Origin of the sequence: Xylanibacter caecicola, from assembly GCF_013166515.1 — a bacterium.
Lineage (GTDB): Bacteria > Bacteroidota > Bacteroidia > Bacteroidales > Bacteroidaceae > Prevotella > Prevotella caecicola.
In genome coordinates, this window is record NZ_JABKKJ010000011.1 from 1 (window position 1) to 57,671 (window position 57,671).

The following is a 57,671-nucleotide window of genomic DNA, read 5'->3' on the forward strand; positions in this document are numbered from 1 at the left end:
TATCCTGCTGTTGTCCGCTCTCGGGGGCGGTCTCGTCCGCCCCCGCCGCTCGGGCAGCCCCTCACGAGAGGAGTGAGGTAATGGCTATTCCATAATCAAAGTTTTGCACTTCGATTTGGAAGCTTCACCTTTAGTTTCAGCCAGTTGTCTATCAACTTGCGGGCAATGGAGAGCTTTTCCGGGATTACGGGAAGGCTGTCTATGTGAAACCAGCCGGCGGTCTTGAGTTCTTCCTGTTGTATATGTATCTCACCGCCTGCATATTCGGCATAGAAGCCGACCATAAGTCCGTTGGGGTAGGGCCATGGTTGTGAACCGAAATACTCGATGTTCTTTACTGTCAGTCCTGTTTCCTCGGCTATCTCGCGCTCAACGGCATGTTCGAGTGTCTCTCCTGTTTCCACAAAGCCTGCGACAAGTCCGTAGAAGTTGCTTCGGAAGTTGTGGGCACGCACCAATAGTATCTCGTCGCCCTTGTGAACAAGGCATATTACGGCTGTGGCAAGTTGGGGCCATATTTCCCTATGGCAGTTGTCGCAGACTTTTGATATGCCGGTATTCATGCGCATGGGCGAGCCGCATGTGCCGCAGTATTGCGTAGTGGTGTCCCAATATAATATCTCCTCACACTTTCCCGCTTCGAGATATAGCTCGAGAGGCAGCAGGTTGTATGACTTGCGCAGCGGACAAAGCTCGTACTTTGAATCATCTTCGGGAGAAGAAGACAGACTGAATGTCTTTACAATATGACCGCTTTCCGTGTCGATATCGTGCACGTGGCATCCTTTGTTATCCACGGGACATTCTTCACCTTGCGGTATTGTATATGTGCCGTCCGCCTGTTTTTCAAGTAACAGGTCGGAGTTGTAAAAAGCAAACCAGCATGTATTCATATATATATAATAGGTATACGTTCCTTATTAATATGGAAACAATTTTCATTTATCGCCGAACAGCAGGCGGTGGTCACGCTTTATGGCTTCCGTTGTCCACTCTTCCGGTACGAAACGCCAGTTGTTGTTGGCGCCCGGATTTATTGTTCCTTTCTTCTCTATCTCCTGCATCAGATAATGTCGCAGGTCCCTTTCGCTTTTGTATATTATCCTGTTTTTCAGTTCATCGTGCGGAATGCCGGCACCCTTCGTCAACAGTTCGCCGCCGCCGTTGCCACGATAGCTGTTCATCACCACGCGATACATGGCGGCTTTATCAAATGGTTTTCCATCGCTCATGCGCAAGATGTGCACCTTTTCGCCGTCGGGGCGTGTCACGTCCACTTCATAGTCTATTCCCGCAGCGCTGTCAAAGTTGAACGTCATGTTGCGGAACATACTGTGTCTTCCGCCGGTCAATGCAGCGGTATCCAACAACAATATATGGTCGTCTGCCGATTTCATGGTGTTTACCCACAGGTCGTAACTCATCTCAAGATGCTTTCTTACCTCCTCGCCCGTAAGCGTCATCACGTAAAGCTGGTTCTCATACTTGTAAAGGTTGAACATATCGCTTACGTATATGTCGCCTGCTTCTATGCCGGCATCGACGGAAAGAGGAGCATTGAACGATATGTCCGCTCCCGTTATTTGCAGTTGCAGATTGTGAATAAGGTCAACGAATGCGGAACTTCCGAAGAAGCTGTCCCTTGTGTATATGCCTTTGGCAAATGTTCCTATCTTTTTGCCCACGTACGAGTTTATGTCTTCCGTCACAGATCTGAACCTTTCCATGTATTCTTTGTCCGCATTGCATGCCGCAATGTCCGTTATCCTGCCCGTTACAGTCTTCTCTTTTACACGCCCGTTGTCAAGTGTAAGCGTTATTTCCGCATCGGCAACGGCAAGTGCATTGTTTGCCGGATTGAGACATAACACCTGCTTGCCCTCCGTGTTGGTTATCTGTCCGCAGTATCGCGAATGGTCGTGCCCGAATATAATAAGGTCGAACCCCGCCACCTCGCGTGCCACTTTTAATGTTGCATCCTCGTAATACGTTTCGGTGGTTATGCCTCCTTCCTTGCCCGAGTGGAACAGTCCGATGACGACATCGGGGTTTTCGTTCTTCTTTATGTATTCCATCCAGTGGCGTGCAGATGCTGTCATTTCTTCAAAGCGCATGCCCTGCCACAGGTCCTCGGTAAGCCAATTGGGGATTGCCGGTGTAAGAAGTCCCAGAACTGCAATCTTTATTCCGTCCTTGCATATCATCTTGTAAGGGCGCAGATAGGGCTTGCCGTTGTCGGTTCTTACTATGTTTGCACCAAGTACCGGGCATTTTACCTCGTTTATCCACTTGTCATATACCGCATGTCCGGTCTCCACATCATGATTTCCTATGGTCTGTGCATCGTAGCCAAGATAGTTTATGACCTCTGCCGCAACGTTTGTAACGTCATTCTTCACATAGTTGAAGTAGTAGCACGTGGGTTGTCCCTGCAGTATGTCGCCGTTATCCAGCATGATGAGGTTGTCTCCGTATTCTTTTCTCATCATGCCGGCGTATGTACTAAGTCTTGCCAACGAGCCTTTTGTCTCCTTGCGCTCTATGAAGTTGTACGGAAAGAAGCATCCGTGTACGTCACTTGTGCCCAGCACCCGTAACTTTACAGTTTTTGTATCAGCCATCGATGATAAGTTAATGCAGATTATGAAAGCGGTAAAAGCAATAAGTCTTTTCATTACATTATTTTTTATTCCTTTGTCTGACGGTCAATGCCCAATGGTGCACGCCCACCGCCCGTTTGTTTACTGTTCCTGTTCGTCCGGCGATGCCTCGACAGTGTTTCTGTTTGTGCTTGCCGGTTTCTTGCTCCTTGCATCTTCACGATACTTTGTCGGTGTCATGCCCATCTTCATCTTGAATGTGCGGGTGAAATAAACCGGATCATTGAACCCTGTCTTATATGCAATTTCCTGTATTGTGATATTGGAGTTCTCCAGATACATTATAGCCTTCTTCAATCTGAAGTCACTTATAAGTTCTTTCGGTGACAATCCCGTCAGTGATTTCACCTTGTTATAGAATGATGTTCTTGACAACGACGAGTTCTCAAGCATGTTTTCTATCTTTATATTCGCATCGGTGTAGTGTTCCTCCAGCCAGTCGAGAAGCTGTTTTACAAACTCGTAATCATCATCATGCTTGAAGGCAACTTCCTGCGGTCCGACCTTTATGACCTTCATGTTCTCCAGGTTTATCTTGCGCTTCTTTCTCATCCAGAAGTATATGCCGCAGCCAAGGACTATCAATATTATATATATCCACAGTGCCACAGTAGAAGCCCAAAAGTATGGAGGAACCTTAACCGTGATTTCCGCTATCTCATATTTATCGGGCGATTCGAGCAGAAATGCCTTTACCTTGAATTTGTATGTTCCGGCAGGTATGTCATAGAAACTTGCCATGTGCGTGGCATCGGCATTGTGCCATTCGTCATCATATCCTTCGAGCATATACTGATAGTGTACCCTGTGCTGCAGATGATGGCTTAGTGATGCGAAGCTAAAGGCAAATGCACTCGACCTGCTCGGAAGTTTAACGTAGTTGCTGTCCGGGATGTAGTAATCGTAGAAATCGTTCAGACGCGGACTTACAATCTCGCTGTTGATATAGAAATTTGTTATTTTCAGTTTGAGATCTTCGTTCTTAGGCATAGAGAAGTTCTTTCTGTCTATTAGATAATATCCGTCAAGAGTGCCGAAAAACAGTTGCCCGTTGTTGAGTTGCGTGGCGGCACACTCCGAGCAGCTAACGTCTCCTATTCCGTCTAATGACGAGAATATTGCAAACTGCTGTTTCTCTGGATTGAAAGAACATATTGTCTGTTCGGTGGTGAACCATACGGTCCCTTTATTGTCGAACGTGATGCTTTTTATCTCACTGGACGGCAGTCCGTTCTTGTCGCTGTATGTTTCGAACATCCATCCTCCGTCTTTATCCTTCTGCACAGCCCGGCTGAGTCCTCCGCTGTTTGTTGCAATCCACATCCGTCCGTCTTTTGCCTTTGCTATTTGTATGATATCATAACTTTCCAACGGTCCCAGATTACCATTGTAGTTTTTTGTCTGTTTCAGTTGTGTGCTGCCTATTTTCTTTGTCTTGGCATTATAGTTGAATAGTATTATTCCGTCGGATGTTCCTGCCCATACAAGTCCGTCATTGTCCACGGCAAGAGTTCTTATTCTTCTGTACAGTTTGTTCTGAATGTCACTGACAGTGTTATTGGCATTGATAAAACCATTGCCGTCGTTTCCGCCCGGCAACATGTTTATTCCTCCGCCGAATGTAGCAACCCAAATGTTGCTTTTCTTGTCCTCTGCGGTACAGTATACATTATCCGAACTTATGCTTTGTCTGTTCTTTTCATTGTGACAGAAATGTTTCATATTGTATCCTCCGTTTCCGTCGGCAGTCATTCTGTACAGTCCGTTCCCTTTGGTGCTCATCCATATATTCCCGTTGTGGTCCTGCATCAGATGATATATCCTGCCGATGTTCTCTCCTTCGGAGTTTTTGTCTATTACAGTTCTTTTTCCATTGTCAAAGATATACAGCTTTCCCGCCTTGCTTCCAATGAACAGTTTTCCGCTTTTCTTATCCTGTAGTATTGCCCTTATTTCATTGGCATCATAGTTTGTGGCATTGGGTTCGAGTTTATATCTTGAAATTTGGTTGTTGAAAAGTTCGAGTTTCTCAAGTCCTCTTCTTATCGTAGACATCCATATCACACCGTGTGGCATAGGCAGATATGCCGTCAGTGTGTTTGACAAGTTCCAGGGATTATCAGGATTGTTGTGAAAATATCTTATTTCATCAGCTTGTCGGTCATAATATCCGAAACCACCATGGTTCATTCTTGCCCATAGAATGCCGTCTTCTTCACAGAACATGCCACCGTTAAGATCTATGTCGGGTATGGTGACAATCTGGGTAAAGTCTTTTACATCACCTGTTGCAGGGTTAAGTCGCGATACACCCTGTTTCTCCGTCGAGAACCATAACAGTCCGTTATTGTCCGCATATATCGAAGAAACATGTTTTTCGTCGAGCTGTTTTATCAGTTTGCGTTGTCTCTTGTTGTCAAGACATAATATTTTTCCCGACATCGTACCTGCGTACAGTTTGTTCTCCTTGCATGTAGCAGCTGTTATATCTTCGCCACCGAAACAGCGGTTGGATATTTTTCCTGTCTTGTTGTCGAGTTGCATGATACCATTATCGGTTGCCAGCCAAACATTGCCGGAGTTGTCACATACAACGCTATTGACATTTATATTGACCAACGGATAGTTTTTTCTTATAAACTTGCTGTTTTTAAGTTTTATACGATAAAGACCGTTGTTGTCAACTATCACATACACGTCTCCGTTTGGAGCAACTGTTATTTTGTGAGTGGTTATAAAGTTGTAGCCACCGTTTATTCCCTGAAAGGCACTGATGATTTTGTCCGTTCTTCTGTCGAGCACAAATACACGGTTGTCATACATTCTCATCCATATATTGCCTTCCGGATCTGTATGTATCTGGAGTATTCTGTTGTGAAAATCCGAGATGTTGCTTCTCAGTCCTGTGCTGTAGTTGTAAAACGAATAACCGTCATAACGGCACAATCCGTTATAAGTAGCAAGCCAAATATAGCCATACTTGTCAGTAATGATATCGGATATTGCATTGCTGGCAAGCCCGTCTTTTGTGGAATAGTGTGAAAGTTTTGCTTTAAGGTCTAAAGCATGTATCTCGTTTATGGCAGTCATTGCCAGTATTGACGTTATTATTATTATGGCTGTCTTTTTCATCTTATGCTTGTGTTTTAGGTCATGGCAGTGTTGTTGCCCTTCTTATCTTATGCAAAGATACATAAAAAACGTGATTTTTTATGTTTTTATATATAATAAAGTCAAGCCATATACCACATTTAATGTGTGTCAGACAAGTCTGCGTCTTGTTATAACGTATATTATTACCGGTGCACCGATGAGCGGTGTTACGGCATTGAGCGGCAATACTCCGCCCGTACACGGCAACACACATATAAAATTGCAAAGCAGTGCCACTGCCATTCCCGATATCATGGTTGCCGGCATTATAATTCTGTGATTGTCTGTCAATAGGAATATGCGCGCGATATGCGGAACGGCAAGTCCGATAAACGACACAGGACCGCAAAATGCGGTGGTTATGGCAGTCTGCAAACCTGTTACAAGCAGCAGCAGGTTGCGAACCCTTGTGGTTCTTACGCCGAGGTTCTCGGCATATTGCTCCCCAAGAAGCAGGGCGTTGAGGGGCTTGATGAGAAGAAGCGAGCATACAAGTCCAAGTATGGTGACGGATGCAAACAGTGGAATGCCGTTCATTGTCACTCCGCCGAAGTTGCCCATTCCCCATATCATATACGACTGTACTCCTTCTTCGGTTGCGATGAAATTAAGCAGTGAAATGGCGGACGAAGCCATGTATCCCGTCATGATGCCTATGATAAGCAGCATCACGTTGTTGCGGACGATGACTGAAAACAGCAGTATTATCAGCATCACTGCCATGGCGCCGGCAAATGCCGCTGTCAGCACGGCGACAAACGAGCCTGCCGATATTGTTCCGGCAGACATGCCTATGCCCGGCGCGAGCATCACTATGGCGACACCGAGGCTTGCACCGCTGTTTATTCCGAATACGGACGGACCGGCAAGAGGGTTGCGGAAAGCCACCTGCAACATCAGTCCGCATGCCGCGAGGGACGCTCCGCACAATGCGGCGGTTATTGCCTGGGGCAACCGAGACTCCATTAATATGTATCTCCAGCTTTCGTTCTCGTGCTCCTGCCATATCAGTATCTTTATCACGTCTTGTAACGGGATGTCTGCCGCACCTACGAAAAGGTTCAGGACGAAGAGTGCAACGACGGACAGCGATGTTGATAATATGTATATGCTCTTTCTGTTCATTTAAGCTTGAAGAAATATTTGGTGTCACCCTTTATTCCGAGGTCGGGATGGGCTATCATGACGAAGTCTCGCAACAGTCTTTCCGGATGAAACGGTGTTTCTTCGTAGAAAGTGGAATGCAGAGTGTTGCATCCGTATACTTCGCCGGTCTTGAATGCCTTGAACTGTCTGTATCCGTTGTATTCCTTGCCGAGAGCGTCGAGCGCGAGAGGCTTGTCGCCGGCATATCTAAGCATCCATATTCCGGCATCGGAAGAGCTTTCGAGCACCTTTTCGAACGACAGCTGCAGGCTTCCGCTGTTGTCGTTGTCGGCAAACGGATATGCTATCTCGGCGTCTTTTATAATCTGTCCTATCGTGCTTCTGCCTCCCGGAACATACCACACCGAGCCTGTTTTAGTATCCATGAGTATGGAATTGCTTACTCTCGACGTCTTTGCCAGCGTTTTCAGTTCCATATATTCTTTCTCTACGGCATTGAATATGCTGTCCGCCCTTTCTTCGGCGCCCCAAAGCAGTCCGTAGAACTTCATCCACTCGGCGCGCCCCAGTGCCGTCGTTTCCATATAATCGGCGGCTTCTATTACGGGGATGCCCAACTTGTCAATCTTTCCGTAGCCTCCGCTGTTCCGGAAGGGCGACAGCAGTATCGCGTCAGGGTGCAGTTCGATAATCTTCTCTATCGCCGGAGCCATGCTGCTGCCGCAGTCGGCAATGCTTCCGTTCTTTACGGCAAGGGAAATACGGGCGTTCTTTATGTATGGAACATCGCAAACTCCGGCAATGCTGTTCTCTCTCTTCAGCGACAGCAGCAATACGCTGTGTACCGACGTGCTTATCACCGATTTCTCCAGCGGTATCCTGATTACCGTGCCTTGGGGCAGTTTTCCGCTGTGTTGCGTTCCTTTTTTTACGAGTATGTATGTATGAAGCGTCTTGCCGGCGTTCCACGGGTCGGTGAGCGTGACGGTTGTGTAGTCTCTATGCTTCACAATCTTTATATGCTCGGCATACTTCATTGTCATGCTGTCGCCGGCATCTTCATGCCCGGCGGTTGTCTTGCCGGAGCACGAAGATATCAGAACCGTTGCACATACAACGATATACTTTAATACTCTCCTCATTATCTGATGAATATCATTGAGTTGGGGCTTATGCCTCCCGCCGGTACGCTTGATATGTATTTTCCGTCGGCAGCGATGTGATACAGCTTGCTGTCTTCGAAATAATTCGTCAGACCGATGTAGAAGCTGCCGTCGTATTCGTTGCGCTCGATCATGTATACCGTGTTTGTGCCCTGCGTCATTACGGCAGGCAGGTTGGTCATCTTCCATTCTTTTGTCTGTCCGGTCTTGGCATTATAGATCGAATAGTTTGTCTGATAGTTGATATAGTCAGGTGATGTGGAGTTTGCCATGTACAGATTGTCGCCGTCCGCATACATGTTGCCGGCGTCGGCAATCTTCGTGCAGGTCTTTGTCCTTTCGTTGTAGAGCGAGATGTATCTTTTGTAGTTGGCATCGTATGCCATGATGTAGATGTGCCCGTTGTCTTCCTGTATTCCGAACGGGTTGCTCATTATCTCCACGCTCTCCGCCTTGTCAAACTTGTTGATGTCTATTATTGACAGGGTGTTTGATGCCACGCCCGAGTTTACGCAATAGAGCTTGCCGTTGTGCTCTATAATCTGTTCCGGAGTGTTTCCCACCTTCACAGACTTCTCCGGTTTGAGCGTCTTAGCGTCGAAACGTGCCACGTATCCGCCGTAGCATGTGACGTAGAGCTTGCCGTCTTCTTCCACAAGGTTGCGCGGTTCGCCCAGTGTCGCAAAGTCGGTGTATCTTGCAAGCTCCACTCCCGAGCCGTTAAGGCGCAGCAATACTTTCGATACGTTCACTACGATGTAGATGTCACCGTCGTGTTCGATCATGTCGTTGGCTGTGTCGCCCAGCTTTATGCCGTTTTGTGCCTCGTATATGTCGCGGGTGTAAATGGTGTCCTGCGCCGGATCGAGGAATGTGAGGTGCGAGTTGTTGTGTTTGAATGTTCCTTCGGTAAGGACGAACGCGCGATAGCGTGGCAGTTCGACTTTTGAACCTTCTTTCCAAGACCAGTCTTCGCTGTCGTCGTCGCTGCATGAGAAGAAACCGAATGAGAGAACCAGTCCGCAGAGGACCGATAGAAGCATTTTACTTGTTTTCATAATAACTGTTTTAATGTTTATTTTATAATGTAATAGTTGCGGATAATTGCCAGTTGCGCCCCTGCATGGGGTAGTACTGTATTATTTCGTACTGCTCGTCCGTGAGATTGTATATGCTTCCCGCCACCTGCAGCGCGCAGCTCCTCAGTTTGAACTTGCGCGAGAGGGTTATGGAGTGGTCCCAATACGGTTCGAGCCTGTACTCGTCCGTAGACTGACTCATGCTGTAGCGTTCGCCGCAGGCATTGACGCTGTATCCGATGCTCATCCAGGGCGTGTTTAGTGTCAGTGTGCCGTTGCCGCTGTTCACGGGCGTGTAGGGCAGCTGCCTGTTGTAGCTCGAACGCTGCGTATCGGTCTTGTCTACGGCTTTCTGGAGAGTATAGGCAGCCGTCAGTTCGGCGTCGAAGCCCTTTGCGATGTGCCATCCCAAAGCCATTGTGGCGTCTATTCCGGTGATGTGCACCTTGCCGAAGTTCGCCATCTTCCATACGTATGTTGTCGGAAAGGCGACTATCTTGTCGCTGACGTTGTTGAAATAGCCGTCGACGGTAATCTGCATGGAGAGCGTCCTGCCTGTTTTCCCCGCCCATGTCATGCCGGCGTTGTACTCGACAGCCTTTTCCGGCTTCAGTCCGGTGTTGCCTATGTGCATGTAGTACAGGTCTGTGAACGTAGGTATGCGGAACGTGCTCTTTATCATCGCGCGCACAAACAAAGAGCGGTCGGCGATGAGGCGGTAGGATGCCGACAGCGAGGGGGAGAGCCGCTTGCGGTCGGCGGGCTTGTCGCCCTTGTCCACATGCTCGGCGGCGTATGTCCCTACGATGTTGCCGTTTACGGTCAGCCGCTTGCCACTGTATCGGGCGGACAGGGCGCTCAACGATGTGTAACGCTTGGGATCGGGCTGCGTCTCGATGTTGTTGCCGAGGGTGTTGATGAAGAAGTCCTGTGCAAAAGCCACCGAGACGTTCTTTACGGGGAGCCACATGAGCGTCGACGAGGCGTAGTATTCGTTCTGCCGGTTTATGTCTGTCAGCCTGCCGTCGGGGTATTTCACGTTGATGTCCTCGTATCTGTTCCACGAATGCGTGTATTTCAGTATGGCGTTGAGCTTCAGTCTGTTGCCGAAACTCCTTTTATAAACGCTTTGTGCAAAGAAGTTCTCGTCCCAAAGACGCTCCTTTGCATCGTTGTTGTATAGGATTACGACGCCCGGCAGCCCCCTTTCCGAATAATAGTAGTATGCCTTTGAGTGAAGAGTGGCGCCGTTGTCGAACGTGTTGTGCATGTTCACCTCGCCCTGCCACGAGTATATGTCGCTGTTCCTGCGCTTCTCGGTTGTCGTAAGCCTGCCGTTCTTCAGTTCGAACGGGTATGCGCCGTCGGCGCGCATGAATGTGGCGTTGGCGGATACCACCGTCTTCTCCGACAGCTTTTTCCATAACGACATCGTGGGGCTTACCATACCGAAGGAACCGCCGCGGAGCTTGCTCTTGAACGTCCAATCCTTGGCGTCGAACCGCGGCAGCTCGGTTTCTATCGACAGCAGTGCCGCCGAGGCATAGTGGCGCGCCGTCTGCATAGGGTCGCTGCCTTCGCCCAATGCGAGCGACAGGCGCGCTATGTTGTCGCTCATGAAATGTCCGATGTCCACCTGCCCGGCTTGTGTGTTGTTTATCGTCACGCCGTCGTAGCTTATGGCGGTGTGGTGCGCGCCGATGTTCCTCGCCGATACGGTTTTCATTCCGCCTATGCCCCCGTAGTCCTTCACGCTCGCCCCGGCGAACTTCTTGGCGATGTCTGCCACGGTGTGAAAACCCATGATGTCGACAGTCTCTTTATCTATCGTCTGCAACGGCTTGTCCGACAGTATGTTGCCCGATGTGCGTTTTGCCGACACTTCAACGCCGTCGATGGCTTTCGTCTTGCCGCAGACAGAGTCGTTTCCTGCCGTCTGACCGCAGACAGCTACCCCGGATGTGCACAACAGTGCTGCGATTGTTAGAATCTTTCTCATAATGATGTTGTTGTTCTGCAGCTTTCCTCGAGCACGCAGAAAATATATACACATGCCGGAGGCAGGTCTTCTGACTTTGTTGCCCGTAGACAAACGCCTTCCCGATAGTATCAGTGGCTTTGTGTTTGTCTCGCAAACGGCAGCTTACAGCAGCGGGACTGTTCAGGACTCTCACCTGATTCCCTTTTAATTGCACTGGTTACGCGAGTTCGAGATAACGGAAATCCGAACATATCCTCCTCATGTAGGGACATATTCTTGTATTTGTCCGCACGCATCGAAGAGGCGTTCAGATAAGAAGTCAATGTCTTCAATACAAATGCCTTGTCGTTTTGTCGCTTTTATCTGTGTGAACAGTATAAAGAACGCCTCTATGAGGCGTGCGGACAGATACAAGAATATGTCCCTACATGAGGAGAACACGACTGAAGCGATTGTTGCTTATCCCGAACCCACGTATTGGTTGCAAACCTACAGCGGCTGCAAAGATACGAATAAGTCGATAATAAAACAACAAATTTATTTGTTTTTTGTCGAGAGGGAGGAGATAAGGGAAGGAGATAAAGGAAGATAAGAGGGGAGATATGGGGGAGATAGAGGACGTATGCCTCCGATGCGTGTTCTCCAACGGGTTGCGTATTCTCCAACGGGTAGAGCTGTACCATGGTGCAGCCGAAAAGAATATGGATAATTACCCGAATAGATTTGAATGATAAGCCGATGTGATTGCGAATGACGCAAGCTATGCGGTTTCGGATGCTCCGGGGAGCATCCCTACACGGCGCAGGTATAAATTATGAATTATCAATTATTAATTATAATGGCGTTTTTCCTTTCTTTTTGATTTTCCATAACCCCGAAATACGGCGATATTCAGAAAAAAGAAGCATGTCGGGGCGAAAGAACGCCAAAATACGCGTGCTGGTATAACGTGTTTGATATCAGTAAATTACGTCAGGAAGCAGGAAAGTGTGCATCGTTTAGGGCTGGAAAGCGCCTTATAATGTCCCATAAACAGTATTTTTGCCCTGTTTAAATATGCTTTTCGGGGTTCTATCGCATATGAGATGTAAACGTATCGCATATGAGATAGAAATGTATCGCATATGAGATGGAAATCTGTAGCATATAGTAGAGAACTCTGTGGCATATAGTAGAGAACTCTGTAGCATATAGTAGAGAAAGCTGTGGCATATAGTAGAGAAATCTGTGGCATATAGTAGAGAAATCTGTGGCATATAGTAGAGAAATCTGTAGCATATAGTATGGAAATCTGTAGCATATAGTACAGAACTCTGTAGCACCTCTTTAAAGAGTTCCTAAATACCCTTTTTACCCTGCAAAAGGCGGCGTTTCAGACGTAAAATGCCCGTCCTTTCATCCTCAAAAGCATGTTTTCTCGCCTTTTACGACCGCTTTTAACGTCTCTTAATACGTAGAACGCGACTTGCAGACGATAGTTTTGAAATGACAAAGTGATAGGTAAAAAAGGAAAACAGTTGACAAATGAAAAGCCCACGAAGGTGATTTATAATTGGAGAGGACGTCTTTTGTGCCGTGTAGGAGGGTGTGTCAGAACAAGCAGTCACCTGCGTTGTAGGGACATATTCTTGTATTTGTCCGGTACAGATCCACTGATTTTCAAATTGTTATGGGCGGACAAATACAAGAATATGTCCCTACAACAGCAGATATCGCATTTTGACACCTTCCCGAAGCGCAGGGTATATATCATGTATATATGAAGCGACAAGGCATACGTCCTCTATCTCCCCATATCTCTTATCTTCTCTATCTCCTTACGCTATCTTCTCCTGTTGGAGAACACATCTTGAAGGCATACGTCCCTTTATCTCCCCCATATCTCCCCTTTATCTCCTCTTATCTCCTTTGTTTTATCGAATATTCTTCGTACATTTGACTTCGCCTTCGGCTACGTCCAATGTACTCCGTCTCGGCAAAAAACAAATGAATTTGTTGTTTTGCTCTCAACTTATTCGTACATTTGCAATCATGAAATACATATTGATGATATTATTTGCCGTGGTTGCGGCGATAAAGACGGATGCGCAGGAGCTTCAGGCGCGCGTCACGATAAATCATAACCAGATACAGGGAACGGATGCGAGCGTGTTTGACAACCTGCAGCAGACGTTGGAGCAGTTTATAAACGACATGCAGTGGACGTCGTTGCAGTTTCAGAAGAACGAACGCATCGTCTGCAACTTCAATATCACCGTGACAAAATACGACCAGTCGTCGAATATCTTCACGTGCAACGCGCTGATACAGGCAAACCGACCGGTGTACAACTCCTCGTACACCACCACCTTATATAATAATAAGGACGATGAGTTCAATTTCGAGTTCGCACAGTTCGACCAGCTCAACTACAACGAAGAGCAGATAGACAACCAGCTGACGGCGCTCATCGCCTATTACGCCTATCTTATAATCGGTCTCGACCTCGACAGCTTCTCTCCCATGGGCGGCGAGGACCTTCTGCAGCGTTGTCTCAACCTTACGAACAATGCGCAGAACCTGTCGTATCCCGGTTGGAAGGCTTTTGAGAACGACCGTAACCGCTTTGCCATCATCAACGACTATATGGAGGGCGCCATGCGACCGTTCAGACAGTTGCAGTACGACTACTACCGCACGGGACTGGACGAGATGGCGAACAATGCGGAGCGCGGACGCACCAACATAACGACGACGATAGAGACAAATCTAAAGAAGGTGCACGAAGACAAGCCTTTGAGTCTCCTGCCGCAGATATGGACGGACTACAAGAAGGACGAGCTGGCGAGCATATACAAGGGCAAAGGCACGCCGAAGGAGAAGGAAAGCGTTTATGATATCCTCTTTTCCATAAACGCGTCGCAGAACAATTATTGGGAGAAGATAAAGGAATAAGAAGCATATAACGTGAAACTGAAATGCTGAAACAACTATATATAAAGGATTTTACCCTTATTGACACGCTCGACATGCGTTTCTTCCCCGGTTTCTCCGTGATAACGGGCGAGACGGGCGCGGGAAAGAGCATTATACTCGGTGCGATAAACCTGTTGCTGGGGCAGCGGGCGGACATGAAACTGATAAAGACGGGATGCAGCCGCTGCGTGATAGAGGCGCATTTCGACCTCAGCCGCTATGACATGGAGGCGTTTTTCACAGAAAACGACATAGACTACGATGCCGACGACTGTATACTGAGGCGCGAACTGACGAGCGCCGGGAAGAGCCGCGCGTTTATAAACGACACGCCCGTGCCGCTCACGACGATGCGCCGGCTCGGCGAGCAGCTGATAGACATACACAGCCAGCATCAGAACCTGTTGCTGAGCGATGAGGACTTCCAGTTGAACGTAGTGGACGTCATTGCGCAGGACAAGGACGCGCTCGACGACTACAGGCGTGAGTTTGCCGGATACATCGCCGCCGTAAAAGAGGCGGACCGCGTGCGACGTGAGATAGAAGACGGTATGCGCAACGAGGACTTCATACGTTTTCAGTATAACGAACTGTGCGATGCCCAACTTGAACCGGACATACAGGAGGCTCTCGAGCAGGAGAGCGAGACGCTGAACCATGTGGAGGAGATAAAGACAGCCTTGTTTGCCGCCGACAGCATACTTGCAGGCGGCGACGGCGAGGGCGTGGTGGAGCGTCTGAAGGAAGTTGCACGCACGCTCGGCGGCATCGGCGGCATCTGTCCGGACATAAAGGATGCGGCGGAAAGGCTCGACAGTTGTTATATCGAACTGAAGGATATAGCCGACGAGGTGAGCGGCAATGCAGAAAGCATAAGTTTCGACCCGCAGCGTCTGGAGGTTATCAATTCAAAGCTCGACCGTATCTATTCCTTGCAGCAGAAACATCATGTGTCTACGGTGGACGAGCTGTTGAAGATACGGCGGCACCACGGCGAATTGTTGGAAAACATAGACAACAGCGACGCGCATCTTAAGGAACTTGAGGCTGAGAAGCAGCGGATATTCAAGTTGTGTGAGGAGAAGGCGGCGCGCATGTCCGGGCTTAGGCGTAAGGCGGCGGGCGTGATAGAGGGGGAGATGCAGAAGAGGCTCGTGGCTCTCGGCATGCCAAATGTGCGCTTTTCAGTTACTCTGGAGCATAAGGACTTGGCAGCCGACGGTGCCGACCGTGTGGTGTTCATGTTCAGCGCCAACAAGAACATGCCCCTGCAACCTGTCTCGGAGGTGGCGTCGGGCGGAGAGATCGCGCGTGTGATGCTGTCGCTGAAGGCTATGATAAGCGGTGCGGTGAAGTTGCCGACAATCATCTTTGACGAGATAGACACCGGCGTGAGCGGTAAGGCGGCAGAGCGCATGGCGATGATAATGCAGGAAATGGCGTTGAAAGACAGACAGGTCATCAGCATCACGCATCTGCCGCAGATTGCCGCGCGCGGCACGACGCATTACAAGGTATATAAAATCGACACTTCCGGCGGAACGGAAAGCCGCATGGATGTTCTGTCGCCCGATGACCGCGTGCGTGAGATTGCTCAGATGCTCAGCGGCTCGGATGTCAGCGAAGCGGCGGTCAGCAACGCGAAAGAACTGCTTGGGATGATATAATATATATAATGTATAGGTTTAATTTTATTTGACGATATGAAAAGGATTGTAACTATAATAATAGTGTTGATAGCTGTCTGCGGCGCCTTGAAAGCCCAGCCGGCAGCAGTAAAGAACGTGGCGAAGTCTGTATTCACACTTACTACATTCAAGGAAGACGGCAGTCTGCTGGCATCCGGACACGGTGTGTTCGTCGGAACGGACGGCGAGGCGATAAGCAACCTTGCGCCTTTTATCGGCGCTGCGCGTGCGGTGGTGATAGATGCCCGCGGCAACAAGATGGATGTGACGCGTATGCTTGGCGCAAACAGCATATACGATGTGGCAAAGTTCAAGGTCGACGGCAAGACGACGCCCGCTCCTCTGGCGTCGTCGGCTGCAAAGGCGGGCGCACAGGTGTGGCTTGTTCCGTATTCGGTGAAGTCACCGTCGCCGAAGTCAGCCACGGTGAGAAACGTGGAGACATTCATGGACAAGTATTCGTACTATATCTTTACCCTCGATGCTTCGGACAACACAGTGGCGTGCCCGTTTGTAAATGCCGGTGGCGAGGTGATAGGACTGATGCAGCCTTCGACGACAAACAGCGACATCCATGCAACCGATGCGCGCTATGTTGCGGATTTGAAGATGAGCGCCCTCTCGGCAAATGAGGATGTCTTCCGCAAAATATCTATCCCCACGGCTCTTCCCGATGACAGGGAACAGGCTGTGCTTGCACTGATGATAATAGGTCAGAACGGTGACTCGTTGAAGCATGCTGCGGCAGTGGACGATTTCCTGAAGGCATATCCTGCATTGTTGGACGGATATGTGGCAAAGGCGCAGATAGCCGTAAGGGCAAATAAGTTTGACGATGCTGCAAAGAGCATGGAAAAGGCGATAAGCAGCGTCGCAAACAAGGATGATGCGCATTTCAATTACAGTAAGATAATATACGACAAGGAGCTTTACAACCCTGCACCGTATTCATCGTGGTCGCTTGACAAGGCTCTCGATGAGGCGGAGAAGGCGTACAGCATAAATCCTCTGCCTGTTTACAGGCATCAGCAGGCATTGGTGAAGTTTTCCAAGGGCGAATACCGGCAGGCGTATGACATGTTTATGGCACTGACCGCGACATCACTGCACAACTCTGAACTTTATTATGAGGCGGCACGTTGCAAGCAGATGATGAAAGCTCCCAATACGGAAGTGTTGGCTCTGCTCGACAGTGCGGTGAACAACACCGACACTCTTCGCATCGTTGAGGCGGCTCCCTATTTCCTTGCCCGCGCCGATGTGTATGTAGAGGAGGGAAACTACCGTCAGGCGGTATTTGATTATACACGTTACGAACTGCTGAAGGGTCGCCGTCAGCTTGGCGCAGACTTCTATTATGTGCGTGAGCAGGCAGAGGTAAAAGGCAAATTGTTCAAACAGGCGCTCATCGATATAAATATGGCAGTGATGCTTGCCCCCAAAGAACCTTTATATTGGGCGGAGAAAGCTTCGCTTGAATTAAGAGTAAACATGATTGACGAGGCTATGAAGACTGCGCAACACTGTGTGGAGCTTGCTCCGGACTATGCCGACGGCTATCTGTTGCTCGGACTGGCTCAAGTGCAGAAAGGAAATAAGGCAGAAGGACTGGAAAATATGAAAAAGGCGCAGGAGCTTGGCAATGAGCAGGCAGAGAAACTTATTGAAAAGTATTCCAAATGAGTCTGATTTGTATTGAGGTGCCATCCACGTTGTAGGGACATATTTTTCACTTCGTTCAACAACACGTCTTGTATTTGTCCGCTTGTATAATGATTTGATAATGTGTCTGTTACAGACGGACAAATACAAGACGTGTTGTTGAACGAAGTGAAAAATATGTCCCTACAACGCGGATGATTGCTTATGTCGACCCGCCATCATTTTATTATTGTCATGTCATGTACGAAGCGATAAAGCATACGTCCCTTATCTCCCTTTTATCTCCTTTTATCTCCTCCTTATCTCCTTAAATCAAATCTTAAACCTATGTTTCTTCCGTGCCTTTCTCGGCGTCATCGGATTATACGGAATCATTTCCTCCGTTTTTATATCCGGTTCATGTATTCCCGATGATTTGTATGGCACACCGCGGTATTGTGCATAGCGCTGCCTTATGCGTTCCACGTAGTCAACGGTCTCGCTTCCTCTCATATAACCGTATTTCACCACAGGGTCGTTGTAGTAGGCAGGCGTCTGCAAAGCAAGAACAAACGGTGCCACGTTGTTCCAAAGATGCGGATTACGTCCGTTTTTGCGTGCCAGCGCCATGGCGTCGCGTATGTGCAACGGACCGGCGTTATAGGCGGCAAGCACAAAAAGGTGTCGCTGTTCCGTGTTGGGAATGTCGCGGAAAGAATTCATAAGTTGGGATATGAACTTCGTGGCGGCGGATATGTTCTGTTCCGGGTCGTATATCTTGGATAGCGGCAAGCCGAGGTGTGTGGCCGTAGACGGCATTATCTGCATCAGACCGCATGCCCCTGCCCATGAACGTGCGTTTGGGTCGAAGCATGATTCCTGATAGCATTGTGCTGCAATGAGTCTCCAGTCCCAGCGTGCAACGGGTGCGTATTTGCGGAATAACGGGTCGTAAGAGGATATAATACCGGCAGATTTGTTGAGGAATGGCGAATACGTGCGCCGTCTGACACTCTTTTTCGAGAACATCATGCGTTGCTCCCTGTTTATCTCTGCAAGCATAGACGGGCGATACCAGTTGTTTAGCGTGTCTGCCAGTTCCCGGTTTTCATCGGATACCGCCCATTGAACACCGAGAGAGTCTATGGCAGCGCCACAGAACTGTATCGGGTATGTCTTGCCTAACTTGCGTGGAAGCATTACGGCAATCAAGTCTCCGTCTCCGTTGCAGAGGCGTGTTATCATCTCTGCTGTGTCTTTGCATAATTCCACACGCACGGATACTCCAAGGTGTGCGGCAAACTTTTCGCATAGCAGATATTGTGTTCCCATGCCGTGCCCGTGATAGTCGTAGTATGTATCCGGACCGGAAATGGTCAGCACAATCATTTCACCGTTTGTCATTATGTCTTTTATCGCAAAAGCCTCGTTTGTCGAGTCTGTACTTACTTCTCCCCACGGCGTGACGATTGTCTCGGATTTCTTATGCGTGCATGCGACAATCATTATCATTGCAAGTGCCATACAGGCTGTGTTCTTGTGTAGTGTCATCGGTGGGGATATGGTATGTCTTGCCGGTTCAGATTTCTACGAATGTTGATATTACGGACATGATTACGATTATTATGGCAATAAATATCATTGTTCTGAAAAGTATCAATGATATCTTTCTTCTGCGTTTGTATGAAAGCAGACTTCTTGTCTTGAAATAATCGGCACTGTCCATGCCCTTGATGTTGTGTGTTCTTTTCATAATATTTTTAAAGGTATAATGTGATTTTACAGAATGATAATTATGTTCTTTATTATGTGTTTTATCGTTATGAAACGGTGTCTTGATAAAATCAGACAATCATTGTATTTCCACGGTCGGCGTTTTCGGTTGCTCTCTTTTCTCGAGCAACACCACGTTTTCTACATGTGGCGTATGCGGGAACATGTCTACGGGTTGGACAGCCGTCACACGATAGTGACAGTCAAGTGCGGCAAGGTCGCGTGCCTGTGTCGCCGGGTTACAGCTTACGTACACAATGCGGCGCGGCGCGGCGCGCAGAATGGTATCCGTTACGTCCTGATGCATTCCTGCACGTGGCGGATCGGTTATTATTACGTCCGGTCTGCCGTGTTTGGCTATGAACTCGTCATTAAGAATATCTTTCATGTCACCGGCATAGAATATGGTGTTGTCTATACCGTTGATGCTTGAGTTCACTTTTGCATCTTCTATTGCCTCCGGCACATATTCTATGCCGATTACCTGTCGTGCCTGCTTTGCCACAAAGTTTGCAATGGTTCCGGTTCCGGTGTACAGGTCGTACACAAGTTCGTTGCCCGTCAGTCCGGCAAAGTTGCGTGCCACGGTGTATAGATGCAATGCCTGTTCGGTGTTAGTCTGATAGAAGCTTTTCGGACCAACCTTGAATTTAAGATCCTCCATTGTCTCGAAGATAAAGTCATTACCTTTAAAGGTCTTTATTTCAAGGTCGTTGAACGTATCGTTGCACTTCTGATTGTCTACATATAGCAATGACGTTATCTGCGGGAACTTGTCTGCTATATGGCATAACAGTCTTTCTGCCAGTTCGTGGTCGTTGTCATTTTCAAAGTGGAATTGTATCAGCAACATCCACTCTCCGGTATTGGAGTTTCTTATCATTATGTCGCGCAACAGACCGTGTTGCTGTCGCAGGTCGAAGAACGACATGCCGTTGTTGTATGCGAAATCGCGTATTTCGTTTCTGATGTTATTGTGCAGGTTGTCCATAAGGTGGCAGGTTTCGATGGGAAGTATCTTGTCGAATGCACCTGTAATATGGAAACCTATTGCGTTCATGTTGTCGTATACCGTTCCTGCAGCAACCTCTTCGCGTGTAAGCCAACGTTTGTTTGAACATCCGAACTCCAACTTGTTCCTGTATTCGCGTGTTTTTACGGAGCCGAGAATGGGGTGGGGTTCGGGAAGTTCTATTTTACCGATGCGTGTGAGCTGGTCCATCACTTGTTTTTGTTTCATCTTCAACTGCTCTTCGTATGGCAAATTCTGCCACTTGCATCCTCCGCAAATGCCAAAGTGACTGCACATCGGTGTCTCTCTCACATCGCTGTATTTTATAAATCTGATGACTTCTGCCTCGCAGTAGCTATGTTTTTTCTTGCGTATCTGTAAATCCACCACGTCGCCCGGTACACAGAACGGTACGAAGATTACTTTGTCGTCTACTCTTACGAGCGATTTTCCTTCTGCAGCGCAGTCGGTGATGGTTATATTTTCCAATATCGGTAACGGTTTCTTCTTTCTGCTCATTATCTTTATTATGTCTTTAGATAATTTTTCCGGGCACAAAGTTAACGAAAATCTCTGTAATAACCGTTAAAAGAGTATGGAATATCACTGCAAAGGAAAGGATAGGGGAGTGAAATTACAACCAAATAGCTTCTTTTCATTTAGGTTAGGAACTTTGTTTATAGCAGTACAAGGCTTTTTGCGGAAAATACAGTAACTTTGTGGATGTTAGAACAATATGAGAAACGTATGAAGAAGTGGCAGAAAATATCAGACATAGTGACGCTGGCAATCTTGGCGATAATAAATTTCGTAATATATGAGTTGTCATATATGCAAACTATGTATATTAAAAAATATCCTTCTGTCGAAAGAGTCCTGTCCGATTCTCATGATGCTTTATTGAATGTTGGGTATCTCGTATTGGCTAATTATCTTATTATAGTATTGTTGTTTATCTGTCTATGTAAGAACGGGGGTAAAAAATGCGGCTGAAAGATAAACGGTTTTGGATTTTGGAAGGTATGCTTGCCACAATACCATTCATCATGGGATTATTTGCAATCATAGTCTTAATATCCGGTAACATGAGCTTCGAGTTTTCAGAATTGCTTTATCCTGCAAATATTGAAATATTTGTAATATGGGAGATAACCTATTTGTTGGCAGGTGTATTGTCATATAGGAAGGTAAAATCAAGTAGTTGGGTTGCAAGTTCCTTTATTGGTTGGGGAATTGCCTGCCCCCTAATTGCAGTTTCAACTTTTATATGGGCTGGAATAAGAATACATGATGGTTTCAGCGGTTTAGCCTATCTTATGATTTCTATCATATCATGGGGAGGCAGCATATTGCCATTATTGCTCGCAAACTATATCCTTTTAAGTCTTTTCTCCTATAAATCATGAAACTGACCGATAAACGATTTTGGATATTCGAGACAATGATGTTGCTTTGTGGTGTGGCAACCACTTGTGTGGAAGCTCTGAACTATGGAATAAGCTTGTTTTATCTCATAGGGCATTTGTTCGTTTATCCTCTATGTTTCTGCATTGGCGGAATTGCGACATGGAAAATAGCTAAAGAGGATGGCGTTTGGCGGCTGGCAGGTAATAATCTGCTTTTCTCCGCCATAGTGTACAATCTGTTTCACCTCATCTTGTATCCGATATATGGGGTGCCGTTTTCATCTTCTGCCTATTGGGATGCCGCCGGTTGCTATGTATTGTGTGCCATACTGCCTGTTGTTTCTTGCTGTTATGGCTATAAGATGATAGAAAGATACATTAATAAAAGAATATCATAAAATAGGCAAATATATTTTTGCTACAACTTTAAGTGTCCATTATAAATTATCAATTGTCAATTATAAATTGTATTCTTGTGTCATTTTGTCATTTCAAAATCATCGTCTGAAAGTCGCGTTCTACGTGTTAAAAGTTTTCAAGGGCGGTCGTAAATGATAAAAGGGCATGCGTTTTGTTATAAACGAACGTGCTTTTCATAGGAATAGTACGTGCAAAAGAGTGGAAAGCACGTGCTTTTAGGGGCAGAAATGTCGCACTTTGCAGGGTAAAAGGGCTGCTTTGGCAACGTAATAAGGCAACTTTCGCATAGAAATCAGGCAACTTTCTTATTCCGATAATGCACACTTTATTGCTTTTGTGTGTAACATGCTGATGTCTAACGTGTTATGCCTGCACGCGAATTTAGGCGATATTTCGCATCGACAAGCTTTCTTTTTCAGAAGATCGCAGTATTTCGGGGTTATGGAAAATCAAAAAGAAAGGAAAAAACGAATTTAGTTGAGAAATGAAAAGGATGTGTCAAAATAAGTGGATTATTCATGTTATATGGATATATGCTTGTATTTGTCCGCTCATAACAGCCTTAATATCGGTGGCTTGTGCACCGGACAAATACAAGCATATGTCCATACATACAACAAATATTGAATTCTGACACATCCCTTTCATTATGATAAAGATGTTATATCAGATCATTTATAAATCCCAATCGTCCAATGGAGTATTCTCATCCGTTTCCGGAGCATTTTCATCTTCAACAACATTTGATTCATTTTCAGTCACAACATCGGTTGTATCGGTACTTACAGTGTCGTTGCGCACCGGTACATAGCTTGCGCACGAGTACATGCCATACTTTATATCGGTATCATCCGGCGTACGGAATTTGCCATGATATTTTGCAAATGCGGCGTCGCTCATAACTGCCTGTATGAAGTTTCCGCATATAGGCAGGGCTGTGCGGCTTCCTTGTCCCAAGGCTCCCGTACGGAAGTGTATGCTCCTGTATTCTCCGCCAACCCATGCTCCTGCCACAAGGTTTGGACTTACACACATGAACCATGCGTCAGAATGATTGTTTGTTGTTCCGGTCTTTCCTCCAAAGTCGGTATCAGGGGCAGAGCCGATGTACGACCACAGGCTTTGCGACGTACCGCCCGGTTCGCGCATGCCGCCCATGAGCAGTTGCTGCATGAAGAAGGCGCTTTTGTATGGTATGGCTTGCTTTTCTTCACGTTGCGCCTTGTATATCTCTTTTCCGTCTTTGTCTATTATTCTTGTTACAAGTACGGGTGATACATGTTTTCCATTGTTGGCTATCGTACAATAGGCATTTACCATTTCAAGCAGATTGACATCTGATGCTCCTAATGCAAGTGACGGAGCTTCGTCCAATGGGCTTTTTATTCCCATTTCATGGGCTGTATTGATGATATTCTTTATTCCCATTTCCTGACCAAGGCGTACAGCCACGGAGTTGATACTCCTTGCGAATGCACTGCGTAACGGAATGGAGTCGCCGGAGAAACGTCCGTTGGCATTGGTTGGCGTCCATATTGTTGTCTCTCCTTTTTTCTTGTCGTAAACCTCCATGCGTATATATTCATCCCGACGTTTGTCGCACGGTGTAAGTCCTTGGTTCATTGCCTCGGTATAGACAAAAAGCTTGAACGTAGATCCTGGCTGTCTCATTGCCGTTACCTTGTCATATTTCCATGACTTGAAGTCAAGGTCGCCAACCCATGCTTTCACTTCGCCTGTCTGTGGCTCCATTGCGAGGAATGAGCAATGCATGAAGTGCACCATGTAGCGTATGGAGTCCATTGTGCTCATTTCTTTCTCAATGACTCCATTTTCGTAGTCGAACAGTTTCACCGTGTGCGGTTTGTTCATGTAATATTTTATGGAGTCTTCATTGCCATCGTATTTCAGTTGCAATGCCTTATATACAGGTTGCCGTTTTGCTATGTTCTCGATGAAGTTGGGAATGACCTGTCCTTTCTCGTCGCGCCATGGATCCTGTCCGCTCCAATGATTGTTGAAGTTACGTTGCACCTGCTTCATCTGCTTTATTGCTGCTTCTTCAGCATATTTCTGCATGCGTGTGTCAATGGTTGTATATATTTTCAGACCGCTTGTGTATAGGTCGTATCCGTTATCGTTGCACCAGTCTTTAAGTTCGTCTGCAACAGCCTCGCGGAAGTATTGTGCCTGCCCGTCGTAGTTGCTTTCTATACTGAAGTTCAGTTTTATGGGTATTTGTATTATTGAGTCGTACTCGGCTCGTGTGAGATCATTATGCTTAAGCATGTTGTGCAATACGACATTGCGGCGTTTCAGACTGTTTTTCGGATTGGAGATAGGGTTATATGCAGTTGTTGCTTTCAACATTCCCACCAATACGGCAGCCTGTTCCGCTGTCATTTCTGCCGGTGTAATGCCGAAATATGTCTTGCACGCAGTTTTTATTCCGTAGGCATTGGAACTGAAGTCTACGGTGTTGGCGTACATTGTAATGATGTCTTTCTTGTCATATATAAGTTCCAGCTTTGTTGCGATAATCCATTCCTTGCTCTTCATTATCAGCATTCTCACACCGGGGATGTGTCCCAACAGTCCTGTGGAGTATTGTGTCCTGACGCGGAACATGTTTTTTGCAAGCTGTTGTGTGATAGTTGAGGCACCACGTGCATCGTGGTGTACTATCATGTCCTTTACTGCAGCAAACAATCCTGTTATGTCTATGCCGAAATGACTGTAGAAACGTTCGTCTTCAGTGTCAATGAGGGTTTTCCAAAATATGGGGTTTACATCTTCATATTTTACCGGTGTACGGTTCTGATTGAAATATTTTCCGATGAGAACTCCGTCGGAACTGTATATTTCTGACGCTTCATTGGTCTGTGGATTTTTAATCTGTGAGAAGCCGGGGGACTTTCCGAACAGCCAAAGAAAGTTTATGTCCACCATTACAAGATAAATGATAAGCGATATTATCAGTGAACATATGACTATTATTGTTTTTGTGTACCATGCGCGACCTTTGTACAGATTTTTGTACCATGACCATAGACCGGCAATTTTTCTGCGGCATAGTTCTGCTGCCACCTTTACTTTCTCAAACATAATGTATGATATTGTTTTATGTTTCTTTGAATAATAGATTTACAAAAGTAATAAAAAACTTATCTATTGTAACTTACTTTCAATATAATTTATGATTTCTTCAAAGTTATCGGGATGAAACCATGCTGTTTTTTCATCTCTTTTGAACCATGTAAGCTGTTTCCTGCAATACCTGCGTGTATTGCATTGTATCCTGAATACGGCTTCATCGAGCTTACAGTTACCTGCAAAAAACTCGAACAGTTCTTTATAACCAACTGTATTAAGCGAGTTTAGTCCTTTCATGGCATACACTTTTTGTGCCTCGTCCACCAATCCGCTGTTTATCATTTCAACAACACGTCTGTTGATACGGTCATAAAGTTCGTCTCGCTCACGGTTAAGTCCTATCTTTATTATATTAAAAGGTCTTTTCTTTATTTTGTTCTTTCTGAATGAAGTATATGTCTTTCCGGTCATGTGGCATATTTCGAGTGCATGGATAACACGTTTGGGATTGTTTTTATCCACTATATCGTAATATTCCGGATCCAATATCTCAAGTTCATGGCATAAAGCGTCAAGTCCCTCTCGCTCATATCGTTCTTTCATTGTATTGCGTGTGACATCATCAACGGTAGGAATATCGTCTATACCATAGCATACGGCATCTATGTACATCATGCTCCCGCCTGTCATTAGTGCTATGCCGTTGTGGTTGTCCGATGCGAAATGTTCACTTAGACATTTCATTACATCCATTTCAAACATGGCTGCACTATAATAATCGTGTATGCTGAGCGTTCCGACAAAGAAGTGTCTAATCTTTTTCAGTTGGTCCTCCGTTGGTGCAGAGGTACCTATAGGCAGTTCCCTGAACAACTGTCTTGAATCAGCGTTTATGATAAATGTGTTGAAGTGTCTGGCTATATTGATGGAAAGCTCTGTCTTTCCGACTCCAGTGGGACCTGATATTACGATAAGATTGTTCATGTTGTTCTTGTCTTTTGTCGTCTGAGGGGTAAAAGTTAGTGCTTGGTGTTTCTTTTTGTTGAAACGCACCAAGCACTAAATATCATTATTGTAATGTATGGTTCTTATCTAATGATGCCTCGTTGAGAAGACGTGATAAAATCTATTATGTAGTCAATTTCCTTGCATTTCGGCAGTTTCTCCTGTATCTCCTTTATAGCCTCCGACTTAAGTCCTTTTGAATATATCAGGCGATATGCGTTGTGTATATTTTCTATTGTATCGTTGCTGAAACCTCTGCGACGCAGACCTACAAGGTTTAGACCGAAGTATCTTGCCGGTTCTTTGCCTACAATAATATAAGGTGGTATGTCCTGACTGAATTTGCAACCTCCTTGTATCATCACATAGCTGCCTATGTGACAGAACTGGTGACAAAGTACATTGGCACTGATAACTGCGCAATCGTCAACAATAACCTCACCTGCAAACTTTGTCGAGTTGCCTATGATTGTTTGGTTGCCGATAATGCAGTCGTGTGCAATATGTACACATTCCATGAGAAGATTGTTGCTTCCCACCTTTGTTGTTCCGCGAGATGCCGTTCCACGTGATATTGTCACGTTTTCACGTATGCTGTTGTTGTCACCGATTTCACATGTAGTATGCTCGCCTTTAAACTTTAAATCCTGTGGTTTGGTGCTTATGCTTGCACCAGGAAATATTTCGTTGTTGTTTCCTATTCGTGCGCCCACATGAACTGTCACGCTATTCTGGAAAGTATTGTTGTCACCAATAACCGTATCCTTGTCAATAAAACAGAAAGGACCGATAATATTGTTGTCCCCAAGTTTTGCCTCCGGATGAACGTATGCTAATGGACTTATCTGATTCATAATGGTTATATAATGATTAAAGCAATTTTGCTGTTATTTGTTTTTTACAATCTGTGCGGTGAATGTTGCTTCCGATACCACTTTATCTCCTACAAATACATATCCTTTCATTGATGATACACCGTGGCGTACCGGGGCAAGCAAATCTACTTTGAATATCAGTGTATCGCCAGGAACAACTTTGTGCCTGAATTTTACATCGTCTATCTTCATGAAATAAGTAGACCAGCGCTCAGGTTCCTCCAATGTGTTCAGTACCAACAGACCGCCACATTGTGCCATCGCTTCTATTTGCAATACACCGGGCATTACAGGTTCTTGAGGGAAATGCCCTACGAAATAAGGCTCATTGCTCGTTACATTCTTTACACCAACAATGCTGCTTGCTCCAATTTCAATAACTTTGTCCACCAATTGCATGGGATATCGGTGGGGGAGAAGTTCCCGAATGCGGTTAACATCCATTATCGGTGTGTCGCAACAATTATATATAGGAGCCTGTATCTCATGTTTGCGTATCTCTTTTCTCATGAGACGTGCAAATTTGTTATTTATAGTGTGTCCCGGTCGTGTGGCTATGATACGTCCTTTTATAGGTTTGCCTATTAGAGCCATATCGCCAATGAGGTCAAGAAGCTTATGACGTGTACACTCATTCTCCCATACCAATGGCTTATGTTGGATATATCCTAATTTTGTAGCATCCATGTGAGGCACCTCAAGCAGATCAGCCAGTTGGTCAAGACGTTCCTGGGTGGTTTGGCGTTCGTATATAACGATAGCATTGTCCATGTCTCCTCCCTTTATAAGGTTGGCGTTCAGCAACGGTTCTATATCACGTACAAATACAAATGTGCGTGCCGGTGCTATTTCTGTAGGAAATTCTTCAATTTTATCGAGTGTGGCAAACTGGCTGTTGATAAACTTGGACTGGAACGAGCACATCACAGTCAAGCTGAATTCTTCATCCGGAAGAATTGTTATACACGAACCGGTCTCTTCATCCTTAACTTCAATCTTGTGACGTATCACATAGAAATCTTTGGGAGAGTTTAGTTCTTCTATTCCAATTTCATTTATTTTTTCAATATATGGTGCAGCCGAACCGTCCAAAATAGGAAATTCCGGTCCGTTTACCTGTATAAGACAGTTGTCTATACCTAATGCGTAAAGGGCTGCGAGCCCGTGCTCTACGGTCGAAACTCTTATATCTCCTTTTCCAAGAACGGTTCCACGTTGTGTATCAATTACGTTTTCAGCTATGGCATCGATTACAGGTTGTCCCTCAATGTCTATTCTTTGGATTTTATATCCGGTGTTTTCCTTTGCGGGATTGAATGTGACGGTAAGGCTTAATCCTGTATGAAGTCCTTTTCCACAAAGGGCAAAACTACCTTTTAGTGTATTTTGCTTTAGCATGCTTTCGTTATTTTATTGTTTATGCAATTCTTTTAATTGTTCCACTTCTTTCTGAAGGGCATTGATTTGTCTGTATAAGTCAGGAAGTTTGCGGAATATTGCCTGTGACTTGAAATACTGTTTGGGTTCCATAGGGGGAGTGCCTATAAGCGTCTGGTTATCTTTCAAACTCCCGGGAACACCGGATTGTGCTCCAAGAAACACTTTGTCACCTATACTGCTGTGACCGGCTATGCCTACTTGTCCGCCAAACATGCACCATGCACCTACCTTTGAGCTTCCAGCCACACCTACTTGGGCAGACATAACTGTGTTTTCACCGATGTCTGTGTTGTGGGCAATCTGTACAAGATTGTCAAGTTTTACACCCTTTCTCAGATAAGTGCTTCCCATTGTTGAACGGTCAACACATGTATTTGCACCGATTTCAACATTGTCTTCAATTGTTACAATACCTATTTGTGGTATCTTATCATAACCTTCCGTATTAGGGGCAAAGCCAAAACCGTCGGCACCTATTACAGAGCCAGAATGTATTGTAACATTATTCCCAATGCGGCAATTATGATATATTGTTACATTGGGATATATATTGCAGTTGCAGCCCAACTTGGTGTTGTCTTCTATCGTTGCATGAGGATGTATTCTACACCCGTCGCCTATTTCAACGTTGTCTCCGATGTAGGCAAATGCACCTATATAACAATCTTTTCCGATATTCGCTGTTGACGAAACAAAAGCCAGAGAATCAATACCTGTTTTCTTTGGTTTCATCGACTCATACAGTTGTAGCAACTTGGCAATGGCTTCGTATGCACTTTTTACACGTATAAGCGTGGCGCTTACAGGTCTGTCAAGTTTCACACTCTCGTCTATAAGTACAATGCTGGATTTTGTTTCGTAAATAAAATGTGTGTATTTAGGATTGGATAAGAAAGAAATGGCTCCCGGCTTGCTCTCTTCTATTTTGGCAAAAGTATTTACCGAAGCATTCTCATTACCCTCTATACTGCCTTGAACAAACTCTGAAATTTGTTTCGCTGTGAATTCCATATATACAAAATATCTTAATTTATTTTGCAAATATAACAATTTTTATTTAGAAGCGCTTATAACAAAGGTAATATTTGCGATTTTTTTTGGAAAGCAATACAATGTCGAGTATGTCCGAAGCTTCGGATATATCCTTGATTGTACCGTCTTTGTACAGTATGGATATGTGGTCGTCATTAAAATCATACATATCTTTCTGTATGAAATCAATGCTCATGAAATAGCATGTTTCTTCTTTTGTTATATTGTATCTGTCCGATAAACTTTTCCGTATGTTTTCAATATATTCTTCATCAAATGGTTTATCGCTTACTTCTACCTTGAACAAATTACGGTTTATTATGTCTGATGCCAGTATGGAGAGAATATTGTCATTGTTTTCCGTCCATTCTTTAAGTGCGCTCCAAATGTCAGTGTCGTCCAAAAGTGTATAGTAATACAAAGCTTTGCTGTCACATTTGAACAACTCGGCGTTGACATCGTTTGACAGGAAATATTTCAAGCATGGTGGAGCAAATACTTCATGTCCGTTTCTTACAAGTCCTTTAGCCCTGTTCAGAACGTTCAGCAACATCTTTTCACTTGCAACGGTTGTTTTGTGCAAGTAAACCTGCCAATACATAAGACGCCTTGATATAAGATAGTTTTCTATGGAATATATCCCTTTATAGTCTACAACAAGTCTGTCGTTGGCAACATTAAGCATTTTTATTATCCTTGCACTGCCTATGTTTCCTTCTGTCAGACCGGTAAAGAAACAGTCACGTCTGAGATAGTCCAGCCTGTCCATATCCAGTTGGCTGCTTATCAACTGATGAAGAAATCTTTTTGGATATTCGTTCTTGAATATTTTCAGTGCAAGCGTCAGTGCACCTTTCATCTCCCTGTTCATCTGCTCCATCATAATCAGTGAGATGTCTTCGTGACTGATACCGTTTATCAGTGTGTTTTCCAACACATGCGAGAAAGGTCCGTGACCGATGTCGTGCATCAATATAGCTGCCTCGACGGCTTCCGCCTCGCTGTCGAATATGAATACCCCTTTATTGGTAAGCGAATTTATCGCTTCACTCATGAGATGGAATGAGCCGATGGAGTGTAAAAAACGAGCATGTTGGGCCGACGGGTATACTATCGACGTCAGACCCAACTGTTTAATGCGAGTAAGTCTTTGCATCCACGGGTGCTTGATGATGTCAAGCAGTGGACCGCGCGGAATTTTTATGAATCCGAAAACCGGGTCGTTTATTATTTTTTCGTCATTCATTTAATCTTTTCCAGTTCAACAGCCATTTCTTCCTGCAGTTCTTTTGCCTTTGTGGCAGCTGTTTCTGCAAAATCCTTACCGTTGCTTGCATATATTATTCCGCGGCTGCTGTTTACCAAAAGTCCGCATTCATTGTTCATTCCATACTTGCAAACCTCTTGCAGGCTCCCTCCTTGGGCGCCGACTCCTGGAACAAGAAGAAAATGATGGGGGACATGGGTGCGTATATTTTCAAACATACTACCTTGAGTTGCACCTACCACATACATCATATTATCTTCGTTTCCCCATTCCTGTGACTTTTCAAGAACTTTTTCAAACAAGCGTTTCCCGTTCTTGTCTTCGGTCATTTGAAAGTCATTAGAACCTTTATTGCTTGTCAGTGCGAGCAGTATAACCCATTTGTCCTCATACTCAAGAAACGGCTTGACGCTGTCTTCACCCATATACGGGGCAACGGTAAGCGCGTCTATGTCATATTCCTCAAAGAACGTGCGTGCATACATCTTTGAAGTATTTCCAATGTCTCCGCGCTTTGCATCAGCGATGATGAAATGTTCCGGATATTCTTTTTTCAGATATTCAACTGTTTGTTCAAAAGCAATAAGCCCCTTCACACCGAGACTTTCGTAAAAAGCCAGATTGGGTTTGTAAGCAACACAATAAGGAGCCGTGGCGTCTATTATGGCTTTGTTGAAGTCGAATATGGGATTTTCCGACTCTTTTAGGTGTTCTGGTATTTTCTTTATGTCCGTATCAAGACCTACACAAAGAAAACTTTTCTTTGCAAATATCTGTTTTATTAATTGTTCCTTGTTCATGTCTTTTGTTTATAATTCGTTCTCTTTCATCTTTTCTGCGTTCTCGGCAACGGTAAGTGCATCTATCATTTCCTGTATATTGCCGGAAAGAAATCCGGTAAGATCGTGTGTCGTAAATCCGATGCGATGGTCGGTGACGCGTCCTTGTGGGAAATTATATGTACGTATCTTGGCAGAGCGGTCGCCTGTGGATACAAGGCTTTTTCTGCGGTTTGCTATATCGTCCACATACTTCTGATGTTCTCTGTCATATATAAATGTACGTAGGCGTGATAATGCACGTTCCTTATTCTTGGGCTGGTCACGTGTTTCCGTACATTCTATAAGGATCTCTTCCGTCTCTCCGGTGTTGGGATTTTTCCACGGATATCGTAGACGTACACCCGATTCCACTTTATTGACATTCTGTCCTCCAGCTCCTGAACTTCTGAATGTATCCCATTTGATGTCTCCTTCATTGATGTTAACCTCGAATTTATCTGCTTCAGGCAATACGGCAACAGTAGCAGCAGATGTGTGCATGCGTCCTTGTGTCTCTGTTGCAGGTACACGCTGGACACGGTGGACTCCCGATTCGTATTTCAATGTGCCGTAGACATTGTCTCCACTTACGGCAAAATCAATCTCCTTAAAACCTCCTACAGCACCTTCACTCACGCTTGTAACACTGAGACTCCAGCCTTTGCTGTCACAATACTTCTTGTACATTTGGAATAAATCTCCTGCAAACAATGCCGCTTCATCACCGCCTGTCCCGGCTCGTACTTCCATTTGTACATTTTTTGCATCTTCCGGATCTTTCGGAACCAATGCAATCTTTATTTCTTCTTCAATTTTTGGCTGAAGGGCTTCATTGGTCTGAAGTTCCTCTCTTGCCATTTCTTTAAGGTCTGCATCGGTTTCATTTGCAATAATGTCCTTTGCCTCTTTTATGGAATTGATACACGCTATATAACGTTTGCGTGCATCCATAATTCCTCCAAGTTCCTTGTATTCGCGTGTCAGTTTGACATATCGTTCCTGATCTGCGATTACATCGGGGTCTGTTATAAGAGTGGAAACTTCTTCAAATCTCGATTCTAATCCTTCAAGTTTCTCAAGTATATTGTTTTGTTCAGCCATATATTATTAATAGTTGAATTCTCCAAATTCTGATTTGATTGTAAGCGAACGTGCGCCTTCCGTTACGTGTCCTATGATTTGGGCATCGATGTTGAAACTCTTGCTTATTGATATAATCTTGTCTGCAATGTCTTTGCTGACGTATATTTCCATTCGGTGCCCCATGTTGAATACCTGATACATCTCTTTCCAGTCGGTTTTGCTCTCTTCCTGGATTATCTTAAACAACGGCGGGACAGGGAACATGTTGTCTTTTATTACGCGACAGTTCTCGCCGACAAAATGTAACACTTTTGTCTGTGCGCCTCCCGTACAATGTACCATGCCGTGTATTTCCGGTCTGAACTCATCCAGCATCTTCTTTATTACAGGAGCAAATGTACGTGTCGGTGACAAAACAAGTTTTCCGGCGTCAATGTCCAGATCTTCAATGCTTTCCGTAAGTGTCTTTTTCCCGCTGTATACCAGTTCTTCAGGTACGGCATGGTCAAAGCTTTCCGGATATTTCTTGGCAAGATATTTGGAGAATACATCATGGCGGGCACTTGTCAAACCGTTGCTACCCATACCACCGTTGTATTGTTTCTCGTATGTAGCCTGTCCTGTGGACGACAATCCCACTATCACATCTCCCGGTCTTATATTGGCATTGTCTATCACATCGCTGCGTTTCATACGGCATGTCACCGTAGAGTCTACGATTATTGTACGTACAAGGTCGCCTACATCTGCTGTTTCGCCTCCTGTAGGATATATGCCTATTCCCATTTCACGCATTTCTGACAGCAACTCGTCTGTTCCGTTTATAATGGCTGTGATAACTTCGCCCGGAATTAACATCTTGTTTCGTCCTATTGTACTTGACACAAGAATATTGTCAACAGCTCCAACACATAGAAGGTCGTCGGTGTTCATTACAATCGCATCCTGAGCGATGCCTTTCCATATATCCAGATTCCCCGTTTCTTTCCAGTACATGTATGCAAGACTTGACTTTGTTCCGGCTCCGTCGGCATGCATTATGTTGCAGTATTCGGGATCTCCACCCAATATATCCGGTATGATTTTGCAGAAAGCCTGTGGAAAAATACCTTTGTCTATATTTTTGATTGCATTGTGTACGTCTTCTTTTGCTGCAGAGACGCCACGTAACATATAACGATTTGATGAATCCATGTTTATGTGAGTTTTATTTTATCCGTATTATGTAGGTCTTTTATTCCTGCCCGTTCCAAAAATCCCAACTGGCAAATGCCTGAAGCAATAGCATTTCCAATCCGTTCTTAACTGTGGCACCTTGTTTCTCTCCCTTTTGCATGAACAGTGTTTGATCCGGATTATAGATAAGGTCGTATAGAATGTTTTTCTCATTCATTGCCTCATACGGAAGTTGCGGACATTCGTCTATGTGCGGGAACATTCCACATGGCGTGCAGTTTATTATGACATTATACTCGCTTATGACATCCGGTGTTATTTTGTTATATTGTATTGTGCCGGGACGTTCATACCGACTTACGAATACTGTCTCAAGTCCGAGTGAACGCAGACCGTAGTCTACGGCTTTCGATGCACCTCCCGTACCAAGTATCAGAGCCTTCTTATGGTAATCTTTTAACAGCGGTTCCATGCTTTTTGTAAACCCTATGACGTCACTGTTATAACCTTTCAGCAGTGTTTCGTTTCCGTTTTGTTCAACACGTATCACGTTTACTGCACCTATTGCTCTTGCTTCCGGACTTACAGAATCCAAATAACTTATTACTTTCTGCTTGTAAGGAATAGTCACATTCAGCCCTTTTAATTCAGGATTTGATGCAATTATTTCCGGCAATGTTTCAATAGCCGGAATCTCAAAGTTTATATATTGGGCATCTATCTTTTCGCTGTTGAATTTCTCATTGAAGAAACTCCTGGAAAAAGAGTGTTCAAGAGGAAATCCGATAAGTCCGTATTTATCCATGATTTTATCATTTAGTTGCAATATAACATGTACATATTCCGCAAGTCAGACGTTTGAATCTTACATGCGAAAATCCTGCTTTTTCCAATATACCTACCATTCTTTCGCCTTGTGGAAATGCCTCAATCGTTTCCGTGAGATATTTGTATGCGGATGTATCTTTAGAGACCAGCTTTCCATATATGGGTAATATTGTGTGAGAGTAAACCTTGAAAAGTTGTTTCATCGGGAACTTTAAAGGTTGGCTCAGCTCGACAATGCTGAGACATCCGCCTTTTTTCAGAACCCTGCACATTTCCTTCAGACCGTTGTCAAGATCCTGAAAGTTCCTTATACCGAATGCTACAGTTATGGCATCGAAACTGTTTCCGGCAAACGACATACGCATGCAGTCTTCTTTTTTGAAGGATATAATATTGTCAAGTCCGGCTTCTTCAACCTTTTTCCTTCCGATATTCATCATCCCCTCCGATATGTCCACTCCCGTTATACGTTCCGGATGCAACATGCGTGCAGCCAATATGGCAAAGTCTCCTGTGCCTGTAGCTATATCCAATATTGATTTTGGACCGAATGCCTTCAGCTGTTTTATTGCATAATTTCTCCACCCTTTGTCTATCCCCCATGACAGACGATGGTTCAGCATATCGTATGAATGGGCAATGGAGTCAAACATCTTTTCAACCTGCTTGCCCTTTTCCTGCCCGTTTCCGTATGGTGTGATGCTTTCTTGTCTGTACATTCCTGATGCCGTTATATATTATATATAATAAGGTGTGGCGTTATGCGGAGTGAAGACCATCGCTTTTCCGGTTATCTGTTTTTCAGATATTCATCCACATTCTTTTCTATACGTGCCGCAATGTCGTCCGTTGTGCTTGCCTTGTCGAACTTTTCTCCTGTTATGTGCTCGTATAGCTCTATATATCTTTCGCTTACGCTTTCCGCATATTCATCGGTTATTTCGGGCATCTGCTGTCCCGGCTCGTTCATGAAGTTGTGTTCGATGAGCCATTGACGTACAAACTCCTTTGACAATTGTCGCTGCGGTTCGCCGTTTCTCAGCTTTTCTTCATAATTGTCCGCATAGAAATAACGGCTGCTGTCAGGTGTATGAATCTCGTCAATCAGATATACCTTGCCGTCACGCTTGCCGAATTCGTACTTTGTATCAACCAGTATAAGTCCTTGCTTTGCAGCAATTTCCTGTCCTCTGTTGAATATTTTGCGCGTATAGTCCTCCATTATTTCATAATCCTCTTTGCTTACGATTCCCTGTGCAATGATTTCCTCCTTTGAGATGTTCATGTCGTGACCTTCATCCGCCTTTGTTGTCGGTGTAATGATAGGTTCCGGGAAACGCTCGTTTTCCTTCATTCCTTCAGGAAGCTTCACTCCGCAAATCTCGCGGCATCCTTTCTGATACTCACGCCATGCCGAACCAGTAAGTATAGAGCGTATTATCATCTCTACCCTGAAGCCTTCGCATTTCAGACCGACGGTTACCATGGAGTCGGGGGTTGCCAGTTTCCAGTTAGGACATATGTCGCTTACGCTGTCTAGAAACTTTGCGGCTATCTGATTAAGCACTTGTCCCTTGAAAGGTATGCCTTTGGGCAGAATTACGTCAAATGCGGATATTCTGTCTGTTGCCACCATTACGATAAGATCGTCGTCAATGTTGTATACATCACGCACTTTACCATGATAAACACTCTTTTGTCCATTAAAATGGAAGTCAGTCTTTGTTAATGCTTTCATTGTTGTTATGTTGTTTGTTTTTCTTTCTTGTCTGCTTTGTCAAATGCCTTTACTATATTTGTAACAAGCTTGTGCCGCACAATATCCTTTGCGTTCATTGCCACAAAAGATATGCCTTCAACTCCTTTCAGTACTCTCAGCGCCTCTCTCAATCCACTTTCCGTTCCGCGGGGCAGGTCTACCTGGGTCAGATCTCCTGTTATAATCATTTTCGTATTCCATCCCATACGTGTCAGGAACATGCGTATCTGTGCGGAAGTGGTGTTCTGTGCCTCGTCAAGTATTACAACGGCATCGCTTAGAGTTCTGCCTCTCATGAATGCAAGTGGGGCTATCTGTATGATATGCTTTTCCATCATATCCTGTAGCTTAACCGCCGGTATCATATCTTCCAACGCATCATATAGCGGTTGCAGGTACGGGTCAATCTTTTCCTTCATATCTCCGGGCAGGAAACCGAGCTTCTCTCCGGCTTCCACTGCCGGACGGCTCAGTATAATCTTCTTTGCCTGTTTCTCTTTCAGAGCCTTTACTGCCAGTGCAATGCTGAGATATGTCTTGCCGGTGCCTGCCGGACCGGTTGCAAATATCATGTCTGTCTTGTCATATGCATCGACAAGTTCCTGCTGATTGGCGCTCCGGCTTTTTATAGGTTTGCCCGATATGTTGTATACGATTACTCCTTTGACAGAATCTTCTTTTGTTTTCCGTCCTTTAGCGATGTCCAGTATATTTTCTTCGTTGATAGAGTTGTACATAAGCACATGCCTGCGCATGTTTTCCACCGTTTCCTCAAACACAGCCATTTGCTCCTCGTCGCCCAACACACGTATTACATTATCCCTTGCAACAATTCTAAGTTTCGGGAAAAGGGCTTTCAGCATCTGGAGGTGGGTGTTGTTTATCCCGTAAAACAATACGGGATCTATATCTTCAAGTACTATATGCTTTTCTATCAACGCCTTTATCCTTTAAATAATTTCGTGCAAAATTACAAAAAGCTTTCGATATTACGCTACTTTTGTCTATCTTTGTGCATCAAAACGATTTTTTTTGAATGAAAGTTACTAAAAACAGATATCTGGCAGGATTTGGTTTGATTGTTATGATCCTGGCTTTGGTGCGTTGTGTGTTTCCGTCTGTGGCAGAGGAAAAGAATGTTATGTCAATGTCTGCGGCTTGTGACAGTAATAAAGTGAAGGCTGAAAAAGAGCCGGAAATTGTATCTTTGCCTGCTCCCATTTCGCGTTTTTTCGATAAAGAAGGTAATGTCGTCAAGCATCGCATCATGAGTGTTCCGAGATATTCCGATGCTTTTCCCGACAGCAACAGCGTGCAGCTTGAGTGTGCCAACAGGCATGGAGTGTCGCCCGTTGACAACCGTGCCGATGCCGAACACCGTAAAAGCGAACTTGTCTACATCGCTTCCAATCCGTTTTATCATGTAGATCCTCTCAAGCAGAGCATTCCTTATCTTGTTCCGAGGGCTGCCGTGCTGCTCAATGACATAGGCAGGGCATATTTCGACAGTCTGCAGATTAAGGGCGTTCCGCTGCATAAAGTGATAGTTACAAGCGTGTTGAGAACCCGTGAGGACATCAAGAAACTGCGTAATCATAACGGTAATGCCACCGAAAACTCATGTCATCTTTATGGCACGACGTTCGATATATGTTACAACCGTTATATCACTGTACAGGAACCGGGTGGTCCGGAAAGGCGTGCGGTGCGCAACGACACTCTTAAGTGGATACTTAGTGAAGTGCTGCGCGATATGAGGCAGCAAAAACGTTGCTATGTAAAGTATGAGGTCAAGCAGGGCTGTTTCCATATAACGGTGAGATGACATCGTTATACGGGCGTCAATGAAGCAGCATGCCTTATTTCTTCCTTATTTTAAACAGTTCTTTCCAAGACCCGAAGTCTTTTTTCATTATTATACCTATGCCCTGCGTGTTGAGCGATGACTTGGTAAAATAACGGTCGTTGGTCTGATTGTATACTTTAATTGCAAGGTTTCCGTTTGGATATAACAGATAACGTATGTCAAAGTCACCGATAAATGATGTGGTGGCATTGGCATTGTCGCGGTATCCGAACTGTCCGTTGATGACAAGACGGTTGTTCAGCAACCGTCCGGTCAGCAGTCCTTCATACTCGGCGTTGTTAAATCCTTCGTTCCCTGTGCTTATGTTTGCCCCGAAGTTCCAGTTGCCGGTGTTGACGAAGCTGCTTAGCAGACTGTTTATCTGTTGGCTTATGGTGCCGCTCAGGAGGCTTTGCATTGCCAGACTCGTCTGACTTGGCTGCGTGTCGTCCTCGCCTGCGTTGTTTGTGTTTTGCGTATAGAAGCGTCCGATGCCCAACAGATATATCACCTGCTGGTTCATTTCCTCTTCGCTGTTTATCAGTGAGCGCACCATTTGCTTGGCATCGCTGTTTACGGTTGGCAGGTCTATGTCAAAGTCCACATGCGGTGTCTCCGGTGTACCGCCTATGTTCATTATACAGTCCACGCGTATGTTGTTTCCCGAAAAACTCTTTCCTATCTGCAAGTCAGACAACGACACACCGTTAATGGTGTATACCGCCTTCAGATTCAGTGCGGCATGATACGGATCACCGCCGAAGACGATGCTGCTTCCCGGCTGGAATATAAAGTCTTTCTTGATGATATTCTGCATTGTCAGCTTGTATATGCCATGGTTTATGTTATAGTTGCCGAACATGTTGAATGCCCCCTTGTTGTAATATGCGGCATGTATGCTGCCGGAACCGTTCAGTGCGATGTGGTCTCCGCTTGCCTGGTCCATCAGAACTCTCAGTGTGAAATCCTCTGTTGTGTTGAAAAGGAAATTTATGTACATGTCCGATGCGTATTCCATTTCCTCTTTTTCCGTTTCATGTATGTCATTATGTTGTCTTGCCTTCACGGTGTCGGTTTCGTTTGTGGCAGACCTGTCGTTCCATGTTATGAAACTGCGGTTGGTTATTGCATCGGGGCTTGCCGCGTTGTATTCTATGAACGATCCCTTTTCGGGCGTTAAGTTCACGTCCATTACTGTTTTTCCGTATCCACCCTTTATCCTGCAACTGCCCGTACCGAACACGGTGCCGTAGAATGTACTGTTGTTATATGTCCTGAAGTCATAGCACAACAGATTTCTTGCATCTATGTCCAGGTCGTATGTAAGCCTTGTAAGGTTCTTGTGCCTCAGTTTTCCTGTAACGACACCTATGTTTCCGTTGCGATCTCTTATCGTGTCTGCATTGAAAACGATATTGTCCGGTATCAGCCTTATAGTGTCGTTTTCAAGCCTATATGTCGTGTTCAGCGGTGTTATGTCCACCTTTCCGTCGGCAACAAGCGTTCCGGTAAGGTTTATCGCGCTCAGGTCTCCGTACAGTCTGACACTGCCGTTGGCATGTGCAGACACGTTGTCCATGAAGCTTCCGCAGAAACTTTCAAGAAACTCTATGTTTGTGTTGTGCGCTGCAATGCCAAGGTCTATATAGTTTCTTTCCGGCGATACATATCCCTTGATGACAGTATATGCGCTCTCCGTCTCGGTCGCCTTTGCGTCTATGTCAATCTGTTTGTCTGTCTTGTTCCATGTTACACCGGCCTGCAATGTTCCCATTCTTCCGTCCTGAAAATGGAATTTGTCTACCGTAAGTTGTGCCTCGGCGTCAGGATTTCCGAATGCCGACCTTACACAGGCACGTCCGGAGGCAAGTCCGCTGAACTCTACGGAGTGGAAATTCACAAGATCAAGTATATAGCTCACGTCCACTTCCTTTATGTCAAGCATCACGGAGTCCGTCTCATTTTCCGTTGCAAGTCCGTTTATCCTTATGTGCTGGTTATTATGTTCTATAGCAAGATTGTCAAAGATGATGTTGTTCTTGCTGTATACCACATCCGACGGCAGTACGTTCCATGCCGTGTCATTGACCATTATGTGCGACGGGCGCACGTGTATGTGTGCCGCCGGTATGCCGTTTTCCGTCTTGAAAAATTCTGTCTCGGCATTTATCACACCCGTTATAGGGCGTTTTTGGTTCAGCTGTATGCCTGCCGTCGTGCTCAGTTTGTTGTTTGCCGCCGCGGCAAAGACGTTAATCGCCATACTTTTGCCGTCGTCCATGATTTTCTTTATTCTTGCGTTTGCCGACAGGGTGTCGCCGGATGTGCATACGTCAAGACTGAAGTCTTTGAACATCTTGTCGTCATATAAGAAGCGTGTGGCGCTGCCTTTGATGTTGATACTCTTTCCGTTGTCATCCATCTCGGCGCGGATACTTGCCGGCGACTGTATGTCCAACGGCACCCCGAACACTGCATCGAGCAACTTGGTGTCGGTTATGTCTGCTCTCAAAGTAAAGTTGTTTCCCGTCGTACCCTTTATTTGCGGCAGGGCAGGTAGTGTAGGCAGCTTGGCGCCTATGATGTTTGTCAGACTCTGTGCAAGTTCCTTATATTTTATCTTTCCTTCTATGTCTATGCTTCCGAAGTCGCTTCGTATATGCATGGCACGCTCTTCTGCCGTGATGTCAAGCCTTTCCATGCTGTATACACCGTCGTTTGCCGTCATGAGGAAGTTGCATAGTGCGAGTTTTCCCGTGATGTCGTCTATGTTTGTGCCGTATGTCTGTGCCGATATGTCTGCGCTGAAGCGTGCATTGTTCCATCTTTCCGTAATGTTGAGTGCCGCGGGAGACAGGTTTTTTATGACTGCTGTTATGTCCGTAGGATGTTTCCGGTCTTTAAGGTCTATGCTTCCCTGTATGTCAACGGTTCCGTTGGCATCGTTCATAGCAATCTTCCCTTCCACCTTGCCCCTGTCGTATTTGCCGTCAAGGGTTATGTTGCCGTAGCGGTATCTGTTGTAGTCAAGTGCCGATATGGTGCCTGTCGCCCCGACAGTCTCTATGCCGTTGCCTGTCGTTCCGTTTATTGCCATGTCGGCAGACAGCTTTCCGAAATTGCCGTCGTCTAATATCCGCCCAAGGTCTATATTCTCGGCTGCTGCCTTGACATTGAAACCATTGCCGTCCATGCCTGCATCGAACCTTGCGTTTCCGGCATCCGTGCCCACTGTCCCTGTTGCCGACAACTGCTTTCCTTCGCCCTTTACAATGCCTTTAAAGCTTATTCTGCCGAGTTTTTCCGCAATGTCTGCGATGCCGTTTCCCTGCTTTCCGTTTCCGACTATGGTCTTTATTGTTGCACCGTCTGTCTTCATGTCGGTTATGTCTGCACGGAAGGCTCCCTTTCCCTTTTTGTCGTAATTTATAAAGCCCGATGCCGACAATGCCATATTGCCGTCTTGAGAGTGCATACCCAGACGGGAAACATTCAGCTGTCTGCTGTTTCCGGAGAACGATGCATGGATGTATATCTTCTGTATAAATGCTTTGGTCTGTGGAATAAAACAAGTTAAATCACAAGGAGTTATGAAAGAACGTTCAATACTTCCTGAAAATCTTGCGGAAGTGATGTCAGGGCTGCCTCCTATGCTTTTGTATGCAGCTCCGACTGAGTCTATGGCGATACTGCTTTGCGGCAGTCTGATGTTCAGAGCCTTGATGTATGCGTGCTGTTTGTCGGCGTATGCGCCGAAAGATACATTCCTCACGTCAAGTCCGGATGCTTCTTTGAACGACAGTTTCTTTAACGTGATGTTTATGTTGTCGTCTGTTATCACAGGCAATATCACATGTGCACTGATGTCTTTTACATCTATATGTGCCGGATTGAACCTATGCGGTGTCTTCGCAATGTCGTATCTGTCGTATTTTATGGCGGCATGCCGTATGACAAGCGAGTTTATACGCAGGTTCAATGCTTTCTTCTGACCGTTGTCTTTGGAACTTAACGAGTCTATGACAAACTGATAATTGGCTGCCGTCACAGAGTCTTTTTTGTAGAAGATGCCTTTAAGACCGAACAATTGTGCCGATGAAACCGATATTCTTCCGCGTGTAAGCGGATAATAGTCGATGTTTGCCGACAGGCGGCTTGCACGCATCATCACCTTGTCTGCCTTGTCGTATATCGTCACATCGTCTATTATCAGACGGTTGAGGAACCCCAAATCGACCCTTCCAACCGTTACTTTGGTGCCTAAAGCATGCTGCAGGGCAGAGGCAACCTCCGTCCCGATAAAGTTTTGTATGCACGGTATATGTAACAACACCATTAACAGGCTATAGGTAACGAACAATGTCCATACCGCACCTGTAACAATGCGCTTGATAGTCTTCAATGTATAAAACTGTAAAAATAAGTGTTTTCTGTTTCTTTTACAAAGGTACAACATTTTTTTTTCTTACCAAACTTAGACGTGAAAGGAGTTTATGATAGTGTTAATATATATATACTCGTGTTAAAACCGAACTGCTTGTTTTTATAAGGTAAAACATGTGAAATAGAGAGACCGACGGTTGTAAATGGTGTTACGGTATAGTTTTCGATGTAAAAAATATGGTGTTAAGGCGTGCGTTTGTGCACAAAATATGCCGGAATGTGCATTCTTGCTATGCCAAGATTGGCATTTCGGCTTCCTGTTTTGATGTTTTTATAGAATTTCATGCCCCGCAAACCGGTGGAATATACCTCTTTTTTGCATGAAAAGATGCTATGAAACATGGATATATGCAGTTTTTATACATTTAAAACATGGCATATCGTGTTGCTAAAGGTGGCATATAGCACTGCTAAAGCTATGCTTTGGGAGGTTAAAAGCATAGCTTTACGCTTCTTAGTGCGGTTTTGTCTGTCTATATACTATAATTATACGCTTTCTGCATAAATATTCTTTTGCCTCTTGTCTGATGTCTTGTGAAAACGTATGTTTTTGGCTTCGTATTCGTGCTTGTTGCGTTTTGCCCGGAAAAACGGGCGTATTAATGTTAAACGAATTTGTGTGTTTGTTAATAATATCTAAACAGTTGTTGTCCTTTATCCTCCGTGGCACGAGCCACATAACTCCCATGACTTCTTCTGACTTCATATTTTTGAAACACCTTCTTTTGTGCAATAAAACTGCAATCCGGGTTTGTCAGAATGGGTATATAATAGAGGCATGACATTTTTTTATTATAAAAAACAGCTATATTGCATCTTACAGCAATTGTTTTTATCTTATTTTTACTACTTTTGTGGTGCCGTCAGCTATTTTTGCGGTGCACTTGTTCTGCCGAATAGATTGAATGGCAAAACTTCTATAACATAAATAATATGGTAAATGTTTTTAAGATTAAGAAGGGATTGGATATAAACTTGGAGGGAAAGGCTGAACGGATAAAGGTTCAGAAAGACGCTTCCGAAGATTTTGTCCTGTCTCCGGCTTTTTTTGAAGGTGTTGTTCCCAAGGTGATTGTCCGTGAGGGAGAGCACGTGGATGCCGGTCAGGCGTTGTTTGTCAACAAGCAATATCCCGAAGTAGGCTTTGCCTCTCCTGTATCAGGTACGGTTACGGAGATAGCAAGAGGAGAGCGCAGAAAAGTTCTTCATGTAAAGATTTCGCCGGATACGGAGCAGAAGTATGTTGATTATGGCATACATGATGTAAGCCGTATGTCGGGAGAAGATGTCAAGGATATGCTTTTAAAGGCAGGGTTGTTTGGTTTTATGGATCAGCTTCCGTATGCCATATCCGCCCTTCCTTGCAACGAGCCCAAGGCGATATTCGTGAGCGCGCTGCGCGACAAGCCGCTTGCGGCTGACTTTGAGTTCGAGCTTGAGGGAAACGAAGCTGACTTCCAGACCGGACTTACCGCATTGTCTAAAATAGCCAAAGTGTATCTCGGTATAGGTGCAAAACAGACTTCTGCGGCGCTTACCGGGGCAAAAGACGTAGAGATAAACGTGTTCTCCGGACCTTGTCCGGCAGGAAACGTTGGCGTGCAGATAAATCATATATCTCCTGTAAACAAGGGTGAGACAGTGTGGACGGCAGATCCCATGGTCGTAATATTCATCGGAAGACTTTTCAACACAGGTAAGGTGGACTTGCGACGCATTGTTGCCGTGGTGGGAAGCATGGTGGAAAATCCTTCATACCACGATGTTATCGTCGGCGGACAGATTGCCCCGTTGCTTGAATGCAGGCTTGGAGACTTTGCCGAGTGTCTGCGCATAATCGACGGTAATGTGCTTACGGGCAGGAGAACTACCATTGACGGATATATAGGGGCGCACACATCCGAGATAACCGTGATATCCGAGGGTGAAGAAGAATGCGAATTCATGGGGTGGATGATGCCTCGCCTGAACCAGTTCTCTGTAAACCGCAGCTATTTTAGCTGGCTTCTCGGCAAAAAGGCATACACTCTCGATGCCCGTGTAAAGGGTGGCGAGCGCCATATGATAATGAGCGGAGAGTATGATCGTGTGATACCGATGGACATCTGTGCCGAATATCTTATAAAGGCTATAATATCCGGAGATATAGACAGAATGGAAGAGTTGGGAATATACGAGGTAGCTCCCGAAGACTTTGCACTTGCCGAGTTTGTGGATTCGTCAAAGCTGGAGCTGCAGCACATTGTACGTTCCGGACTTGACATGTTAAGGAAAGAAAACGCTTGATTTTACAGAAAGATTATATTATGAATGAGTTGAAAGATTATATGGACAAAATCAGGCCGTTGTTCGACAAGGGTGGAAAGCTGCACGCTTTCCGCAGTCTGTATGACGGCATGGAGACATTTCTTTTTGTCCCCAACACCACGCCAAAGACCGGAGTGCACATACACGACGCCATAGATTCGAAGAGAATAATGAGCATTGTCGTCATATCGCTGTTGCCCGCACTGCTCTTCGGCATGTACAATACGGGCTATCAGCACTATCTTGCAGCCGGACAACTTGACGGTTCTTCATTCTTGGATTTGTTCTTGTACGGTTTGTTTGCCGTGATGCCCAAGATACTTGTCAGCTATATAGTGGGACTGGGCATAGAGTTTGCATGGGCGCAGATGAAGGGCGAGGAGATACAAGAGGGCTATCTTGTGAGCGGAATACTCATACCGATGATAATTCCGGTCACCTGTCCGCTGTGGGCGCTTGCCGTTGCCGTTGCCTTTGCCGTGATATTTGCAAAGGAGATATTCGGCGGAACGGGTATGAATATATTCAATGTGGCGCTTGTTACGCGTGCGTTCCTCTTCTTCTCTTATCCTTCCGTGATGAGTGGAGACGGGGTTTGGATAGCCCGGGATTATCTGCTGGGCTTCGGATACGACCTTCCCGACTCGTTTACGCAGGCAACGCCGCTTGCAATGGCGGCACAGGGCGCGGACATACCGTATAGTATCAGTGACATGGTGCTGGGCTTTATACCCGGTTCTATTGGAGAAACAAGTGTGGTGGCGATTGCTTTGGGTGCCGTGATACTGCTTTGGACGGGCATTGCAAGCTGGAAGACAATGGCGGGAGTGTTTGCAGGAGGCATACTGACGGCAATGGTTTTCAGTGCCACGGGCAGCACTCCGCTGGCATGGTATGAGCATATTATTCTCGGAGGTTTCTGTTTCGGTGCCGTATTCATGGCGACAGACCCGGTGACTTCGGCAAGAACGGAGACCGGAAAATACATATTCGGTTTTCTTGTCGGTGCGGTGGCGATCGTAATCCGCGTGATGAATCCCGGTTATCCGGAGGGTATGATGCTGGCTATATTGCTTATGAACATGTTTGCTCCTACAATAGACTATTGTGTTGTAAGCCGTAACATATCGAAGAGGAAGAAACGTTTAACTGAAAATAAGGAATAAGGGATATGGAAGATAAAGGTAAGAGGAGTTTGAACACAAATTCCAATACATATATAATAATGTACGCGACGGTAATGGTCATAGCCGTTGCCTTTATACTGGCTTTTGTCTCCAGTTATCTTAAGCCGGTTCAGGACACAAACGTGATGCTTGACAAGAAAAAGCAGATATTGGCGGCGCTGAACATCAACGGTCTTGAGGACAAGGACGTTGCGGCGAGATATGCGGACGTGGTGGAAGCTGACATGATAATAGACAGTGACAACAACGTTGTGCGGCAGGGAGAGAAAGGAGGAGAGCGTGACGGCTTTGCCTTGAACAGCTCTGACTTCAAGAAAGGACGTCTTGCCGTGTACGTATGTCGTGTGGACGGTGGCGTGAAGTATGTTGTGCCGGTGTATGGCATGGGACTTTGGGGACCGATAAGCGGATATATAGGTATAGACAGCGACAGGAATACCGTGTACGGTGCATACTTTACGCATGAGAGTGAGACAGCCGGACTGGGTGCGGAGATAAAGGACAACAAGGCATGGCAGCAGCAGTTCCGTGGAAAGAAGATAATGAAAGAGGGCACGGAGGGCATAGCTCTTGCCGTTGTAAAGAAGAGCGAGCTTAGAGATAGGTCGGTTCAGTGTGACGGAATTACCGGTGCCACGCTTACGTCTGACGGTGTAAGCCTTATGCTGAAGGACTGTCTTGGTAAATACACTAAGTTTTTAGAACAAAATAATGAGGGCAAAAACAATGAGTAAACTGTTTTCAAAAGAGAATAAAGAGGTGTTCAGAAGTCCTCTTAGTAAGGATAATCCCGTGCTTGTACAGGTGCTTGGCATCTGTTCGGCACTTGCCGTTACTTCGCAACTCAAGCCTTCAATTGTCATGGGACTTGCCGTAACGATCATTACGGCATTCGCAAACGTGATAATATCCTTACTGCGCAACACCATTCCCAACCGCATACGCATCATCGTGCAGCTTGTTGTGGTGGCGGCACTTGTGACGGTTGTCAGCCAGATACTTAAGGCTTATGTATATGATGTCAGTGTGCAGCTGTCGGTTTATGTGGGACTTATAATAACCAACTGCATCCTTATGGGGCGTCTTGAGGCGTTTGCCATGACGAACAAGGTTGGTCCAAGTTTCCTCGACGGACTGTCCAACGGCATAGGATATGCGTATATTCTTGTTGCCGTGGGCGGCATACGCGAGTTGTTCGGTCGTGGAACGCTGCTTGGATATCAGGTGGTTCCGCAGTGTGTCTACGATGCCGGGTATATTAACAACGGCATGATGACGATGCCCGCAATGGCGCTTATACTGCTCGGATGTATAATATGGATTCACAGGGCATACTTCTGCAATGAGGACAAATGACGGACAGGCATGCGCAGAGTGTATTCTGCGCGGCGTTCTTATTGGTCTTTAAACATAGGATAAATTAAAGAATATTATAAAATGGAGCATATTATAAGTTTGTTTTTCAGGTCGATATTCGTCGACAACATGATATTTGCCTTTTTTCTCGGCATGTGTTCGTTCCTCGCGGTGTCGAAGAACGTAAAGACTTCGCTGGGGCTTGGTCTGGCTGTAACGTTCGTTTTGCTGGTGACAGTGCCCGTGGACTATCTGTTGCAGGTGTATGTTCTCGGTCCCGACTGCCTTATGGAAGGCGTGGACCTGTCGTATCTCAGCTTTATACTGTTTATAGCTGTCATTGCCGGAATAGTGCAGTTGGTGGAGATGATAGTAGAGAGATATTCTCCTTCACTGTACTCTGCGCTGGGTATATTTCTGCCTCTGATAGCCGTAAACTGCGCCATCATGGGTGCATCGCTGTTCATGCAGCAGCGTATAGGGCTTGATCCTTCGAACACACAGTATATTGGAAATGTATGGGATGCCGTGATCTATGCCGTAGGAAGTGGCATCGGGTGGACGCTGGCGATAGTGGCAATGGGTGCGATACGCGAGAAATTGCAATACAGCGATGTGCCCCGTCCGTTGCAGGGACTTGGCATTACGTTTATAACGGTTGGTCTTATGGCAATGGCAATGATGTGCTTTTCGGGGCTTAACATATAATTTTATGAGGTTATGACACAGTTTATTATTATAAGTATAGGAGTTTTTCTTGTCACAATCCTTCTCCTTGTGGTGATACTTCTTGTGGCAAAGAGGTATCTTTCGCCAAGCGGAAATGTGACAATAGACATAAACGGAGACCGGAACATAGAGGTGGGGCAGGGCGCATCACTGATGAGCACGCTTGCAGAGAACGGCATTCACCTTTCTTCTGCATGCGGTGGCAAGGGCAGTTGCGGTCAGTGCAAGGTGCAGGTGCTTGAAGGAGGGGGCGAGATACTCGACTCCGAGCGTCCTCACTTCACACGCAAACAGATTAAAGACCACTGGCGTCTCGGCTGTCAGTGCAAGGTTAAGGGCGACCTTAAGATAAAGGTTCCCGAGAGTGTGCTCGGAGTAAAGGAGTGGGAGTGTACCGTGATAAGCAACAAGAACGTGAGTTCTTTTATAAAGGAGTTTATCGTTGCACTGCCTCCGGGCGAGCACATGGACTTTGTTCCGGGTTCGTATGCGCAGATAAAGATACCGGCATACGATACGATCGATTACGACAAGGACTTTGACAAGGCTGATATAGGTGACAAGTATATCGGCATGTGGGAGCGCTTTAACATCTTCTCGTTGAAGGCTCACAACCCCGAAGATACCACAAGGGCATACTCCATGGCTAACTATCCGGCTGAGGGCGACCGCATAATGCTGACAGTACGCATTGCAACAACACCGTTCAAGCCCAGACCGCAGGTAGGTTTTCAGGATGTGCCTACAGGCATTGCATCTTCGTATATATTCAGTCGCAAGCCAGGAGACAAGGTTATAATGAGCGGTCCTTACGGTGATTTCCATCCTATATTCGACTCAAAGAAAGAGATGATATGGGTTGGCGGTGGTGCCGGAATGGCTCCTTTGCGTGCTCAGATAATGCATATGACAAGGACATTGGACACACGCGACCGTGAAATGCACTATTTTTATGGTGCCCGTTCGCTTGTCGAAGTGTTCTATCTTGATGATTTCCTGAAGCTCGAAAAGGACTTCCCGAACTTCCATTTCCACCTTGCGCTCGACCGTCCCGACCCTGAAGCCGATGAAAAGGGCGTTGCTTATACTGCCGGATTTGTTCATCAGGTGATGTATGATACGTATTTGAAAGACCATGAAGCACCGGAAGACATCGAGTATTACATGTGCGGACCCGGTCCGATGAGTGCTGCCGTGGTGAAAATGCTTGACAGTCTGGGTGTAGAACCGGACAGTATCATGTACGATAACTTCGGCGGATAGGATAAAACTCCGTCATATCAATAAAAGACGCATGCCTTTGTTTGTTTCTATAAGAACCGGAAAACAAACAAAGGCATGTCTTTTTATTTTAACGTAAGTGCTACTAATTCGCATGCAAACGGCACCTGACTCGTAAAGTGCGCCACTTCACGTCGTAACCCCACGCACTTTGCACTGTAACTCTACGCATTTCACGGGCTAAAGTTACGCACTTTGCAGGCTAAAGTGGCGCACTTTGCAACGCAAAGATAGTGTGAACGCATCCTTAAACAGATATTACTGATTTCCATCTTATATGCGTTACGTTTCTATCTCATATGCGTTACGTTTGTATCTCATATGCGTTACGTTTCTATCTCATATGCGTTATGTTTCTATCTCATATGAGATAGATTTCTGTACTATATGCTACAACTTTCTCTACTATATAGTACAGTTTTCTGTACTATATGCTACAGCTTTCTCTACTATATAGTACAGTTTTCTGTACTATATGCTACAGCTTTCTCTACTATATGCCACAGAAATCTGTACTATATGCCACAGAAATCTGTACTATATGCCGGAGAAACTCGTACAGTATGTTTAAAGATCTCATACACCTGTAACAAGGAAAATAAATTCGTAGAATTCGCATTGGAGTATGCCACTTTACAAGCTAAAATGGCATACTTCCCATTCTCTTTCAAGGTCGGTCATGCGGTGGAACAGCAGGTTTGCGCCTTCGTCGGTAAGCATGCTGTCGGGTAGAGGACCGGTGTTTACGGCTATTGTAAACAGTCTTGCAGCCACGCCGGCACGTACCCCGAGAGGTGCGTTCTCAACAACTATGCCTTCCCAAGGCTGTATTCCGGCTTTCTTCATGCCTGCTATATAAGGTTCGGGGTTGGGTTTTCCGTGCTCCACATCCTTGGCTGTAACCATCAGTTCGGGTGTGACAAGCCCGCGGAAGTCGTTCTGAAGCCTGTCGAGAAGTGTCTTCTGACCGCTTCCCGTCACTACGACAATCTTCATGCCCATATTCTTTATCTTGCACATAAGCTCATATATGCCAGGCATTTTACTTGCTTCAGGACACTCGGCATATATCCTCGACTTCTCCGCATACATCACTTTCGCCTCTTCGTCAGACACCATCTTGCCGCGTTGTTGCCCGGTAAGAAGCTTTATTGTCTCTACTCCGCGCATGCCTTCGTATTGGTATGCCCCCGTAAGAGGCATGTCCAGACCATATTCGGCCATTGCCTTGTGCCAGCTGACGGCGTGGTTGGGCATGCTGTCGTATATCACTCCGTCCATATCAAAAAGCACGGCTTTAGGTGTAAATGCCTTAAAACCGTGCTTTTTCAAGTATTCTTTTATCTCTTCTATGTACATATATTTATTTTATAAAGAGGGCTGCAGCATTTTGCCACAGCCCCTTATTATTAGCCATAAAGTATGTTTAAGCTTCCTTTGCAAGGCGCTCTTTAATAGCCTTACTATCAGCTTCGTATCCCGGTTTGTCGAGAAGAGCGAACATATTCTTCTTGTATGCCTCTACACCCGGCTGGTTGAACGGATTTACACCAAGTATGTTTCCGCTTATACCGCATGCTATTTCGAAGAAGTAGATGAGCTGTCCGATATAGTACTCATTGAGTGCAGGCACGCTGATGCGTATGTTTGGAACGCCACCGTCCACATGTGCAAGGCGTGTTCCAAGCTCTGCCATCTTGTTAACCTCGTCTACACGCTTGCCTGCAAGGAAGTTCAGACCGTCCAGATTTTCCTCATCTTCGGGGAAATACAGCTTGTTGTTTGTCTCTTCCACGCTGATTACGGTCTCGAAAATGGTACGCTCGCCTTCCTGAATCCACTGTCCCATGGAGTGCAGGTCGGTCGTAAAGTCGCAAGAAGCGGGGAATATACCCTTGCCGTCCTTGCCCTCGCTCTCTCCGTAAAGCTGCTTCCACCACTCGCTCATGAAGTGAAGTTTGGGCTGATAGTTCACCATTATCTCTATCTTCTTGCCTGCCCGGGCATACAGACCGTTACGTACGGCTGCATATATGGCAGCCGGATTTTCTTCAAAAGCCACGTCTTTGCCACATGCAACCTCCATTGCGGCAGCTCCGGCAACAAGCTGTTTGATATCGAAACCGGCACATGCTATAGGCAGAAGTCCTACGGGTGTGAGTACGGAGAAGCGTCCTCCTACGTTGTCAGGGATAACAAATGTCTTGTAACCTTCCTTGTCTGCGGCTGCACGGGCAGCACCTTTGCAGGCGTCGGTCACGGCAACGATAACGTCTTTTGCCTCTTCCTTGCCGCGCTGTGTTTCGCATTGTTTCTTCAAAAGGCGGAATGTGAGAGCCGTTTCCGTTGTTGTTCCGGATTTTGAAATATTGATAACGCCGAACTTCTTGTCCTTCAAATAGTCGGTAAGTTCAGCAAGATAGTCTTCTCCTATGTTGTTTCCGGCAAACATAATAGTAGGGTTCTTCTTGTCGTTCACAAGCCATGCAAACGAATTTCCGAGTGCTTCGATTACCGCACGTGCGCCAAGATAGCTTCCGCCGATGCCGGCAACAACCACTACTTCGCATTTCTCGCGCAGCGTATCGGCAACTGCCTGTATCTCATCTATGAACTCCGGAGTAACGGATGACGGCAAATGAAGCCAGCCAAGGAAGTCGTTTCCCGGGCAAGTGCCGTTTTCAAGAGCCTCTTGTGCCTCTTTTACTTTTGTTTCATACGCCTTTACCGCTCCCTGTTCGAGGAACATAGCTGCCTTAGTGATGTCTAAGCTGATATTTTTCATTGTTGATGTGTTTTTATGATCCTTTCTTATCGGAAGGAATCTGTTAATAGTTTTATTTCGATTTGAGGTGATATCCTTTTGTAAAGTATGTTATATACCGCATCAAGAATGGGCATATTTACGTGCCAGTGACGGTTTATTTCCTTCATACATTTTGTTCCGAAGAAACCTTCGGCTATCATTTCCATTTCAATTTGGGCACTCTTGATGCTGTATCCTTTGCCTATCATCGTGCCGAATGTATGGTTTCGCGAGAAATTGGAATAGCCTGTGACAAGCAGATCGCCAAGATAGACAGAGTCTGTTATGTTGCGTTCAATGCCATGTACGGCTGTAAGAAATCTCGACATCTCTTGTACGGCATTGGAAATGAGTACAGCCTGGAAGTTGTCTCCATACTTCAATCCGTTGCAGATGCCCGATGCGATGGCATAGACGTTCTTCAATACGGACGCATACTCTATGCCTATGACATCGCTACTGATTTTGGTTTTTATGTATTCTCCTGTAAGCACGTCGGTAAAAGCCTGCGCCTTTTCCTGATCACAGCATCCTACGGTGAGGTAGGAGAGGCGTTCCAAAGCCACTTCCTCTGCATGCGACGGTCCTCCGAGGCATGCCAAATTCTCGTAAGGAACATCATATACATGGTGAAAATATTCCGAACACACAAGGTTTTCATCGGGTACGATGCCCTTGATGGCTGTTATTACGAACTTATCCTTTATGCGGGTCTTAAGTTTCTTTAAGTGATTCTTAAGGTAAGGCGACGGTGTCACGAACACAAGTGTGTCGTATTCCTGTACAATTTTGTTGATGTCGCTTGAGAAAAAAATCTCGTCTGTGTCGAAGCGCACCCCCATAAGATAAGTAGGATTGTGCCCCAGTCGCTTGAAATCGGCTATCTGGTCATCGCGACGCATATACCAGCCTATATGATGTGTATGCCTTACGATGATCTTGGCGATAGCTGTAGCCCAACTACCACCGCCGATAACCGCTATCTTTCCACAATCAAACATTGGCACTTAGATTATAATTAGGAATGATAATGCCATACTTACGATTAATTAAACTAAGGCTAAACCGCAAGTCCGTGCATCTTCCGATGAACTGCGGTTTAGCCTTATGCCATTATTTTCCTGCGGCTTCAATCCACGAAGCAAACATGTCAACTTTAGGATTGTCATATCCCAGCTTGTATTTCTTGTTCACTCCGCACACGTCCTGCTGCAGTTTCTGCGGGTTAATGTCCTTTATGTCGCTCACAAGATAGTACCCACACTTGTTGAACACCGGTATCCAGCATTCCGGAACGCCTATGGCTTCCCATTCGGCAACTGTGCTTTTCGGTGCTTTCTTCTCCGGTCTCATCTGCGGGAAGAACAGTACTTCCTGTATATACGTCTTGCCTGTCATGAGCATAACGAGGCGGTCTATGCCTATTCCTATACCGGATGTTGGCGGCATACCGTACTGAAGGGCGCGCAAGAAGTCCTGATCTATTATCATAGCCTCATCGTCTCCTTTGTCTGCAAGTTTCATCTGTTCCTTGAAACGCTCCTCCTGATCTATAGGGTCGTTAAGCTCCGAATATGCGTTTGCAAGCTCTTTGCCGTTCACCATCAGTTCAAAACGTTCCGTAAGTCCCGGCTTGCTGCGGTGCATCTTTGTCAATGGCGACATTTCAACGGGGTAATCGGTGATGAATGTAGGCTGTATGAATGTGCCTTCGCAGAACTCTCCGAATATCTCGTCTATGAGTTTGCCTTTGCCCATGGTGTCGTCTATCTCCATATCGAGCTTCTTGCACACTTCCCTTATTTCGCTTTCGTCCATGCCGTTGAGGTCATATCCGGTCTTTTCCTTTATGGCATCGAGTATCGGAAGACGTCTGTACGGAGCCTTGAAGCTCACTATGTTGCCATCGATTTCACGCTCGGTACTGCCGTTTACGGCAATACATATCGTTTCAAGAAGCTTTTCCGTGAACGACATCATCCAGTTATAATCCTTGTACTGCACATAAAGTTCCATACATGTGAACTCCGGATTATGATTTCTGTCCATTCCCTCGTTGCGGAAGTTCTTTCCTATCTCGTAAACGCCCTCGAAGCCTCCCACGATAAGACGCTTCAGATACAGTTCCGTTGCGATACGCATGTACATATCGGTGTTAAGCGCATTGAAATGCGTTATGAACGGGCGCGCGCTCGCGCCGCCTGCGATGCTCTGCAGTGTGGGTGTCTCCACTTCGGTGTATCCTGCCTCGTCAAGAACGCGGCGCAGTGTCCTTACTACTGTGGCACGTTTCAAGAACGTATCCTTGACGCCGTCGTTTACAACCAAGTCCACATATCTCCGACGATAACGCAGTTCCGGGTCGTCGAACTTGTCGTATGCCACACCGTCCTTATACTTGACGATAGGCAGCGGCTTAAGACTCTTGGACAAAACCGTAAGACTGTTGGCGTGAACCGATATCTCGCCTGTCTGTGTTCTGAACACAAAACCTTTTATACCTATAAAGTCTCCAATGTCGAGCAGACGTTTGAACACCTTATTATATATATCCTTGTCTTCGCCGGGGCAAATATCGTCCCTGGTGATGTATACCTGTATTCTTCCTTTCGAGTCCTGTATTTCCGCAAACGATGCCTTTCCCATTACACGGCGGCTCATAAGTCGTCCGGCGATGCACACTTCGCGCTTGTCGTCCTCATCTTTGAAGCCGTCTTTTATATCGGTAGAAAAAGCATCTGTTGGAAACTCGGCTGCCGGATACGGGTCTATCCCCATGTCACGCAGCTCCTGTAGGCTTTGGCGTCTGCCTATTTCCTGTTCACTCAGTTCTAATATGTTCATCTTTTACTTTGAAAATATTCACTTCTTGGGTGCAAATTTAATAAATAAATCTGAAAGCGCATTGTATTTTCATGCTTTATTTCTATTGAGTAACAGAGCTGTCTGCGGCTGCAGGGCTTGGTGTGGGATATATCTGATAACGAAAAGGTGTGTCAAAATAAGGAGATATAGGAAGATAAAAGGAGATAAGGGAAGATAAAAGACAAATGTTTTGTTGTTTCATATATGACTATTGTCCTTTATCTTCTGTTGCCTTGGCAACATATCTTCTATTATCTCCCTTTATCTCCTTTTTGAAACACCCTCAATGATTTAAAGCGTCCGGAAATGATATTTCCGTTCGTTTTCTCTGTCTTATACTGTCTATTTGCGTCCTATAAGGTCACTGTTGTCTATCGACTTGTTGGTCTTTTTCACGCTTGCGTTAAGAGAACCGAAGCGGTAAGATACACTTATACCGAAATTACGTGCATAGGTTCTGCTGACATCCCTGCCTATATAGTCGCCGGCTGTTGTATACGACTTGTATTCCGTATATTTACGTCCTATCGGATTGAATGCATAAAGTCTTACGGTAAGCCTGTCTTGTTTCAAGAACGAGCGCTGTAGCGTAGGGTAATAGAAGTATGTCCCCTTGGAATGACCGTACAGTCCGCTTATACCACTATCGTTTCTACCTCCTGCCAGTTCCATTCTCAGTTTCCAAGGCAGCTGCTGGGTTATCTGTGAATAAAAGTAGCACACCCATTTCCTGTTGTTCAGTCCCAGATTATCGTTGTAATACTTCATGTTCATCACAGCCCCGTTTATCATGAAGCTTGTTGTCTTTGACAGTTTCCATTTGACATACGCGTTCATCTTCAGTCCGTCCATACATCCTATGTTGCCGTATGTCGAGTATACGATGTCGTCTTCCACATAATTATATCCGCTTATCTGGTTGTCTGACCATGCATAGGTGCAGTCGATGTTCATCATAAAATCCTGTTTTGTCAGACTGTATGACAGGATTAGCGTGTGCATATTGGCGCTTTCAAGCTCCGAATTGCCGAACGAAACGCTGTTAGGATATCTGTAAACGGCAGGGTTCAGATATGAAATGCCCGGTCGGTTTATTCGCATGTTGTACTTCAGCTTGATGCTGTTATAGTCGTTTATGCGGTAGTTTGTCGTAATGCCCGGTATGAAGTCGCCTATGTCCCGTTTGAAATCATCCGCACTTCCGTCCCTGTATTCCGCCTTCATGAAAGCATGTTCATAGCGAAGTCCTGCAATAAATGTCCACTTGCTTATCTTCATGTTGTATTCTCCGTATGCCGCCGCCACCTGTGTTACATGCGAAAAGTCGGATGCCGGCAACTCTTTTCCGTCGGTGCTTTGTTCCGATTTGCTGTGATTGTCACGGTAGATGTACTTTGCACCGAGGTTTAAAGTCTGTCCTTTTGTCACAGGTCTTGTCCAGTCAAACTGGACGGTGTGCTCCATATAAATGTTTTTCGTAAGGTCTTTCCTGTTGGAATATGCAGGATAGTTCAGTACATTATTATAATATATGTCGTTGGCACGTCTCATGTTGGTTGTTGACAGCATGTACGACAGGTTCAAAGACTCGCCCTTTCTGTGCGTAAGGCGCTGATAGTCTATGTGCCCGTCAAGATCGAGATACTTCTGATAAGAGCCTTCAAACTTGGAGTTGTATGAGTTTATTATGTTTCCTTCATTGTCTGTCAGCATATATTCGTTGCTGCTCGGGATGCCGATCTTGTATGAAAAGGCATTGAGCGACAGCGTTATCAGATTAAGGCTGTCTGCCTCGTAACTTGCGTCGAGCCCGAAAGGATGTATGTTTCCGGCATTTGACGACCTGCTTCTTGACACTTCCTTGTTGCCGCTCTTTATATATGTCTTTTCAGATCTGAAGTCGTAAGTTGTACCGGCTGCCAATTGCCTGTTATACGAATAATATCCCGATGCCGTAAACTTGCCGGTCTGCACCGTGCTCCATATCGATGAGTACCCGTTACTGCGGCTTATTCCGGTGTTTATGTTTCCCACAATGCCCTTCATGGAGGTGTTGTCTTCCATTACGATGTTCAGTATTCCGTCCAGTCCCTCACCGTCATACTTTGCTCCCGGTTCGGTTATAACCTCTATTTTCTTTATCATGCTTGCCGGGATAGACGACAGTACCTCTTTGGGATTCTTTGAAAAGCTCTGGTTAGGACGCCCGTTCTTGTATATCTTGAAGTTGCTGTTGCCTTTCACTTTTATATTGTTATCGCCGTCTACCGTTACAAACGGCACCTTTCTTAATATCTCTATGATAGTGCTTGTCTTGGCGTCCTCGTCGTTTTTCACGTCGTATGTCACCTTGTCCGCCTCGTTCTTTATCAGCGAACGCTGTGCCGTCACGGTCACTTCACCTATACCTATCATCTTTTCCTGTATTCTTGCC

The 57,671-nt window shown here is 45.6% G+C and carries 42 protein-coding genes and 1 riboswitch (1 of these 43 running past the window's edge); of the genes, 13 read left to right on the forward strand and 29 right to left on the reverse strand.

Annotation, left to right across the window (positions count from 1 at the left end):
- Positions 1 to 95 precede the first annotated feature (95 nt).
- The 7 genes from nudC to HPS54_RS07635 form a co-directional block, all read right to left on the reverse strand.
- Positions 96 to 893 (reverse strand): NAD(+) diphosphatase, encoded by a 798-nt coding sequence (gene nudC / locus HPS54_RS07605; protein ID WP_172344843.1) that lies wholly within the window; start codon positions 891 to 893, stop codon positions 96 to 98.
- 45 nt (positions 894 to 938) lie between these two features.
- Positions 939 to 2,675 carry a bifunctional metallophosphatase/5'-nucleotidase gene (locus tag HPS54_RS07610; RefSeq protein WP_172344844.1) on the reverse strand — a complete coding sequence of 579 codons (1,737 nt, stop codon included), beginning with the start codon at positions 2,673 to 2,675 and terminating at the stop codon, positions 939 to 941.
- A 66-nt stretch (positions 2,676 to 2,741) separates the two neighbouring features.
- A complete protein-coding gene (locus tag HPS54_RS07615) occupies positions 2,742 to 5,792 on the reverse strand; it encodes a two-component regulator propeller domain-containing protein (protein WP_172344845.1) in 3,051 nt (1,016 codons plus the stop codon).
- 129 nt (positions 5,793 to 5,921) lie between these two features.
- Positions 5,922 to 6,938, reverse strand: a complete 1,017-nt coding sequence (locus tag HPS54_RS07620; RefSeq protein ID WP_172344846.1) for an iron ABC transporter permease — start codon at positions 6,936 to 6,938, stop codon at positions 5,922 to 5,924.
- Positions 6,935 to 8,062: an ABC transporter substrate-binding protein gene (locus tag HPS54_RS07625; RefSeq protein ID WP_172344847.1), complete on the reverse strand. Its 1,128-nt coding sequence runs from the start codon at positions 8,060 to 8,062 to the stop codon at positions 6,935 to 6,937. The genes HPS54_RS07620 and HPS54_RS07625 overlap by 4 nt, the downstream gene beginning before the upstream one ends.
- Positions 8,062 to 9,141, reverse strand: coding sequence for a YncE family protein (locus HPS54_RS07630; RefSeq protein ID WP_172344848.1), 1,080 nt, complete (start codon positions 9,139 to 9,141; stop codon positions 8,062 to 8,064). The genes HPS54_RS07625 and HPS54_RS07630 overlap by 1 nt, the downstream gene beginning before the upstream one ends.
- A gap of 22 nt (positions 9,142 to 9,163) precedes the next feature.
- Positions 9,164 to 11,161 (reverse strand): TonB-dependent receptor plug domain-containing protein, encoded by a 1,998-nt coding sequence (locus tag HPS54_RS07635; protein ID WP_172344849.1) that lies wholly within the window; start codon positions 11,159 to 11,161, stop codon positions 9,164 to 9,166.
- Between the two features lie 43 nt (positions 11,162 to 11,204).
- Positions 11,205 to 11,387, reverse strand: a riboswitch (cobalamin riboswitch).
- Between the two features lie 147 nt (positions 11,388 to 11,534).
- Between HPS54_RS07635 and HPS54_RS07640 the strand changes: the two genes are divergently transcribed.
- The 4 genes from HPS54_RS07640 to HPS54_RS07655 all read left to right on the forward strand — a co-directional run bounded on the left by HPS54_RS07640 (position 11,535) and on the right by HPS54_RS07655 (position 17,469).
- Positions 11,535 to 11,735: a hypothetical protein gene (locus HPS54_RS07640; protein WP_172344850.1), complete on the forward strand. Its 201-nt coding sequence runs from the start codon at positions 11,535 to 11,537 to the stop codon at positions 11,733 to 11,735.
- Between the two features lie 1,439 nt (positions 11,736 to 13,174).
- Entirely contained in the window at positions 13,175 to 14,077 is a 903-nt protein-coding gene (porD, locus tag HPS54_RS07645) for a type IX secretion system protein PorD (protein ID WP_172344851.1), read from the forward strand.
- Between the two features lie 23 nt (positions 14,078 to 14,100).
- Entirely contained in the window at positions 14,101 to 15,765 is a 1,665-nt protein-coding gene (gene recN / locus HPS54_RS07650; RefSeq protein ID WP_172344852.1) for a DNA repair protein RecN, read from the forward strand.
- A gap of 36 nt (positions 15,766 to 15,801) precedes the next feature.
- Positions 15,802 to 17,469, forward strand: coding sequence for a hypothetical protein (locus tag HPS54_RS07655; RefSeq protein ID WP_172344853.1), 1,668 nt, complete (start codon positions 15,802 to 15,804; stop codon positions 17,467 to 17,469).
- Positions 17,470 to 17,760: 291 nt separating this feature from the next.
- On the opposite strand, the gene HPS54_RS07660 is transcribed toward HPS54_RS07655, so the two are convergent.
- The 3 genes from HPS54_RS07660 to rlmD form a co-directional block, all read right to left on the reverse strand.
- Positions 17,761 to 18,951, reverse strand: coding sequence for a transglycosylase SLT domain-containing protein (locus tag HPS54_RS07660; RefSeq protein WP_277612195.1), 1,191 nt, complete (start codon positions 18,949 to 18,951; stop codon positions 17,761 to 17,763).
- A gap of 55 nt (positions 18,952 to 19,006) precedes the next feature.
- On the reverse strand, positions 19,007 to 19,180 hold the full coding sequence (locus HPS54_RS07665) for a hypothetical protein (RefSeq protein ID WP_172344854.1): 174 nt from the start codon (positions 19,178 to 19,180) through the stop codon (positions 19,007 to 19,009).
- Positions 19,181 to 19,279: 99 nt separating this feature from the next.
- Complete coding sequence (rlmD, locus tag HPS54_RS07670) at positions 19,280 to 20,731, reverse strand: 23S rRNA (uracil(1939)-C(5))-methyltransferase RlmD (RefSeq protein WP_172344855.1); 1,452 nt, start codon at positions 20,729 to 20,731, stop codon at positions 19,280 to 19,282.
- A 494-nt stretch (positions 20,732 to 21,225) separates the two neighbouring features.
- Here rlmD and HPS54_RS07675 point away from each other — a divergent pair, with 494 nt between their 5' ends.
- The gene (locus HPS54_RS07675; protein ID WP_172344856.1) at positions 21,226 to 21,618 is read left to right on the forward strand and encodes a hypothetical protein; all 393 of its coding nucleotides are present in this window, start codon (positions 21,226 to 21,228) and stop codon (positions 21,616 to 21,618) included.
- Positions 21,615 to 22,016 carry a hypothetical protein gene (locus tag HPS54_RS07680; protein WP_172344857.1) on the forward strand — a complete coding sequence of 134 codons (402 nt, stop codon included), beginning with the start codon at positions 21,615 to 21,617 and terminating at the stop codon, positions 22,014 to 22,016. The genes HPS54_RS07675 and HPS54_RS07680 overlap by 4 nt, the downstream gene beginning before the upstream one ends.
- A gap of 697 nt (positions 22,017 to 22,713) precedes the next feature.
- Here the strand turns inward: HPS54_RS07680 and HPS54_RS07685 are convergent.
- The 13 genes from HPS54_RS07685 to HPS54_RS07745 all read right to left on the reverse strand — a co-directional run bounded on the left by HPS54_RS07685 (position 22,714) and on the right by HPS54_RS07745 (position 37,355).
- Positions 22,714 to 25,143 (reverse strand): transglycosylase domain-containing protein, encoded by a 2,430-nt coding sequence (locus tag HPS54_RS07685; protein WP_172344858.1) that lies wholly within the window; start codon positions 25,141 to 25,143, stop codon positions 22,714 to 22,716.
- A gap of 63 nt (positions 25,144 to 25,206) precedes the next feature.
- Complete coding sequence (gene miaA, locus HPS54_RS07690; protein ID WP_172344859.1) at positions 25,207 to 26,115, reverse strand: tRNA (adenosine(37)-N6)-dimethylallyltransferase MiaA; 909 nt, start codon at positions 26,113 to 26,115, stop codon at positions 25,207 to 25,209.
- A 104-nt stretch (positions 26,116 to 26,219) separates the two neighbouring features.
- On the reverse strand, positions 26,220 to 26,990 hold the full coding sequence (gene lpxA / locus HPS54_RS07695) for an acyl-ACP--UDP-N-acetylglucosamine O-acyltransferase (RefSeq protein WP_172344860.1): 771 nt from the start codon (positions 26,988 to 26,990) through the stop codon (positions 26,220 to 26,222).
- Positions 26,991 to 27,023: 33 nt separating this feature from the next.
- A complete protein-coding gene (locus HPS54_RS07700) occupies positions 27,024 to 28,409 on the reverse strand; it encodes a bifunctional UDP-3-O-[3-hydroxymyristoyl] N-acetylglucosamine deacetylase/3-hydroxyacyl-ACP dehydratase (protein WP_172344861.1) in 1,386 nt (461 codons plus the stop codon).
- 12 nt (positions 28,410 to 28,421) lie between these two features.
- Positions 28,422 to 29,462 (reverse strand): UDP-3-O-(3-hydroxymyristoyl)glucosamine N-acyltransferase, encoded by a 1,041-nt coding sequence (lpxD, locus tag HPS54_RS07705; protein WP_172344862.1) that lies wholly within the window; start codon positions 29,460 to 29,462, stop codon positions 28,422 to 28,424.
- 46 nt (positions 29,463 to 29,508) lie between these two features.
- Complete coding sequence (locus tag HPS54_RS07710; RefSeq protein WP_172344863.1) at positions 29,509 to 30,729, reverse strand: HD domain-containing protein; 1,221 nt, start codon at positions 30,727 to 30,729, stop codon at positions 29,509 to 29,511.
- The gene (gene pyrF / locus HPS54_RS07715; RefSeq protein WP_172344864.1) at positions 30,726 to 31,550 is read right to left on the reverse strand and encodes an orotidine-5'-phosphate decarboxylase; all 825 of its coding nucleotides are present in this window, start codon (positions 31,548 to 31,550) and stop codon (positions 30,726 to 30,728) included. Before pyrF ends, HPS54_RS07710 begins: the two co-directional genes overlap by 4 nt.
- Before the next feature lie 9 nt (positions 31,551 to 31,559).
- A complete protein-coding gene (prfA, locus tag HPS54_RS07720) occupies positions 31,560 to 32,672 on the reverse strand; it encodes a peptide chain release factor 1 (RefSeq protein WP_172344865.1) in 1,113 nt (370 codons plus the stop codon).
- A gap of 6 nt (positions 32,673 to 32,678) precedes the next feature.
- Entirely contained in the window at positions 32,679 to 33,848 is a 1,170-nt protein-coding gene (locus HPS54_RS07725; RefSeq protein WP_172344866.1) for an AIR synthase-related protein, read from the reverse strand.
- 40 nt (positions 33,849 to 33,888) lie between these two features.
- Positions 33,889 to 34,635 carry a shikimate dehydrogenase family protein gene (locus HPS54_RS07730; RefSeq protein ID WP_172344867.1) on the reverse strand — a complete coding sequence of 249 codons (747 nt, stop codon included), beginning with the start codon at positions 34,633 to 34,635 and terminating at the stop codon, positions 33,889 to 33,891.
- Positions 34,636 to 34,642: 7 nt separating this feature from the next.
- Positions 34,643 to 35,377 (reverse strand): bifunctional demethylmenaquinone methyltransferase/2-methoxy-6-polyprenyl-1,4-benzoquinol methylase UbiE, encoded by a 735-nt coding sequence (ubiE, locus tag HPS54_RS07735; RefSeq protein WP_172344868.1) that lies wholly within the window; start codon positions 35,375 to 35,377, stop codon positions 34,643 to 34,645.
- A 71-nt stretch (positions 35,378 to 35,448) separates the two neighbouring features.
- On the reverse strand, positions 35,449 to 36,396 hold the full coding sequence (locus HPS54_RS07740; protein WP_172344869.1) for a phosphoribosylaminoimidazolesuccinocarboxamide synthase: 948 nt from the start codon (positions 36,394 to 36,396) through the stop codon (positions 35,449 to 35,451).
- Between the two features lie 5 nt (positions 36,397 to 36,401).
- Positions 36,402 to 37,355: a PhoH family protein gene (locus HPS54_RS07745; RefSeq protein WP_172344870.1), complete on the reverse strand. Its 954-nt coding sequence runs from the start codon at positions 37,353 to 37,355 to the stop codon at positions 36,402 to 36,404.
- Between the two features lie 98 nt (positions 37,356 to 37,453).
- Here HPS54_RS07745 and HPS54_RS07750 point away from each other — a divergent pair, with 98 nt between their 5' ends.
- Positions 37,454 to 38,242, forward strand: a complete 789-nt coding sequence (locus HPS54_RS07750; protein ID WP_172344871.1) for a DUF5715 family protein — start codon at positions 37,454 to 37,456, stop codon at positions 38,240 to 38,242.
- Between the two features lie 34 nt (positions 38,243 to 38,276).
- Here HPS54_RS07750 and HPS54_RS07755 read toward each other — a convergent pair whose 3' ends face one another.
- Positions 38,277 to 42,665 carry a translocation/assembly module TamB domain-containing protein gene (locus tag HPS54_RS07755; RefSeq protein ID WP_172344872.1) on the reverse strand — a complete coding sequence of 1,463 codons (4,389 nt, stop codon included), beginning with the start codon at positions 42,663 to 42,665 and terminating at the stop codon, positions 38,277 to 38,279.
- 974 nt (positions 42,666 to 43,639) lie between these two features.
- On the opposite strand from HPS54_RS07755, the gene HPS54_RS07760 reads away from it, so the two are divergent.
- The 6 genes from HPS54_RS07760 (at position 43,640) to nqrF (ending at position 49,548) form a co-directional block, all read left to right on the forward strand.
- Positions 43,640 to 44,992, forward strand: coding sequence for a Na(+)-translocating NADH-quinone reductase subunit A (locus HPS54_RS07760; protein WP_172344873.1), 1,353 nt, complete (start codon positions 43,640 to 43,642; stop codon positions 44,990 to 44,992).
- 20 nt (positions 44,993 to 45,012) lie between these two features.
- Entirely contained in the window at positions 45,013 to 46,179 is a 1,167-nt protein-coding gene (locus tag HPS54_RS07765; RefSeq protein WP_172344874.1) for an NADH:ubiquinone reductase (Na(+)-transporting) subunit B, read from the forward strand.
- Between the two features lie 5 nt (positions 46,180 to 46,184).
- Positions 46,185 to 46,934: an NADH:ubiquinone reductase (Na(+)-transporting) subunit C gene (nqrC, locus tag HPS54_RS07770; protein WP_172344875.1), complete on the forward strand. Its 750-nt coding sequence runs from the start codon at positions 46,185 to 46,187 to the stop codon at positions 46,932 to 46,934.
- Entirely contained in the window at positions 46,927 to 47,556 is a 630-nt protein-coding gene (locus HPS54_RS07775; RefSeq protein ID WP_172344876.1) for an NADH:ubiquinone reductase (Na(+)-transporting) subunit D, read from the forward strand. The genes nqrC and HPS54_RS07775 overlap by 8 nt, the downstream gene beginning before the upstream one ends.
- Before the next feature lie 81 nt (positions 47,557 to 47,637).
- Entirely contained in the window at positions 47,638 to 48,264 is a 627-nt protein-coding gene (gene nqrE, locus HPS54_RS07780) for an NADH:ubiquinone reductase (Na(+)-transporting) subunit E (RefSeq protein WP_172344877.1), read from the forward strand.
- 12 nt (positions 48,265 to 48,276) lie between these two features.
- Positions 48,277 to 49,548 (forward strand): NADH:ubiquinone reductase (Na(+)-transporting) subunit F, encoded by a 1,272-nt coding sequence (gene nqrF, locus HPS54_RS07785; RefSeq protein WP_172344878.1) that lies wholly within the window; start codon positions 48,277 to 48,279, stop codon positions 49,546 to 49,548.
- 651 nt (positions 49,549 to 50,199) lie between these two features.
- On the opposite strand, the gene HPS54_RS07790 is transcribed toward nqrF, so the two are convergent.
- The 5 genes from HPS54_RS07790 to HPS54_RS07810 all read right to left on the reverse strand — a co-directional run.
- Positions 50,200 to 50,925: an inorganic diphosphatase gene (locus HPS54_RS07790; RefSeq protein WP_172344879.1), complete on the reverse strand. Its 726-nt coding sequence runs from the start codon at positions 50,923 to 50,925 to the stop codon at positions 50,200 to 50,202.
- Positions 50,926 to 50,992: 67 nt separating this feature from the next.
- Positions 50,993 to 52,351: a glucose-6-phosphate isomerase gene (locus HPS54_RS07795; protein WP_172344880.1), complete on the reverse strand. Its 1,359-nt coding sequence runs from the start codon at positions 52,349 to 52,351 to the stop codon at positions 50,993 to 50,995.
- 26 nt (positions 52,352 to 52,377) lie between these two features.
- Positions 52,378 to 53,373 carry an NAD(P)H-dependent glycerol-3-phosphate dehydrogenase gene (locus HPS54_RS07800; RefSeq protein ID WP_172344881.1) on the reverse strand — a complete coding sequence of 332 codons (996 nt, stop codon included), beginning with the start codon at positions 53,371 to 53,373 and terminating at the stop codon, positions 52,378 to 52,380.
- Between the two features lie 112 nt (positions 53,374 to 53,485).
- Entirely contained in the window at positions 53,486 to 55,216 is a 1,731-nt protein-coding gene (lysS, locus tag HPS54_RS07805; protein ID WP_172344882.1) for a lysine--tRNA ligase, read from the reverse strand.
- Positions 55,217 to 55,579: 363 nt separating this feature from the next.
- On the reverse strand, positions 55,580 to 57,671 hold the 3' portion of the coding sequence (locus HPS54_RS07810; protein WP_172344883.1) for an outer membrane beta-barrel family protein. It continues 110 nt past the right edge of the window; the window shows 2,092 of its 2,202 coding nt (coding positions 111-2,202); its start codon lies beyond the right edge, outside the window — the gene reads right to left on this strand; it ends in the stop codon at positions 55,580 to 55,582.

Coding starts and splice junctions, on each gene's coding strand:
- nudC (WP_172344843.1), bottom strand. CDS start 893: ATGAATACATGCTGGTTTGCTTTTTACAACTCCGACCTGTTACTTGAA.
- HPS54_RS07660 (WP_277612195.1), bottom strand. CDS start 18,951: ATGGCACTTGCAATGATAATGATTGTCGCATGCACGCATAAGAAATCC.
- HPS54_RS07800 (WP_172344881.1), bottom strand. CDS start 53,373: ATGTTTGATTGTGGAAAGATAGCGGTTATCGGCGGTGGTAGTTGGGCT.
- HPS54_RS07730 (WP_172344867.1), bottom strand. CDS start 34,635: ATGGATAAATACGGACTTATCGGATTTCCTCTTGAACACTCTTTTTCC.
- HPS54_RS07795 (WP_172344880.1), bottom strand. CDS start 52,351: ATGAAAAATATCAGCTTAGACATCACTAAGGCAGCTATGTTCCTCGAA.
- HPS54_RS07630 (WP_172344848.1), bottom strand. CDS start 9,141: ATGAAAACAAGTAAAATGCTTCTATCGGTCCTCTGCGGACTGGTTCTC.
- pyrF (WP_172344864.1), bottom strand. CDS start 31,550: ATGAACAAGGAACAATTAATAAAACAGATATTTGCAAAGAAAAGTTTT.
- rlmD (WP_172344855.1), bottom strand. CDS start 20,731: ATGAGCAGAAAGAAGAAACCGTTACCGATATTGGAAAATATAACCATC.
- HPS54_RS07640 (WP_172344850.1), top strand. CDS start 11,535: ATGAGGCGTGCGGACAGATACAAGAATATGTCCCTACATGAGGAGAAC.
- HPS54_RS07700 (WP_172344861.1), bottom strand. CDS start 28,409: ATGCTAAAGCAAAATACACTAAAAGGTAGTTTTGCCCTTTGTGGAAAA.
- HPS54_RS07665 (WP_172344854.1), bottom strand. CDS start 19,180: ATGAAAAGAACACACAACATCAAGGGCATGGACAGTGCCGATTATTTC.
- porD (WP_172344851.1), top strand. CDS start 13,175: ATGAAATACATATTGATGATATTATTTGCCGTGGTTGCGGCGATAAAG.
- nqrE (WP_172344877.1), top strand. CDS start 47,638: ATGGAGCATATTATAAGTTTGTTTTTCAGGTCGATATTCGTCGACAAC.
- HPS54_RS07760 (WP_172344873.1), top strand. CDS start 43,640: ATGGTAAATGTTTTTAAGATTAAGAAGGGATTGGATATAAACTTGGAG.
- prfA (WP_172344865.1), bottom strand. CDS start 32,672: ATGGCTGAACAAAACAATATACTTGAGAAACTTGAAGGATTAGAATCG.
- HPS54_RS07685 (WP_172344858.1), bottom strand. CDS start 25,143: ATGTTTGAGAAAGTAAAGGTGGCAGCAGAACTATGCCGCAGAAAAATT.
- HPS54_RS07775 (WP_172344876.1), top strand. CDS start 46,927: ATGAGTAAACTGTTTTCAAAAGAGAATAAAGAGGTGTTCAGAAGTCCT.
- nqrF (WP_172344878.1), top strand. CDS start 48,277: ATGACACAGTTTATTATTATAAGTATAGGAGTTTTTCTTGTCACAATC.
- recN (WP_172344852.1), top strand. CDS start 14,101: ATGCTGAAACAACTATATATAAAGGATTTTACCCTTATTGACACGCTC.
- HPS54_RS07680 (WP_172344857.1), top strand. CDS start 21,615: ATGAAACTGACCGATAAACGATTTTGGATATTCGAGACAATGATGTTG.
- HPS54_RS07615 (WP_172344845.1), bottom strand. CDS start 5,792: ATGAAAAAGACAGCCATAATAATAATAACGTCAATACTGGCAATGACT.
- HPS54_RS07625 (WP_172344847.1), bottom strand. CDS start 8,062: ATGAGGAGAGTATTAAAGTATATCGTTGTATGTGCAACGGTTCTGATA.
- miaA (WP_172344859.1), bottom strand. CDS start 26,115: ATGAACAATCTTATCGTAATATCAGGTCCCACTGGAGTCGGAAAGACA.
- HPS54_RS07610 (WP_172344844.1), bottom strand. CDS start 2,675: ATGAAAAGACTTATTGCTTTTACCGCTTTCATAATCTGCATTAACTTA.
- HPS54_RS07655 (WP_172344853.1), top strand. CDS start 15,802: ATGAAAAGGATTGTAACTATAATAATAGTGTTGATAGCTGTCTGCGGC.
- HPS54_RS07620 (WP_172344846.1), bottom strand. CDS start 6,938: ATGAACAGAAAGAGCATATACATATTATCAACATCGCTGTCCGTCGTT.
- HPS54_RS07635 (WP_172344849.1), bottom strand. CDS start 11,161: ATGAGAAAGATTCTAACAATCGCAGCACTGTTGTGCACATCCGGGGTA.
- lpxD (WP_172344862.1), bottom strand. CDS start 29,462: ATGGAATTCACAGCGAAACAAATTTCAGAGTTTGTTCAAGGCAGTATA.
- HPS54_RS07790 (WP_172344879.1), bottom strand. CDS start 50,925: ATGTACATAGAAGAGATAAAAGAATACTTGAAAAAGCACGGTTTTAAG.
- HPS54_RS07750 (WP_172344871.1), top strand. CDS start 37,454: ATGAAAGTTACTAAAAACAGATATCTGGCAGGATTTGGTTTGATTGTT.
- ubiE (WP_172344868.1), bottom strand. CDS start 35,377: ATGTACAGACAAGAAAGCATCACACCATACGGAAACGGGCAGGAAAAG.
- HPS54_RS07740 (WP_172344869.1), bottom strand. CDS start 36,396: ATGAAAGCATTAACAAAGACTGACTTCCATTTTAATGGACAAAAGAGT.
- HPS54_RS07765 (WP_172344874.1), top strand. CDS start 45,013: ATGAATGAGTTGAAAGATTATATGGACAAAATCAGGCCGTTGTTCGAC.
- nqrC (WP_172344875.1), top strand. CDS start 46,185: ATGGAAGATAAAGGTAAGAGGAGTTTGAACACAAATTCCAATACATAT.
- HPS54_RS07710 (WP_172344863.1), bottom strand. CDS start 30,729: ATGAATGACGAAAAAATAATAAACGACCCGGTTTTCGGATTCATAAAA.
- lpxA (WP_172344860.1), bottom strand. CDS start 26,990: ATGAATCAGATAAGTCCATTAGCATACGTTCATCCGGAGGCAAAACTT.
- lysS (WP_172344882.1), bottom strand. CDS start 55,216: ATGAACATATTAGAACTGAGTGAACAGGAAATAGGCAGACGCCAAAGC.
- HPS54_RS07725 (WP_172344866.1), bottom strand. CDS start 33,848: ATGGATTCATCAAATCGTTATATGTTACGTGGCGTCTCTGCAGCAAAA.